The sequence below is a fragment of the Subtercola boreus genome (assembly GCF_003399625.1).
Classification (GTDB): Bacteria; Actinomycetota; Actinomycetes; order Actinomycetales; family Microbacteriaceae; genus Subtercola; species Subtercola boreus_C.
This window is the reverse complement of the sequence record NZ_NBXA01000017.1, coordinates 1-44,891: the sequence shown is the minus strand read 5'-3', so window position 1 is coordinate 44,891 and position 44,891 is coordinate 1. Positions and strand designations below refer to the sequence as shown.

Annotated in this window: 44 protein-coding genes and 3 pseudogenes; 22 read left to right on the top strand and 25 right to left on the bottom strand. The window is 67.6% G+C overall.

Annotation, left to right across the window (positions count from 1 at the left end; all coding sequences use genetic code 11):
* Positions 1-286, bottom strand: a pseudogene (locus B7R21_RS07895) (hypothetical protein); the annotation flags it as partial.
* Positions 287-470: 184 nt separating this feature from the next.
* On the opposite strand from B7R21_RS07895, the pseudogene B7R21_RS20645 reads away from it, so the two are divergent.
* Positions 471-676 (top strand): annotated as a pseudogene (locus tag B7R21_RS20645) (transposase); the annotation flags it as partial.
* Positions 677-770: 94 nt separating this feature from the next.
* Positions 771-956: pseudogene (locus B7R21_RS20640) on the top strand (IS21 family transposase); the annotation flags it as partial.
* Between the two features lie 7 nt (positions 957-963).
* On the opposite strand, the gene B7R21_RS07890 reads toward B7R21_RS20640, so the two are convergent.
* The 3 genes from B7R21_RS07890 to B7R21_RS07880 form a co-directional block, all read right to left on the bottom strand.
* Positions 964-1,608, bottom strand: coding sequence for a Pr6Pr family membrane protein (locus tag B7R21_RS07890; protein ID WP_253259699.1), 645 nt, complete (start codon positions 1,606-1,608; stop codon positions 964-966).
* 126 nt (positions 1,609-1,734) lie between these two features.
* Positions 1,735-2,712, bottom strand: a complete 978-nt coding sequence (locus B7R21_RS07885; RefSeq protein ID WP_116282703.1) for a zinc-binding dehydrogenase — start codon at positions 2,710-2,712, stop codon at positions 1,735-1,737.
* Positions 2,713-2,813: 101 nt separating this feature from the next.
* The gene (locus B7R21_RS07880; protein ID WP_116282702.1) at positions 2,814-3,203 is read right to left on the bottom strand and encodes a DUF1304 domain-containing protein; all 390 of its coding nucleotides are present in this window, start codon (positions 3,201-3,203) and stop codon (positions 2,814-2,816) included.
* 94 nt (positions 3,204-3,297) lie between these two features.
* Here B7R21_RS07880 and B7R21_RS07875 point away from each other — a divergent pair, with 94 nt between their 5' ends.
* On the top strand, positions 3,298-3,957 hold the full coding sequence (locus B7R21_RS07875) for a TetR/AcrR family transcriptional regulator (RefSeq protein WP_116282701.1): 660 nt from the start codon (positions 3,298-3,300) through the stop codon (positions 3,955-3,957).
* On the opposite strand, the gene B7R21_RS07870 is transcribed toward B7R21_RS07875, so the two are convergent.
* Complete coding sequence (locus B7R21_RS07870; RefSeq protein WP_116282700.1) at positions 3,913-5,226, bottom strand: DUF2254 domain-containing protein; 1,314 nt, start codon at positions 5,224-5,226, stop codon at positions 3,913-3,915. The genes B7R21_RS07875 and B7R21_RS07870 overlap by 45 nt on opposite strands.
* Positions 5,227-5,455: 229 nt before the next feature.
* On the opposite strand from B7R21_RS07870, the gene lepB reads away from it, so the two are divergent.
* Positions 5,456-6,163, top strand: a complete 708-nt coding sequence (lepB, locus tag B7R21_RS07865; RefSeq protein ID WP_116282699.1) for a signal peptidase I — start codon at positions 5,456-5,458, stop codon at positions 6,161-6,163.
* Between the two features lie 123 nt (positions 6,164-6,286).
* On the opposite strand, the gene B7R21_RS07860 is transcribed toward lepB, so the two are convergent.
* The 3 genes from B7R21_RS07860 to B7R21_RS07850 form a co-directional block, all read right to left on the bottom strand.
* On the bottom strand, positions 6,287-7,162 hold the full coding sequence (locus B7R21_RS07860; protein ID WP_116282698.1) for a LamG domain-containing protein: 876 nt from the start codon (positions 7,160-7,162) through the stop codon (positions 6,287-6,289).
* Positions 7,159-8,052 carry a signal peptidase I gene (locus B7R21_RS07855; protein ID WP_172592095.1) on the bottom strand — a complete coding sequence of 298 codons (894 nt, stop codon included), beginning with the start codon at positions 8,050-8,052 and terminating at the stop codon, positions 7,159-7,161. Before B7R21_RS07855 ends, B7R21_RS07860 begins: the two co-directional genes overlap by 4 nt.
* 104 nt (positions 8,053-8,156) lie before the next feature.
* Positions 8,157-8,810 carry a hypothetical protein gene (locus B7R21_RS07850; RefSeq protein WP_116282696.1) on the bottom strand — a complete coding sequence of 218 codons (654 nt, stop codon included), beginning with the start codon at positions 8,808-8,810 and terminating at the stop codon, positions 8,157-8,159.
* Positions 8,811-9,024: 214 nt separating this feature from the next.
* Between B7R21_RS07850 and B7R21_RS07845 the strand changes: the two genes are divergently transcribed.
* The 4 genes from B7R21_RS07845 (at position 9,025) to B7R21_RS07830 (ending at position 12,267) form a co-directional block, all read left to right on the top strand.
* The gene (locus B7R21_RS07845; protein ID WP_116282695.1) at positions 9,025-9,570 is read left to right on the top strand and encodes a MarR family winged helix-turn-helix transcriptional regulator; all 546 of its coding nucleotides are present in this window, start codon (positions 9,025-9,027) and stop codon (positions 9,568-9,570) included.
* A 26-nt stretch (positions 9,571-9,596) separates the two neighbouring features.
* Positions 9,597-10,001 (top strand): DUF1801 domain-containing protein, encoded by a 405-nt coding sequence (locus B7R21_RS07840; protein ID WP_116282694.1) that lies wholly within the window; start codon positions 9,597-9,599, stop codon positions 9,999-10,001.
* A gap of 509 nt (positions 10,002-10,510) precedes the next feature.
* Entirely contained in the window at positions 10,511-11,440 is a 930-nt protein-coding gene (locus B7R21_RS07835; protein WP_116282693.1) for a helix-turn-helix domain-containing protein, read from the top strand.
* Between the two features lie 50 nt (positions 11,441-11,490).
* Positions 11,491-12,267 (top strand): hypothetical protein, encoded by a 777-nt coding sequence (locus B7R21_RS07830; protein WP_116282692.1) that lies wholly within the window; start codon positions 11,491-11,493, stop codon positions 12,265-12,267.
* A 144-nt stretch (positions 12,268-12,411) separates the two neighbouring features.
* On the opposite strand, the gene B7R21_RS07820 is transcribed toward B7R21_RS07830, so the two are convergent.
* The 3 genes from B7R21_RS07820 to B7R21_RS07810 are packed head-to-tail and all read right to left on the bottom strand — an operon-like array spanning position 12,412 to position 13,411.
* Entirely contained in the window at positions 12,412-12,648 is a 237-nt protein-coding gene (locus B7R21_RS07820) for a DUF1059 domain-containing protein (protein WP_116282690.1), read from the bottom strand.
* A complete protein-coding gene (locus B7R21_RS07815) occupies positions 12,645-13,055 on the bottom strand; it encodes a hypothetical protein (RefSeq protein WP_116282689.1) in 411 nt (136 codons plus the stop codon). The genes B7R21_RS07820 and B7R21_RS07815 overlap by 4 nt, the downstream gene beginning before the upstream one ends.
* A gap of 44 nt (positions 13,056-13,099) precedes the next feature.
* Positions 13,100-13,411, bottom strand: coding sequence for a hypothetical protein (locus B7R21_RS07810; protein WP_116282688.1), 312 nt, complete (start codon positions 13,409-13,411; stop codon positions 13,100-13,102).
* Positions 13,412-13,561: 150 nt separating this feature from the next.
* Between B7R21_RS07810 and B7R21_RS20635 the strand changes: the two genes are divergently transcribed.
* Positions 13,562-14,476 carry a BLUF domain-containing protein gene (locus tag B7R21_RS20635; protein ID WP_253259698.1) on the top strand — a complete coding sequence of 305 codons (915 nt, stop codon included), beginning with the start codon at positions 13,562-13,564 and terminating at the stop codon, positions 14,474-14,476.
* On the opposite strand, the gene B7R21_RS07795 is transcribed toward B7R21_RS20635, so the two are convergent.
* Positions 14,477-14,785, bottom strand: coding sequence for a hypothetical protein (locus B7R21_RS07795; RefSeq protein ID WP_116282687.1), 309 nt, complete (start codon positions 14,783-14,785; stop codon positions 14,477-14,479). It lies immediately after the preceding gene.
* Between the two features lie 160 nt (positions 14,786-14,945).
* Positions 14,946-16,019 carry an LLM class flavin-dependent oxidoreductase gene (locus B7R21_RS07790; RefSeq protein ID WP_116282686.1) on the bottom strand — a complete coding sequence of 358 codons (1,074 nt, stop codon included), beginning with the start codon at positions 16,017-16,019 and terminating at the stop codon, positions 14,946-14,948.
* A 166-nt stretch (positions 16,020-16,185) separates the two neighbouring features.
* Between B7R21_RS07790 and B7R21_RS07785 the strand changes: the two genes are divergently transcribed.
* Positions 16,186-17,652, top strand: coding sequence for an LCP family protein (locus B7R21_RS07785; protein ID WP_253259697.1), 1,467 nt, complete (start codon positions 16,186-16,188; stop codon positions 17,650-17,652).
* 60 nt (positions 17,653-17,712) lie between these two features.
* Here the strand turns inward: B7R21_RS07785 and B7R21_RS07780 are convergent, their stop codons facing one another.
* The gene (locus B7R21_RS07780) at positions 17,713-18,390 is read right to left on the bottom strand and encodes a hypothetical protein (protein ID WP_116282684.1); all 678 of its coding nucleotides are present in this window, start codon (positions 18,388-18,390) and stop codon (positions 17,713-17,715) included.
* Positions 18,391-18,506: 116 nt separating this feature from the next.
* Here B7R21_RS07780 and B7R21_RS07775 point away from each other — a divergent pair, with 116 nt between their 5' ends.
* Both B7R21_RS07775 and B7R21_RS07770 read left to right on the top strand, forming a co-directional pair.
* Entirely contained in the window at positions 18,507-18,905 is a 399-nt protein-coding gene (locus tag B7R21_RS07775) for a metalloregulator ArsR/SmtB family transcription factor (RefSeq protein WP_116282683.1), read from the top strand.
* Positions 18,902-19,759 (top strand): DUF2071 domain-containing protein, encoded by an 858-nt coding sequence (locus B7R21_RS07770; protein WP_116282682.1) that lies wholly within the window; start codon positions 18,902-18,904, stop codon positions 19,757-19,759. The genes B7R21_RS07775 and B7R21_RS07770 overlap by 4 nt, the downstream gene beginning before the upstream one ends.
* Before the next feature lie 70 nt (positions 19,760-19,829).
* On the opposite strand, the gene B7R21_RS07765 is transcribed toward B7R21_RS07770, so the two are convergent.
* A complete protein-coding gene (locus B7R21_RS07765) occupies positions 19,830-21,071 on the bottom strand; it encodes a D-alanyl-D-alanine carboxypeptidase family protein (protein ID WP_172592094.1) in 1,242 nt (413 codons plus the stop codon).
* 201 nt (positions 21,072-21,272) lie between these two features.
* Between B7R21_RS07765 and B7R21_RS07760 the strand changes: the two genes are divergently transcribed.
* Positions 21,273-21,929, top strand: a complete 657-nt coding sequence (locus B7R21_RS07760; RefSeq protein ID WP_116282680.1) for a hypothetical protein — start codon at positions 21,273-21,275, stop codon at positions 21,927-21,929.
* 41 nt (positions 21,930-21,970) lie between these two features.
* Here the strand turns inward: B7R21_RS07760 and B7R21_RS07755 are convergent, their stop codons facing one another.
* Positions 21,971-23,383, bottom strand: a complete 1,413-nt coding sequence (locus B7R21_RS07755; protein ID WP_116282679.1) for a glucose-6-phosphate dehydrogenase — start codon at positions 23,381-23,383, stop codon at positions 21,971-21,973.
* 123 nt (positions 23,384-23,506) lie between these two features.
* On the opposite strand from B7R21_RS07755, the gene B7R21_RS07750 reads away from it, so the two are divergent.
* Positions 23,507-24,466 (top strand): hypothetical protein, encoded by a 960-nt coding sequence (locus tag B7R21_RS07750; protein ID WP_116282678.1) that lies wholly within the window; start codon positions 23,507-23,509, stop codon positions 24,464-24,466.
* 63 nt (positions 24,467-24,529) lie between these two features.
* Complete coding sequence (locus B7R21_RS07745; RefSeq protein WP_116282677.1) at positions 24,530-25,993, top strand: MDR family MFS transporter; 1,464 nt, start codon at positions 24,530-24,532, stop codon at positions 25,991-25,993.
* 8 nt (positions 25,994-26,001) lie between these two features.
* Here the strand turns inward: B7R21_RS07745 and B7R21_RS07740 are convergent, their stop codons facing one another.
* Positions 26,002-26,373, bottom strand: a complete 372-nt coding sequence (locus tag B7R21_RS07740) for a hypothetical protein (protein WP_216364172.1) — start codon at positions 26,371-26,373, stop codon at positions 26,002-26,004.
* A 112-nt stretch (positions 26,374-26,485) separates the two neighbouring features.
* Between B7R21_RS07740 and B7R21_RS07735 the strand changes: the two genes are divergently transcribed.
* The 3 genes from B7R21_RS07735 to B7R21_RS07725 all read left to right on the top strand — a co-directional run bounded on the left by B7R21_RS07735 (position 26,486) and on the right by B7R21_RS07725 (position 29,901).
* Complete coding sequence (locus B7R21_RS07735; protein ID WP_116282676.1) at positions 26,486-27,853, top strand: helix-turn-helix domain-containing protein; 1,368 nt, start codon at positions 26,486-26,488, stop codon at positions 27,851-27,853.
* 103 nt (positions 27,854-27,956) lie between these two features.
* Positions 27,957-29,480 carry an acetaldehyde dehydrogenase ExaC gene (gene exaC / locus B7R21_RS07730; protein ID WP_116282675.1) on the top strand — a complete coding sequence of 508 codons (1,524 nt, stop codon included), beginning with the start codon at positions 27,957-27,959 and terminating at the stop codon, positions 29,478-29,480.
* Between the two features lie 10 nt (positions 29,481-29,490).
* Positions 29,491-29,901 carry a DUF779 domain-containing protein gene (locus B7R21_RS07725; protein ID WP_116282674.1) on the top strand — a complete coding sequence of 137 codons (411 nt, stop codon included), beginning with the start codon at positions 29,491-29,493 and terminating at the stop codon, positions 29,899-29,901.
* 35 nt (positions 29,902-29,936) lie between these two features.
* On the opposite strand, the gene B7R21_RS07720 is transcribed toward B7R21_RS07725, so the two are convergent.
* A complete protein-coding gene (locus B7R21_RS07720; RefSeq protein WP_116282673.1) occupies positions 29,937-30,332 on the bottom strand; it encodes a type II toxin-antitoxin system VapC family toxin in 396 nt (131 codons plus the stop codon).
* Positions 30,329-30,559, bottom strand: a complete 231-nt coding sequence (locus B7R21_RS07715; RefSeq protein ID WP_116282672.1) for a type II toxin-antitoxin system Phd/YefM family antitoxin — start codon at positions 30,557-30,559, stop codon at positions 30,329-30,331. Before B7R21_RS07715 ends, B7R21_RS07720 begins: the two co-directional genes overlap by 4 nt.
* A 92-nt stretch (positions 30,560-30,651) precedes the next feature.
* Between B7R21_RS07715 and B7R21_RS07710 the strand changes: the two genes are divergently transcribed.
* The gene (locus tag B7R21_RS07710; protein WP_116282671.1) at positions 30,652-31,899 is read left to right on the top strand and encodes a hypothetical protein; all 1,248 of its coding nucleotides are present in this window, start codon (positions 30,652-30,654) and stop codon (positions 31,897-31,899) included.
* Here B7R21_RS07710 and B7R21_RS07705 read toward each other — a convergent pair.
* The 5 genes from B7R21_RS07705 to B7R21_RS07685 all read right to left on the bottom strand — a co-directional run bounded on the left by B7R21_RS07705 (position 31,889) and on the right by B7R21_RS07685 (position 35,568).
* Complete coding sequence (locus B7R21_RS07705; RefSeq protein WP_116282670.1) at positions 31,889-32,512, bottom strand: hypothetical protein; 624 nt, start codon at positions 32,510-32,512, stop codon at positions 31,889-31,891. The genes B7R21_RS07710 and B7R21_RS07705 overlap by 11 nt on opposite strands.
* Positions 32,509-33,144, bottom strand: coding sequence for a hypothetical protein (locus B7R21_RS07700; protein ID WP_116282669.1), 636 nt, complete (start codon positions 33,142-33,144; stop codon positions 32,509-32,511). Before B7R21_RS07700 ends, B7R21_RS07705 begins: the two co-directional genes overlap by 4 nt.
* Positions 33,141-33,809 (bottom strand): hypothetical protein, encoded by a 669-nt coding sequence (locus tag B7R21_RS07695; protein ID WP_116282668.1) that lies wholly within the window; start codon positions 33,807-33,809, stop codon positions 33,141-33,143. The genes B7R21_RS07700 and B7R21_RS07695 overlap by 4 nt, the downstream gene beginning before the upstream one ends.
* Positions 33,810-33,951: 142 nt before the next feature.
* Positions 33,952-35,100: a CE1758 family FMN-dependent luciferase-like monooxygenase gene (locus B7R21_RS07690; protein WP_116282667.1), complete on the bottom strand. Its 1,149-nt coding sequence runs from the start codon at positions 35,098-35,100 to the stop codon at positions 33,952-33,954.
* 126 nt (positions 35,101-35,226) lie between these two features.
* Complete coding sequence (locus B7R21_RS07685; RefSeq protein WP_437184179.1) at positions 35,227-35,568, bottom strand: hypothetical protein; 342 nt, start codon at positions 35,566-35,568, stop codon at positions 35,227-35,229.
* A gap of 359 nt (positions 35,569-35,927) precedes the next feature.
* On the opposite strand from B7R21_RS07685, the gene B7R21_RS07680 reads away from it, so the two are divergent.
* Complete coding sequence (locus tag B7R21_RS07680; RefSeq protein ID WP_116282665.1) at positions 35,928-36,764, top strand: alpha/beta fold hydrolase; 837 nt, start codon at positions 35,928-35,930, stop codon at positions 36,762-36,764.
* 278 nt (positions 36,765-37,042) lie between these two features.
* Here the strand turns inward: B7R21_RS07680 and B7R21_RS07675 are convergent, their stop codons facing one another.
* A complete protein-coding gene (locus B7R21_RS07675) occupies positions 37,043-37,663 on the bottom strand; it encodes a hypothetical protein (RefSeq protein WP_147305847.1) in 621 nt (206 codons plus the stop codon).
* 438 nt (positions 37,664-38,101) lie between these two features.
* Here B7R21_RS07675 and B7R21_RS07670 point away from each other — a divergent pair, with 438 nt between their 5' ends.
* Together B7R21_RS07670 and B7R21_RS20880 are read left to right on the top strand one after the other, a co-directional pair.
* On the top strand, positions 38,102-38,893 hold the full coding sequence (locus tag B7R21_RS07670; RefSeq protein ID WP_147305846.1) for a hypothetical protein: 792 nt from the start codon (positions 38,102-38,104) through the stop codon (positions 38,891-38,893).
* Between the two features lie 5 nt (positions 38,894-38,898).
* Positions 38,899-44,805 carry an RHS repeat-associated core domain-containing protein gene (locus B7R21_RS20880; RefSeq protein ID WP_147305845.1) on the top strand — a complete coding sequence of 1,969 codons (5,907 nt, stop codon included), beginning with the start codon at positions 38,899-38,901 and terminating at the stop codon, positions 44,803-44,805.
* Positions 44,806-44,891 lie beyond the last annotated feature (86 nt).

The following is a 44,891-nucleotide window of genomic DNA, read 5'->3' as shown; positions in this document are numbered from 1 at the left end:
TGATCGGGAAGTCGAGCACGCCGGCAGTGGAGAGGGTCGCGGTGCCGAGCACGCCGGGGGTGAGGCCGAGGCTCTTCAGTGCTGCGAGGAAGCCAGCGTCGACCGTGACGGCCGTGTCCTTGCCCGACAGGGAGGGGATCGTCGCGATCGGTGTTCCGTTGGTCGAAGCCGACGCCGAAGCAGAGGGCGAAGAAGACGTCGTGGACGACGTGGAGCAGGCGGCGAGCGAGAAAGCGAGAGCACCTGAGGCGGCAATGGCCAAGACGGCGGTAGACAACTTACGCATGATAGAAGATTCCTTTGACTGCGACGAAATATCCGAAACGAACTGCTTCAGTACCAAGCATTCGGCACCCTCCCCCAAAACGACGGGTCCACAGCCACATCCTCATTGCAGAACCTTCCGACCTCAACTTGAGCCACGCCCGCTCCCCCACGCTACAGCCCACGTCGGCGCCGAGGACGAGGCCGTGGCGACGGTGAAAAGGCACGATGGGTGGTCGAAGGGCGGCTCGTGGAGCAGCTGATTGGGAAGGCCCGCGAGCAGGGTGTCGCGTTGACCGGCGAGGGCGACCTGCTGGGGTAGTTGACGAAGCTGGTACTCGAGTCGGCTCTTGAGAGCGAGCTGACCGATCACCTCGGGTACGACAGACACGAACGAGCCGGTGAGGTCACACTGTGCTGGTTCGGGGGCGTTGGGGACGGTCTAACTCGGACCCACCTTCACGGTTGGAGCATCTGTTGTTTGTTGCTCTGGGCGGAGGTTCAGAATGGGGTCTCGGGTGGAAGTGTTCGCGCGTATCCGGCGTGACGCACGAGTGGAAGGGCTCTCGATCAGGAAGCTCACACGCAGGCTTGGTGTGGGCCGGCCGACGGTCCGGATGGCGTCGTCGCAGGCCGAACCGCCGCCGCCGAAGATCCGGGCCCGGTCCGCGCCGAGGTTGGACGCGTTCAAGCCCCTTCTCAGTGGACAGCCGCGGGGAGGCGCCGATCCAGGATGGTGAGGACTGCGGCGATCACGACGGCAATGACGAGCACCCCGGCGGAATTCCGGAGCGCCTCCGGAAAACCGATGGTCGTGACATCCAGAAAGGGGTACGGGTACCACCCCGACACGGCGCCGTGGATGAAGGTGTACACGAGCCACAGGATCGGCCAGACGAACGCGAACCCGAAAATGCGCCACGAGATCCGCGGGCGGGGTCCGAAGATGAACCACGCCAACAGCGTCGCCCACGGAGAGATGTAGTGCAGGCCGATCGTCGCTGTCTCCGCCCATCCCGTGAGGTGCTGGAGCGGTGCGAGCACGATGTCGTACACCAGGCCTGTGATGATGATGCCCAGTAATGCGTCAAGACGCAGCACACGCCAGAACGCACCATCACGCCCGACGCTGACGAACAGCGCCGTCGACGTGATGAGAACAAGAATGTTGCTCTGGATCGTGAAGTAGCTGAAGAACCTCACCAGTCGGGTTCCGACCGGGATCTCCCCCAGCGTCGACCCGGAATTGGCATCCTGCCCACCGGTGAACAACAGAGTCAACTGAATGGCCAGCGCTGCAGCAACCACCAGCGCGATCACCCCGAAGACAACCCGAGCAGACATCCGCGCCATGGCACTCGATCCCCGACCAGTCAGAGCAGCCGTCACCGTCATCCCCCTCTCACACCGACACACCACCCCTCCGGGTGTGAACCGATCCTACAGACACCGACGCCATGGGGCTCTGACTCAGGGGCGCAGCAGGATCTTGCCGACGCGGCCCGGAGTGAAGTTCGCGGCCGCGGCCTGGCGGGCCTCGTCGAAGGAGTAGGTGGCCTCGACGGGGAGGGTGATCGTGGCGTCCTGGATCCTCCGCACCAGCTCCGAGAGGAGCTCACCGCGCTTGGCGGCCGGCATGCTCGTGCTGACCACGCTTCCCCAGAAACCTTTGACCGTGGCCTGCTTGAAAATCACGTCGCCCGAACGGATCTCCATCACGGGCGACTGCATCGCGCCGAACACCACGAGGGTGCCGTTCTCGCTGAGCAGCGACAGCACCTCGCCGCTCGCCGGGCCTCCGACCGAGTCGACACCGGCGAGGATCCGGGCGTCGCCCACGATCGCCTTCACGCGGTCGCGCCAGTCGGCCGAATCCGTCGCGACGACGTTGCCGATGCCCTGGGACATCAGTTCGTCGACGCCCTCTGCACGGCGCACGAGACCGACCACGTTGATGCCGCGGGCGGCTCCGAGCTGCGCGACGAGGCGGCCGACGGCGCCGTTGGCCGCATTCTGCACGAGCCAGTCACCCTCAGCGAGGTCGAGAGACTCGAGCAGGCTGATGGCACTGAAGGGCATGGAGACGAGCTGCGCGGCGACCTCGTCGGAGATGTCCTCCGAGACGGGCAGGAGCGCCTGGGCCTTGGCGATGAAGTACTCGGCCCAGACGCCGAAGGTGCCGCCCGTCGCGACGCGCTGGCCGATCTCGACGCTGGTGACGCCTTCACCGAGAGCATCGACGATGCCGACGGCCTCGGTACCGGTGCGAGCCGGGAGCTCGGGCTTGAAGCCGTAGGTGCCGCGGATCGTCCAGAGGTCGTGGTTGTGGATCGGAGACAGGAGCGTGCGGATGCGCACCTCTCCGGGGCCGGGCGACGGCACCGGGACCTCTTCGACCGTGAGAATCTCGGAGGGCTCTCCGAAGGTGGGGTGCATGACAGCGCGCATGGCGATCTCGACTTTCTGTGGAGTGTTCGTGGAACGGATGGGACGGTGAAGCAGGTGAGACGGTGAAGCAGGTGGGACGGTGAAGCAGGTGGGTCGGCGGCTCAGACCGCGAGCGCGAGTACCGTCGCGACGACGGCTATCAGCGGGAAGAGGCCCTGGGTGATCGCCGCCCGGCGCTTGCCGGGGTTGGAGAAGAACAGGACAAGGGCGGCCGCGAGCATCGAGCCGGTGCCGACCAGGATCAGCGCCTCACCGATCCCCGATGATGAGGCCAGGGCGAACACGATTCCGATCACCGTCGTCACCGAGAGGAACAGGTTGTAGAACCCCTGGTTCAGAGCGAGCGGCGCCGTGGCCTCGACCTCGGCGTCTGTGGCCGGTCCGAAGGTCGCGCGGGCTCGTGGTCCGCGCCACGCGAGTGACTCCATCCAGAAGATGTAGACGTGCAGGGCTGCGGCGAGGGCCGCGCCCACGATGGACACGATGAGCATGACAACCTCCGTATTATGAACTGACTGTTTCACTATAGTCCGGAACGATGCCATAATGAAACAGTCAGTTCAGAAAACGCGGCAGGAGTCGAGCATGGGTCGTAACCGCACGTTCACCGAGGCAGAAGTCGTCCGAGCAGCCCGGCAGGTGTTCTGGGATCGCGGCTACCAGGACACGGCCCTGCCCGACCTCGAGGGGGCCACCGGCCTCAACCGGTCGAGTATCTACCACTCGTTCGGCAGCAAACGCGGCCTGTTCGACCGAGCCGTCGAGAGTTACCTCGACGAGGTCATCCGTCCGCGCCTCGCTCCCCTTCGCGTCGAAGCCGTCGAATTCGCAGCTCTCGAGACCTATCTCCTCGGGCTCCATGCCGCCATGACCGAGGGACGCACTGCCCTCGCCGCCAACGGGTGTCTCCTGCTCAACACGACCGGCTCTCTTCTCGGCCGCGAGTCGACTCTGCAGACTGTCGTCGCGGCCTACTGCGACGACCTCCGCGCGGCCGTCACGGCCGGGGTCGCCGCCCGTCGCGCCGATCTCGACGGCGCAGAGCAGACGACCCTTGCGACCACATGCGCCGGTCTCGTCTTCGCCGCCATGGCCATCGTGCGGGTCGATTCCGCGGCCGCCGGCGACCTCATCGATGCAGCGCTGGGCCAGATTCGCCGAGCACCATCGACGGACCCGCTGCAGGCGCACCCCCCAGCATCAGAAGATCCGCTGATCGTCACCGGAGACGAATCTCCGCAGTGAGTCCAGCACTGCCGTGTCGGGTTTCGCCGACTGATAGGCGCCGGAGAGTTTCTCCACCTCATCGGTGATGCGTCGGCGGCGGTCGGGTGTCACCGCGACGGCCCGCAACCGGGTGGCCAGACGCAGGGCCGCCTCCACGACGATCGGATGCTCGAGACCGTAGGTTCTGACTCCGGCGAACACATCCGAGATGAGTTCCTCGGCCTGAGGCCAACGCCGGATCACCCGGATCCCGCCATCTGTGTCGGCGATCTCAGAATCGGGGGCGGGGCGCGTGAAGAGGGGAACGAGACTCTCGCCGGAGAGATCCAGCGCACTGACCGCGGTGTACGGGTCGTTGCTGCCAGAGGCCAGACCTCGGACGGCGATCTCCACAAGCTGCTGCAGGGCGAATCGGATGTCCTGGTAGGGCGTCCGCGCCGATCCGAGACTGAACGCCGCCCGGAACGAATCATCGACGGCCTTGACAGGATCGGGCACCAGCGGAGCGGCGATGACCCGCAGCAGCGGCTCACCGGCGATCACATGAGTGCCCGGCATCGCGACGACCTCGACGATGACCCGGTGTTCAGAGGCCAGATGTGTCAACCGGTCGAAGTCGACTCGCTGCACGTATCCGCCCGACGCAGATTCCACGGTCGAGATCGGGCTGTGGTCGGCACTCGAGCGCACGGTCGCGCCCGCCGAAGGAGCATCTGCCGGGTAGACCAGGTCGATGGTTGCCGTGAGGTCTTTCTGCACGCGGCGCTGGAGCGTGGTGATCTGCACCGAGTCGGCGATGTGGTGGATGAAGAACACCAAGACGGCAACGTCGAGGATCGCCAACAGCACCGCAACGTGGATGGCGATCAACGGCACGAATGAGTCGTTGTCGTCGATCTGCGTATGCACCGATCGGAGCACGACAAGGGCGTACAGGAACGTCGACGTGAACACGGCGAGCACGAACTGGTTGGCCCGATCCGCCATGAAGTTCCGCACCAGCCGCGGCCCGTACGTCGACGACGTGGTGGCGAGCACCGAAATGGTGATGGAGAACGTCGTGCCTGCCACCGTCAGCATCGAGGTGCCGATGATCGAGAGGATCGAGCGACCACCGCTGGCACTCAGGGCGTTGAGGAAGAACAGCCCCGTCACGCCATTCCCGATCAACGACCGGTCCAGCAACACCAGGCTCTCACCCAGCGCGATTGCGACGACGCCGAACACCGCGGGGAGGAACCAGAATGACTCCCTCGCCGTGAGGATGAACGAGTATCTCGATCTCATGTCGAAGCCCCCGGTTCAGCGCTAGGAGGCTTCACGCCACCCTGGATCTGAGAGGCGTCACCGTGCAACCCGCCGGGTTGTGTCATGGTCTCGGTGCCTTTCGTCGGGGGGGCGCGGTTCACGCCGCAAACGGTTCATCTACCGTACGCGGAAACCTGTGCCGCTAGAATCCAGCGGGGGGATGGGGGAACCGTTGACGGTATCTGACGAGGGCACGTCCGCGCCTGCGATGTCGCGGCGCCTGCCGGTTCGTCGGCGGAGGCGTGGCGGCTGGTACTTCTTCCGCGACCTTCTCGTCATCTTCCTCATCGCTCTTCTCGCCTCAGTGCTGATCAAGACGTTCCTCGTCCGGTCGTTCTACATCCCCTCCGGATCCATGGAGAACACTCTCCTCATCAAGGACCGGATTCTCGTCAACGAGCTCGAACCTTCGCTCATCCCGATCCAGCGCGGTGACGTCATCGTGTTCACCGATCCGGGCGGCTGGTTGCCGGCGAGGCCCTCTCCGGCACAGCCCCCCGTCGTCGCCGCCGTGGCCTGGCTCCTCGACCTCACCGGACTCGCGGCGTCAGACTCGAACAACCACCTCGTCAAACGAGTCATCGGTCTTCCAGGCGACCACGTCACCTGCTGCAACCCCCTGGGACAGACGTCCGTCAACGATGTCCCGCTCAACGAGCCGTACACCCATGACCCCGTCGACCAGACACCGGCCATCCCCTTCGACGTGACCGTACCGCCCGGCACCATCTGGGTTGAAGGAGACAACCGCAACAACTCCAAAGACTCGCGCCTGAACCAGGACACGCCCAGCAGAGGCTTCGTTCCCCTCGGCAACGTCGACGGCCGGGCGATCATCGTCACCTTCCCCATCGATCAGTGGACGCTGCTGAGCAACTACCCCGAAACCTTCAAGGCCGTACCGGACCCGAAGTAGGGTCCGCATCCAGGCCGGGTCACTCGTCTGAGCCTCGGTCTCTCGCAATCCGCGAGGGTGGGCGACTCCTGGCGATGGCCGGGCGACGGTTGAGCGTGTTGTCGACGTGGCTCGAGCGGAGAGCTATTTTCCCGCGTTGTAGTGGTTGGTGATCTGGGTCTGGCTAAGCACGACGGAGTAGACGGCCGCGTACCGCATCGACCCGGTGAAGTAGTAGTTCGTCGGCGCAGCCGGCCAGCCCACGAGACTGTCGTAGCCGATCCGCCAGGTGCCGCTGAAGTTCTGCGCGGTCGTGAAAGCCGTGTTGGAGGTGACGAGAACTCCGTCGACATACAGGCGCATTCCCGTACCGGCTGACATGGTGGCCACGACGTGGTGCCATTTCGCATCGGCGTATGAAGCGGGGCTGGTGATGACCTGGTTTGCGCCGTTGTACGTCGCAAAGTTCAGTTGGCCGGAGGTGTTCAGATAGATGACCCGGTCCTTGTTGTTGGATTGCGCCGTCTGGGCGTCCCCCAGACCCATCAGGAAACCACCTGCGGTTCCGGTCTTGAACCAGAGTTCTTCGCTGAACGTGGTCGGGTTGTTGGCGGCGGTCGCCGTGGAGATGAAGCTGCTCGACCCGTTCAGCGTGTACGCGCCGCCGGTGTCCCTGGGACAGGCGATGGGTGTGGTGGTGCTGGACGTCATCGTGCCCCGGTAGGTGCCGTTGGAGGCGCTCCCGTCGCTGTCCGACGCGGTAGCCGATCCGCTGGCCTCGTTGAGGTAGTACTGGAAGACGGAAGACCCTCTGTCGGATGTCGCCGCCGCGGTGCAGGTGAAGAACGCTGCCGTGGCCGCGGTGTCGGTGTTGTTGGTGATTCTGGCTGTGTACGCCGAGCTCGTTCCCGGGGTGAATGCCGTCACACCGAACACGCCCGCCAACAACAGGGCCAGAGCGACACCCATCGTCAGTCCTCGTTTCGTCAGGCGGCCCCCCAGCGCGGCGTTGCCGGTCATGCGGCGCCGTTCTCGGCGTCCGACGGCAGGCCGACGATGAGCGTCCAGAGTAGGGGTACTGCGCACACCGCGATCAGGATGATCCAGCCGATCAGGGACAGATTCAGGGCGGAGGCGAGGTGGTACTGGCTGGTGTCGAGCAGGCTCGGCACGGTCAGGGTTCCGACCTGTCCGGCGACGAGATCGGTGTGGTTCCCGCCGACGGCCTGCACCCTGATCGGGAGGATCCCGGTGGACACGACGGTCGCGTCGGCGCCGGTGGTGTCGGCGGTGGTGCTGAGCACGACGAGGCCGATCAGGGGCCGGAGGATGTACGCGGCGACCGAGACGACCAGGGAGACACCGGCGATGCGGAGTGCGGAGCGGGTGGTCGGAGACCGGAACAGCGACGTGACCAGCCAGACCAGCAGAGTGCCGATCGTGACGATCGGCACAGCCTTGACGAACCAGCCCGCCATCGGGAGAACGACGGCCGCGTGGCCGATGATGTCGGTCGTGGCCAGCTGCCACGGGTCCGTCGCGCCGTTGATGTCGCCACGGGTACTGATCGCACCGTCGGCGCTGATCTGGATGACCCGGTGGGTGTAGATCTCGGTCGGGGAGCTCGGGGGGCGGAAGGTGATGATGTCACCGACGGCGACCTGCCCGTTCGTCGGGGTGGTCAGGATGAGCGTGCCGACGGGCGCGGTTTCGCCCATCGACGGTGTCTGCACGACGAACCAGCGGCCACCGGTGAGGAAGAAGACAAGGGCGGCGAGAAGTACCACGGCCAGGAGGGTGGCTGCAGCGACCAGGAGAACTCGCACCGGTCGTGGCAGCGGGGGTTGTTTCGGGAACCACTGGCGGGGCCCGGAGTGGGAACCCCGGCGGTTCGTTCGGATGGATGTCACGGGTTCACTCCCTTCGCCTGATGGTTGTTCTGAGTGGTGGAACGGGAATCGCGGGCCGCCCCGTTCTGAGGCAGCCCGCGATCGCGTGGAGGACTCCGGGAGTGTTAGCTGCTGAAGGACCAGGTGAGCGGCACGGAAGCCTGCAGACCCTGGTACGTGTTACCCGCGGCAGAGTCGAGGGTGACAGCGAACGAGAATGGAACCGCAATGCCAGCTGCCGGGGCGGTGGGCATCGTGAACTTCGCTGAGGTGCCGCCGGCAAGTGAGGCGAGGGTTCCGCTGAACACCGTCGTAGCGCCGGAGGTGATCACGATGTTCATCTTCGAGCAGAGATCCGTCGCCGTACCGTTGAGGGAACCCGAGTTCGTCTGCGTGCAGGTTGCACCGGAGGTCAGGGTGAACGTCGTCGCCGCGACCGAGCCGATGTTCCTGATCGTGATCGGGGTCGTGACGGTGTTGCCCGGCGTCATGGTCGAGCTGCCGCCGAATTTGTTGATCGTGGCGCAGGTCGCGGCGTTCGTCGACACGCTGCCGCCGTCGGTGCTGAGGCAGGTGACCGTGGCGCCGGAGTTCTGCTCCTGCATCACGAGAGCGCCGGTCGCTGCCGTGTTCTGCGAGTTCGTGATGCTCGCGACGAAGCCCGACATCGTGCCCGTGAGGCTGAGGGAGAGAAGCACAGCACCGAGCACTCCGGCGCCGAGGGCGACGGGTGCGAAACGGCGGCGTTTGTTCTTCGAAGCAGAAGCGTGACTGGACATGTGTGATCCCCAAGGGTGAAAGAAGGTTGTGTGTTGCGCCTGAGAACACCCGGCGGGTATCTACTTTATCGGCAAGCACCTTTATTATGAAGAAGATCTATTCCAAATGTAAACCCCTCTTTCTGGGGGACACGCAGGACCAATCCGAAAACCTATGCTCGTACGAACTCCCCTGTTCCTAGCAGCGGAAATTCAACTGAAAGTTGCCGCACCCATGGCCCTCCTGAGCCCCGAAACCGACTCTGCCGAACCGTCACCCCTTGTCGCTCTTACCCGCAACCCGCGAAAGATCGCGAAGAAGACCCTCCCGGTGAGCGGGGTCGACGAGTATGCGTCGGCGCTTCACCTGCTCGATGTCGAGCACCGGAAGCTCCGCACCGGGTTCGCCGACCACCTGGGCCTCACCCACAACGAATACGACGCCTTCATGTTCATCGCCGAACAGCGCTCCACCACACCGAAGGAACTTGCCGCGACCCTCCGGTTCACCACCGGAGCGACCACAGCGATGATCGACCGGCTCGAGAACGTCGACCTCGTACACCGCATCCCGAACCCCGACGACCGGCGGAGCATTCTCATCGAACCAACCCCTCACGGGCAGAGCCAGGCCGGTTGGGTCATCAGCACCTACACCCGACTGGCGGCAGAAGGGGTCAGCACCCATGCCACCCTGACACCGGAACAACTCACCGAAACAGTGACCCACATCACCAGCATCATCACCGACAGGATCCGGAAGATCGCCGAAGACGCCTGACCCACGACCTCGACGAGGCCGACACGATGACGGGCAGGGCCAGCCCCGCCAAGGCAGCAGTGGGAGACAAACCGGTCTTCACCTACATCGCCGGTCTCCCGCAGCCGCAGCGTGAAATCGCCGAGGCCATCGACAAGCTGGCCGCCAGGACACTTCCGCGCTTGGAGAGATCCGTCAAATGGGGTATGGCCTACTACGGCGTCGGCGAGGGATGGTGCTTCAGTTCCGGAGGATTCGCCGGCCACGTCAAGCTCATGTTCATCAACGGAGTCACCCTGCTCGATCCGGTTCCACCGGTGACTCCGGTGGGGATGGGCAAAGCGACACGGGGCGTCGAGATCGCCACACGGGCAGAACTCGACGAAGATCTGATCGCCACCTGGATGCGGCAGATCGCCTCCGTGCAGGGAATCGGTGGCACGAGACGGTAGATCCAAGCGCCGATTCGGTTCAGACTCCGCTGGTCGGGGAGCCAGGGGCGGTACGTCCCCGAGCGCAGCCACCCGAGCCCATTCGGGCGAGAGGGCTCGGGTAACCGGAGTCGGGCTGGCGTGGGTGCTAGGAACACCGGATGGCCAGCAGCAGTTTTCGGCCTGCAGATCGAGCATATTCGCTGGATGCGCCCATGGTCCATCACCCAGAAATGGGGCGACCCGTACGGGGGGTGCTGGCCTCATGAAGCTCTGTGAGGTACAACTGGAGGGTCGGCTCAGAGCAGGTTTCGGGTTGTTCGAGCTGACAGGTGGGGGGGGTTTGCGGCTGACGCCTGCTAGGAACAGGCGACGGTCGTCCCCTGCCGGCGGCACGGCACTCGTGTTCCATCCGATGCCGTGCCGCGCTCATCCTGCACGGCTCCGCACTTCGGATGCAGGTTCTGTACCATAGGACAACTGGGTGCAGGTTGAGGGGTCACCACACCCCGGTGTAGTGGGAGTTGCAGATGAGTGTCGTCATCCGGGCGGAGTCATGGTCGAAGGGCGGGCCGGAGGCGGTCCGCGAAACACCGTGGAACGTCGACCGTGTCGGGCCCGGGACATTCCGGTACCAGGGCCGGAGATGGACGTTCGACGACGTGATCGTGTCAGACACCCTTCAGTCCCCCTGCGTGATCACTCCCCGAAGCCCGGCCCGCACCGATGACCAGCACTACACAACCGTCTTCTTCATCGCCGAAGGCCTCTTCATCCTCAACGACACCTCCATCCCGGAGATCTTCAAGGCCGGCTCAGCAGGCTGGGTACCCGGCTGGTCGCAGGTCCCCGGCGAAATCCCGGTGCCGACCCGGTTCATCGGAATCGGGCTGCACGACCGGGTCCTCGAGCGACACGGTACGACACTCCCGACCCGCACCGGGCGGATCGATTCCCGGAACCTGCTCCTGACACCGACCCTCGCCTTCCTCCACACCTTCACCAGCGACCCTGCGTCCGCGTCCCTCCCCGCAGGGCACCCCACCGGAACCCTGATCGCGGATCTCATCACCGCGCTGCTGCCCCGCACCACGCCTGAACCGGTCCGTCGCTCCGTTCCCGACCTCTATGAGACGGCCCTCATCATCATTCGGCGGCAGTACTCTGATCCGGAGTTGGATCCGCGCACACTCGCCGGCCTCATGAACGTGTCGCTTCGGCAGCTGCAACGGAGCTTCGCCAAGCACGACCAGACGGTCAGCGCGGCAATCACACACGAGCGACTGACCGCCGCGATCACCGCACTGCACACCGGGACCCCGCCCGAGTCCCTCGCCGGGCTTGCATACCTTGTCGGAATGAGCCTGAAAGAGCTCCGCCACGCCGCCAAGACCGCTTACGGCCTCACCCCGCGCCAACTGCGCGCCACCCCCTCCCAGCTTCTCAACGGCATCGACTGAGCACTTCTTGCCGATGTGAACCTGGCCCGGGTAGTGGGAGGATCGTGAGTATGCCCGGGGGAAATGACGACGAGTTCTCTGCACTGCGGAACAGAGCCTACGGGCCCGCCGCGGACATTCACGACGATCCGGAGGCACTGGGCCGACTCCGCCACTTGGAGGGCGAGGCGAAGCGGCACGAGATACCGGAGCGGCCGCAAACCGACCCGGGCCCCACGGTGGAGCGGAACGCTCCGTCCGCCCCGGCCGGGGACGAGCCGCCCCAGAGCCCGGCTGAGCGGATCCCGTCGTGGCCGGAGAGGGCGTACCGAGCCGTTCGGCACGCGAGACGGTCGAGCGTGCTCGTCGGAATCGGTGTCTTCGTCGTCATCGTGAGTGTGTTGACGGCAGTGACTCTGGTTCAGAGGGTGCAGGTCGATCCGCTCCAGGCGGGCGCCACCCAAGTCGCGCGACTGCAGCTCGACGAGGGCTATCAGACCCCCGCCTTCTTCTCTGCGGGTGCGGGTGAGGTGATCGGGTTCGAAGAGTTCCACGGACTCCGGACGGTGATCACCACAGCCGGGTTCTTCGCCATCGGCGGCAGCTCGAACGATTCGTGCCTCAGCATCTTCAGCGAGGCCGACATGCGGGAGGCATCCTCCGGTTCCTTCTCGGGGCAGGCGTTGGGTGGGTGCGCTGCCGGACGGTTCCCTGCGATGGTGCAGTTCAGGCCCGACTCCGACGGTTACCCCGCCGACCTCCGCGCAGCGTTCCCGGGCCCGGCCGCCCTGCAGTTCGTCTACGACCAGGCCACCAACGAGATCGTCGTGTTCGCCGAGACCGACTGAGACGCACGGCGTCTGGCACGCACGCATCTCACAGCGGGTACTGCCCGGGTTCCCGGCGCATGGTGATCCAGCGGGTGTCGGTGAAGGCGTCGATGTTCACCTGCGCCCCGCCGTGGCGGGAACCGGCGCCTGAGGAACCGCCGCTCAGTTCACGGGGAGTTCGGCGTAGGCGCGCTTGACGCCGTTGTACCAGTCGAGCGACTTCTTGGGATGCATCCACCGCCCCTTCATCGCCTCGCGTGCCGCGGCGTGGGACCCGTCGCCCGCTTTGACGGCTTCCCTGAGGTGCTTGTCCTGCGCTTTGATGATGTCGTCTGCGGTTTCGGCCCGGTGTTCGAGCTCGCACGGGCCGCCGAGGCTGCTGCAGGTCATTGTCTTCATGTTCTTCTTCTCCTGCCGTCGCTCTCGACGTTGAAGTCGAAGACCACGGCGGGCGTACCCCGCTGGAACCAGGCGAACCCGGGTCGGCCCCCGATGAAGACGGGCAGGGCCGCGTGAGCACTGCCGTTGAAGAATGCCGCGATGGCCTCTCGCCCCTCGATCCGCTGGTCGGTGATGCGCCCGCCGGGCTCCGCTCCGGCGGTCTTGGCTCGCGCCCGGGATGCGAGCTTCCGTGCGGCGGCCGGTCCGCGTTCGAGGATGTCACCGATGGTGTCGAAGTCGAACCCGAACGACTCGTGGAGCACGAGGGCCACCCGTTCGTTGGGACTCAGACGGTCCACCACCACAGCGGCCAGGCGAGCACGCTGCTGGTCGAACTGCTCCTGGCCTGCCTCTGCCGTCGCCACGGCCTCACCGTGCGCTCGCGCCGGGCGCGCTGCCGGGGTGTGGGCTAAGACGTGCGGCGGAGGAAGCGCGCCGAGACCGACGCGCCGCGCCGCGCCGACGCCCGCCTCGAACCCGGGTTGGCGAAGGAGTCCAGCATCGTGGCGTGGTTGACGACAGCCTGGCGGGCGGCGGGGAGGTCGCTGAAAGAGTCGATGACTCGGCTGCCACGATCCGTGCTGACGAAGTGACCGTCGACGAATTCGACCATGCCGATGAACTCGCCCGAGCCCTGCGCCACCCACAGATCGGTGTCGGGACGGATCCAGAGAACGTGGAGATCGAGGGAACGGGCAGCAGGAAGGATGTCGATGGTCATGTCTGTCTCATTCACTAGAGGAACTCTTAGTTAGAGTCTCTAGCAATTCTTTTGATCGCACGAATCGGCCCGGGGGACTTGCTTTTGACGGCATTCGTTCGAACAAAATTTGCTAGTACGTCTAGCTTCTTGATCGTCTAGGCTGGCGTGATGTCCAGTGAAGCGGCGGAGGCCGCACAGCATCACCCGTTCGACGATTACGCCCAGCGCCAGCGCAGCATCGAGGTGCTCGACGCCGTGCGCGCCTACAGCGCCGCGGAGGCAGCGCTGCAGCGCCGCACGCAGGCGGCTCTCGGGATGGGCGAGACCGACCTTCTCGCGCTCCGCTACCTCCTCCGCATGCACCGTGCCGGCCACAGCGTCGGCGCTAAGGAACTGGCCGCGTACCTCGGGATCTCGAGCGCATCGACGACGGTGCTCCTCGACAGGCTCGAGAGGAGCGGTCATCTCGTCCGGCAACCGAACCCCTTCGACCGGCGCGCCCTCATCATCGTTCCCACGGCGGCCTCCGGGAAAGCGATGACCCGGAGCTTCGACGAGACGCACGAACGAATGATCCGGGTTGCCCGGGATCTCGATCCGGCCGACGCCGCGACAGTTGTCGCGTTCCTCACCTCGCTCAGGGAATCGGTCGATGCCTCCCAGCTGCAGTCGATCGTGTACTCCAGCGTCGCCGTCGCCGCGCTCGATTCCGACCACCTCGCCGAGCTGTTGACGAAGAGCCGGGCCAACAACGCGCGCCTCGGCCTGACGGGCATGCTCGTGCACAGGGAGGGTCACTTCCTGCAGGTTCTCGAGGGACCCTCCGACACGATCGAGGACCGCATGGCGGTCATCCGCGCCGACCCCCGGCACACGCGCCTGACCGTTCTGATCGAGGAGGACATCTCCGTTCGCCAGTTCCCGGACTGGACGATGGGGTTCCGGCCCATCGACGACGAGGCCGTCGACGACATCCCGGGGTATCGCCGCACCTTCGAGGATCTCGCCCGCGACGAGCCGGGAGGCGGATCACTCCCCGCACTCCGCGAGCTCCTCGCCTGGTACCGGGCGAGCGTCGCCTGACTAGCTGTTCTGCCCGAGGTCGATCAGTGCGCCGTTCCAGCTGTACTTCGTGATCGCGTCGACGAACGTGGCTCCGCTGTCACCGCGGCCGACCTGCTCACCGCTCCGCTCGTCGAACAGGGCGACGGAGTGACCGGGATCCGGCTTGCCGCTGGTGACCTCGAACTCGACTCGAACATCGTGGCCGCCGAGCTTGCCGAGAACGGTGCTCCTGTCGTCGCCATCCTTCGTGCTCGTCGTGACGAGGGGTCCGCCGCCGTGCGCGGCCAGGGCCTCGTTGATGTGGCTGACAAGTGTGCTCGTGTTCACGGTGTTCCTTCTCTCTGTTGCATCAGCGCCTCCCTGCGGGAGCGCTCTGTGGGACGCCATCCACCGTACCGATCGGGCCCCGCCCCGTGCGACGGGTTGATTTCCGGCGCCTCCCTGTGCAGGTGCGCGGCTGCACGGTCGGTCCGCGCAGCCGGCGCCGCTAGTGCGTGAGCGCCGCGCGGGACTCGGCGAGCAGCTCCTCGACCCGGGGCACCACCCGGGTGCCGTAGAGCTCGATGTTCCGCATCATGTTCTCGTGCGGCAGGGTGCCCGCGCTGTACTTCAGGTCGAACCGGTTCGCCCCGAGCACGTCGATCGTCGCGGCGATCTTCTTCGCCACCGTCTCAGGCGACCCCACATAGATCGCACCGTTCGGGGTGGCCTCGCCCTCGAACTGCTGGCGGGTGAGGGGCGGCCAGCCCCGGCTCGCGCCGATCCGCGCGTGCATCAACTGGTAATGCGGGAAGAACTCGTTCTTGGCCTGCTCGTCGGTCTCGGCGATGTAGCCGGGCGAATGAACGCCGATGGCCTGCATCGGCAGTTCGAGCTGCGTGATGGCGCGTTTGTACAAGTCGACGTAGGGCGCGAAGCGAGCGGATGCTCCCCCGATGATCGCCAGCATCATGGGCAGCCCGTAGCGAGCGGTGCGCACGACAGATTCCGGGCTGCCACCGACGCCGACCCAGGTACGCAGCGAGCCGCTCTCGGTGACCGGGTAGACGGACTGGTTCGTGAGCGGTGCACGGGTCGTGCCGCTCCAGGTGACCGGCTTCTCCTGAAGCAGCTCGGTGAACAGCTCGAGCTTCTCTTCGAAGAGCTTCTCGTAGTCGCTGAGGTCGTAGCCGAACAGGGGGAAGGATTCGGTGAACGAGCCGCGCCCGAGAATGACCTCGGCACGACCATCCGACACCGCATCGAGCGTCGAGAACCGCTGGAACACACGCACCGGGTCGTCGGAGCTCAGCACGGTGACGGCCGAGCCGAGGTGGATGTTCGTGGTGCGTCCCGCGATGGCGGCGAGCACCACGTCGGGGGCGGAGACCGCGAAGTCCTCGCGGTGGTGTTCGCCCACGCCGAAGAAGCTGAGGCCCACCTGGTCGGCCAGCACGCCCTCGTCGACGACATTGCGGATCACCTGCGCCTGCGTGACGGATTCACCGTTCGGGGCGTTCGTGACATCCCCGAAGGTGTCGAGTCCGAACTCGATGCGGTCTGTTCCCACTGCTTCGGTCATGACGAAACCCTGCCATCCTTTTGTCTCTGCACCGCACGTCTATGCGTTTGCATGCAGTACAACCATCTCAGAGGCAGGGTATTCCCGGCATCCTCCCCCCGCGAATTCCGCGGAACTGCCGGGTCGCTCAGGCTTTCGACAGCACACGGTGCCTATGCTCGCTCCGATGACTTCTGCCACCACACCCCGCCGCATCCTGACGCCCGAACAGCGCCGGCGCCGGCGACGCCGACAGGTCGCCACCCGGTGGCTCGTCATCGCCGTCGTGCTCGCGGTGGTCGCGACCGGCGGGTACGTGGTGTACAACTACCAGCGTTTCGTCGGCGGAATCAACCACATCGACGCCATTCCGGGCGGCACGAACACCACAGGCAGAGACCAGAACATCCTGCTGGTCGGCGACGACCACCGACCCGACAACGCGACGCCCGAGCAACTCGCCCAGCTCGGCACCGAGCAGGATGGCGGTGGAACCAGCACCGACACCATGATCGTGGTGCACCTGCCGGCCGACGGCAGCTCGGCCACGATGATCTCCCTCCCCCGAGACTCCTGGGTCGACATCCCCGGCTACGGCAAAGACAAGCTGAACTCGGCCTTCATCCACGGAGTCGAGGATGGCGGGAACGACGCCGCCGGGGCGCAGCTGCTGATCACGACCATCCAGAACCTCACCGGGCTGACGATCGACCACTTCGTGCGCGTCTCGCTGCTCGGCTTCTACAACGTGGTCGATGCGCTCGGGCCGGTGCAGGTGTGCCTGAACGAAGCGGTGAACGACCCGTTCTCAGCGATCGACCTGCCCGCCGGCGTCTCGGCGCTGAACGCCTCGCAGGCGCTGTCGTTCGTGCGCCAGCGCCACGGCCTGCCGAATGGCGACCTCGATCGCCAGGTGCGGCAGCAGTACTTCCTCTCGGTCGAGGCGCGCCAGATCCTGTCAGCCGGCACCCTGCTCAACCCGGTCAAGCTCGGCAGTGTGCTCGATGCCATCAGTTCGTCGGTCGAGACCGATCCGGGGCTCAACATCATCGACCTCGCCACGCAGATGCGCGGTCTGAGTGCCGACAAGATCCGCTCGGCGACGATCCCGATCACCGGCACGCCGACCATCGAGGTCGACGGGAACGACGTGTCGATTGTCGCTGTCGACACGGCTGCGATGCCCGGCTTCATCGCGGGTATCCTCGGCACAGCGGCTCCGGATGCTCCCGCCAGCGCCTCGGCCTACGACACCGCCACGGCCTCGGCGCCCGGCGACGTCACCGTGACCGTGCTGAACGGGAGCGACGCCGACGGGGTCGCTGCCGCAGCCTCGGATGCGCTGGCCGGCTTCGGGTTCGGCACCGGAACCCCGGCATCTGCCGACACCCGGGCCACGACGGTCATCCAGTACGCGGCCGGCAAGGAGGGTGACGCGAAGGCGGTCGCCGCCTACCTTCCCGGCGCGTCGGTCGAGGAGTCTTCGGACGTGTCGGATGTCACTGTCATTCTCGGCTCGGACGGCATCGCCGTGACAGATCCGGCCGCGGCGGCCTCCGACGCACCCGCAGCACCCGCCGCACCGGGTGACACCCCCGCGCCGACTCCCTCCACGCCCGGCACCAGCTACGCGCAGGGCGCCTGCATCAACTGACCGGGCTGCATCGCCCCACCTTCGCGCCGCGAGCGCGGGCCAGACGGTGGCCACGCCGGGTCAGACGGTGGCGACATAGGAGCGACCGCCGACGGCGAGGTCGACGCAGAGCCCGAGCAGCAGGTCACGTCGTTCCTCTGGCACCGGGCCTGCCAGCACGAGCCGCGTGCCGTGGATTCGGATCGGCAGACTGCCGCCGCTCGGCGTGCCGTTGCCGACCAGGACACCCAGCCCCTCGGTCGCCAGAGCAAGGCCGAATCCCAGCAGTTCGGCGGGGCCGACGTTCCATCCCGATTTCGCAAGGATCACGTCGACGCGCGCAACCGGATCGCCCCCGTCGCCCCGCACGAGCATCCGGTCGACGTCGGGAGTGCTCGCCCGGTCGGGATCGGGTTCGACGGTGAGAACCACCGCTCCGTTCGCACCTGTCACCGTGGTGGTGGCGCCACAGGTGACCGTAGCGATCCGTGATCCGCCCCGTTCGATCGTGGACGGGGAGTTGTACCCGCTTTCCGTGACCACGCGCTCACCCTCTCTCGTCTGCATCAGGTGCCGGCCAGGCCCGTGGTTGCGGAGTCCCAGTGCGATGGCGAACTTTCCACCGAACCCGCCTGCTCCGCCCTGCCGCACCGTCGCCACCGGAGGCCCCGGCGCATCCACGAACGTCATCGTCAGGGCATTGGTGTACCGCCGGCCCACCCGGCCGACGATCACAGTGGGTTCTGAGGTGGTCTCCATGAGTCGAGCTTACCTCGAATTCGATGTATCGTCATCTTTGCACTGACACGCTGCCTGAAGAGGCTCGAGTGTCTTGTAGCTAGCGTGCTAATTAGCACCTGTGCTAGATTGCGAGCATGCAAGAGACCGTGAGCGACATCTTCTCCGCCCTGGCACACCCGACACGGCGCCAGATCCTGCAGGACCTGCGCGACGGGGAGCTCGCTGCCGGCGACATAGCGGCCCGGTTCCAGGCCTCGGGGCCGACGATCTCCCGGCATCTGTCCGTGCTGAAGGCGGCCGGGCTGGTGACTGAACGGCGCGATTCGAACCGCATCCTCTACTCGCTGGTCGGCGAACGGCTGGCGCTCTCTGTCGGCGATTTCCTGTCGAGCGTCTGTCCGGAGCAGCTCGTGCTGCGGAGCATCCGCAAGCCGTCGAAGAAGTCGAAGCCGGCGGGCGGGAAGGGCGCGAAGGCGGCGCCCGCCGTCGTCAAGGGTGCGAAGGTTCCGACCGCGAAGGCTGCCACGGCATGAGGCTCCGGATGCCCGACCTCTCGGCCACGATCGAGCGCCGCCTCCTCATCAACTACCGCGTCGACCCCCGGGTCGCCCAGGCACTGCTGCCCGCGGAACTCCGCCCGCAACTCGTCGACGGGAGCGCCGTCGCGGGTATCTGCCTGATCCGCCTCGGCGACCTTCGGCCGGCAGTCGTGCGGCCCCGCATCGGTTGGCGCGCCGAGAACGCCGCGCACCGCATCGCCGTCGAGTGGGACACCCCTGGCGGCCGGGCGACCGGCGTGTACATTCCCGAGCGCCACAGCGCCTCGTGGCTGGCGGTGGCGGCGGGTGAACGAGTGTTTCCGGGCATCCATCGCCACGCCCGGTTCGTGAGCGAGGAGTCCGGCGACCGGATGCACGTGGGGATGCGCTCGAGAGAGGTGACCGTCGACGTCGAGGTGGCCGTGCCGGCGCCGGTGCCGACGACAGGGGATGAGCGGGCGGCGGTGGATCCGAGCGCGGGAGGGCCCGCATCCGGAGCCTGGCGGAGCTCCCTGTTCCCGAGTCTCGACGACGCGTCGGAATTCTTCCGCGCCGGGAGCACGGGCTGGTCGCCGGCCCGCGACGGCGGACTGCAGGGGCTCACCCTCTCCACCTCAGCGTGGCGGATCGAGGGCGTGACACCGCTGACCGCACGGTCGAGCTTCTTCGACGCGCTGCCCGCCGGATCGGCGACACTCGACAGCGTGCTCCTGATGCGCGGCGTGCCGGTCACCTGGAGCGCTCCCGAACGGAACCTCACGCCGGGTCTGGCAGCCAGTCCGTCACCCGTTCCCGGCTCTCTGCACCTCGACACACTTCAGGCCAGCAGCCTCACCGGGCCGGAATAGTCGCTGGGCTGGGCTGGGCTGGGCTGGGCCCGCGCCTGTGGTGATTCGCGCACACCAGCGCCGAGTGCGGCTAGCCGATCAGAGCGTCGACAGCCAGTGGCGCCGTGAGTGTCGCCCCACCCACCGCGAACGAGACCGTGCCCACGGAGGCGCCGGCGACGCTGGCATCCTCGCCGGGACCCGCTGCGACGAGGTCGGAGGGCAGGTCATCCAGAGCCACCGTCGTCGTCACCGCCTCATCGCCGAACACGATCGCTGAAAGAGGGGCCACAGCCACCGCGTCGACGACCCGGCCGTCGGGCAGAGTGTAGGTGCCGAACAGCTGCCCGGCCACCGCGAGCGGCACCTCGGCGAGACCCGCCCGGGCGCTGGCCAGCAGCGCGCGGGTCGATGCGAAGCGGGCATCCAGTGACGGCGTCGCCAGCACCACCGCGACCAGCGTCAGCCGCTCTGAGCCCACTGTCACGACCGCGGAGGTGAGCAGGGTGAACCCCGCATAGCTGGTCAAACCGGTCTTGAGCCCGTCGACCCCGTTCTCGCCCAGCAGCATGTTCTGGTTCGAGATCGTGCCGAGACCGGGCTGGTCGTAGGTCGCCATTCCGGCGATAGCGAGCAGCGCCGGGTTCGCGTGCGCCAGGGCCGCCACGTGCAGGAGGTCGGCCGTCGAACTCGCGCTGCCCGGATCCAGCCCGCTCGCATCGGCGAGCGTCGTCTGGGTGAGCCCGTTCGCGGCCAGCCAGGCACGTGCCGCGGCGAGGTAGGCGTCTTCGGAACCGAACGCCCAGCGTGCCACCGACTCCGCACAGTTGTTCGCGCTCGTCAGCAGGGTGATGGCGAGCGCATCGTGCAGGGTCACCTGTTGGCCGTCGTACACGGGTTCGACGAACTGGTCCTGCTTCTCGACCTCTTCGGTGATGTCGAGGTCGGCCTGGCCGAGAGTGATCGTCGGGCCGTGGTCTGCGGTGCCGTCTGCGCCGACGCCGGCGAGTGGATGCTCGCTCAGCACCACGAGCGCAGTGATCACCTTCGTGATGCTCGCGATCGGCCGCGTGCCCGTGTCACCGCCCTGCCCGAGGAGACGCACCGACCCGTCCGGCGCTGCGATGCCCACCGCCCCCGCGCCCGACTCGGGGAACTGCAGGGCGGCCGCCACCCCCACCGGGATTTCGGCTGCCGCCGCCACGCCGACCACCGCAGTCGAGGCGGCGCTCGTCTTCGTCGCCGCGGGCACGCCTGCCGAGCATCCGGCCACCAGCACCACCACCACGGCCGCCACCCCCAGAAAATTCACGAGCTTGGAGGTCGTCTTCACCCAACGACTCTCTGCGAGCAACGTTGCAGGCCCGAGGACCGGTTCCGGCGCACCTCCCCGTGAACATGAGATATGGTCATCTTCAGGTCGGGTCGGAAAAAGTAATGGCCCCGGCGCGCCAACGCTTTCACGTTCCGTCCGGGGCATACAGGAAGACCTTAGCAAACCTCACCATCGACCTCAAACCGAAGCGAGAATTCCGTGGCTATCCCGTTCGATCTCGGCCCTGTGGTGGGGGGCGAACGGTTCGGCACGTACCTGACGGTCTGTGATGACAGCGCCGAAATGGCCCTCAGGCTGTACGCGTGGAACATCGAAGTCTCGGCGAGCTTCTGGGGCGGATTCCACGTGCTGGAGATCGCTGTGCGCAACGCCCTGAATGAGTCACTCTGCGCACATTTCGAATGCCGAGAGTGGTGGACGAAGGCTGTGCTCTCCGATGAGGACTCCCGAACGGTGTCTCGGGCGGTTTCTTCTGTCCGCCGCAGATACGGGGACGCTTCGACGACGGGCCACGTCGTAGCGGAACTGAGCCTCGGCTTCTGGACAGGACTCGTCTCGAATCGCTACCACGCCTCGCTCTGGCAGCCGGCCCTTGCCGGAAACTTCGCCAGGTATGCGGGCAGACGATCGGACGTGCACCTCTCACTCGAGAGACTGCGAAGACTTCGAAACCGCGTCGCGCACCATGAACCGATCTTCGCCCGCGACCTGCTGTTCGACCACCGTCGCCTTGTCGAGATTCTCGACGCGCTCTCTCCCGAGGCCGCGCGATTCGTGTCCGCCCACTCACGAGCACCGTCGATCATCAGCGGCCGCGCAGCCACTCTCCGCGGAGAACGGGAAACGAGCTTCTGAGCGTGCCCACGGAGAGGACGAGAGGAAAGGGGGGCGGCGGGCTATTCCGCCACGTCGCGCGACCAGGCGCGCGGGCCCTGGGAGCCGGCCGGGTACTCCTCGAGGGGCACGTCGCCGCGCTTCCACGAGTTCAGCACCGGCGCGACGATCCGCCAGCACGTCTCAGCAACATCGCCCCGGATCGAGAGCGTCGGGTCGTTGCCGAGCACGCCGCGCATCACCTCGCCGTAGGCCGTCAGCGGCGACGGGTCGAGGGTCGCGGTCAGATCGTGCCGGGCGAGACTGAACGGATCCCCGTCACCGTTCAACGTCAGCTCGAAGGTGAGGGTCGGCGGGCGCAGGCCGACGACGATCCGCTCCCGCGACTCCGAACCCGTCAGCCCGGCCGGCACGAAACCGACGGGCTTCAGCGTCAGCACCACCTGCTTGACGGGCGAGCCGATCGCCTTGCCCGACCTCAGCACGAAGGGCACGCCCGCCCAGCGCCGCGTGTTCACTTCGACGACCATCTCGGCGAGCGTCTCCGTCTCCCGCGACGGGTCCACGCCCTCCTCCGATGCATACGCGGGCATCGTCCGCCGTCCCACGGTGCCGGCGCCATACCGCGCACGGCGGCTCACGGCATCCGTTCCCGGCAGCATCGGAGCACCCGACCACACCGAGGTCGCACGCAGCACCGCAGCCGTCGCCGCACGGAAGTCGACCGGGTCGATACGCGTCGGCGCCTCCATGGCCACGATCGAGAGCACCTGCAGCAGGTGCGACTGCAGCATGTCGATCAGCGCCCCCGAGTTGTCGTAGTACCCGGCGCGCCCCTCGAGCCCGAGGTCTTCGTCGTAGACGATCTCGACCTTCTCGACGTTCTGGTTGTTCCAGATCGGTTCCACGAGCCGGTTCACGAAGCGGAGGCCCAGGATGTTGAGCACCGTCGACATGCCGAGGAAGTGGTCGACCCGGTGGATCTGCTCCTCGGGCACGAGCTTCAGCAGGTGCCGGTTCAGCGTCGCGGCGCTTCGCGAGTCGGATCCGAACGGCTTCTCGAGGGCGAACACGGTCCCCTCGGGCAGATCGACGGAGGCCATGGTCTGGATGACCTCCGACACGATCGCGGGAGGCAGCGCGAAGTAGACGACCAGGGAACCCTCGACGCTTTCGAGGATCTTCGTGAGGTCATCCTTCGACGTCGGATCGCCGACCACGTAGTCGGCGTCCTTCACGAGCGCGTTTGCCGTGGCACCCTTCGCCTCGACCCCGTCGAACGCCGTCTTCACGGTCTTCTGCCATTCGTCGCGGCTCCGCTCCGAACGGCCGGAACCGATGATGCGAAGACCCGAGATCAGCTCGCGGTCAGCATCCACTCCCCCGCCCACGAGACTGCCGAGACCCGGCAGCAGGAGTCGCTCGGTCAGGTCACCGCTGGCACCGAGAATGAGAAGGGTCTTCGACGTCGTCATAGATCGAGCGTACTTCCCCGGCAGCGCGCCCCGCCGGGGCCTGACGAACCCCGCGGCGGTCGGTTACCCTGTACCCGGGACGCACGGCTGCGCCCGCTGATGCCGGGGGGCACGAGGATGACCATGACACCGAGGTCGAAGCGTCTCAGCACTCTTGCGCTCATCGCGGCCCTCGCCGTCGTGATCACGGTAGGAACGGTCGCCGACCTGAATCACGGCCGCGCCGCCCACGACGCCGCGTTCGCATCACGGATCGCCGCGGTGGTGGTGTTCGACGAGGCTCAGGATGCCCACACCGCCGCCTCGGCGACCCTCGGGGCCAGCACGGCCGACGCGTCGCTCGTCGCGACCCAGCTGCAGGCCGTGACCGACGCGCTCACGCCCTACTCCGACGAGGCAGTGCTCACGGCAGCGAGAAGCGCTGCGGCAACGGCCGTCCCCGCGGTGGCGCCTCTCACCTCCGACACGCTGACCACCCTCACGGCCGTCAGCACAGACTCCACCACCACTGCGGGAATCCGCGCCGACACCGCCGCCCTCGACAGCGTGCGCGCGGACCTCCAGCAGCAGACGCAGCAGGCTCTGGATGCCGCGACGGCGCTCGATGCCCAGTCCGCCGCCGCACGAACGGCACTCGCAGACCTCGCGGACTCCGTCGTCGCGCACGGCCGGGCGCTGCTCGATGCCTCTCCGCTGGCGAGCGACGAGACCCGTGCTGCCGCGAGCGCCAGCACCGATGCACTGGCGGCGTCGGCCGAGGCGACCCGGGCACGGGCATCCACCGACCTCGGGGCGGCCCTCACCGCGTTCGTCGGTGTGGCTGACGCCGTGACCGCCAGCCAGGCCGCGGGCCAGCAGGCAGCCGACGCGGCCACCGCCGCAGCCGAGACGGCCGCGGCTCGCCAACGCTCGTCCGGATCGTCCGGCAGCTCAGGCTCGTCCGGCAGCTCCGGCTCCGGCTCCGGCGGCACCTTCGTGACCTTCCCGCCGCCGACCCTCACCTGGGTGGAACCGCCACCGCTCCCCCTCAATCCCGTCGTCTGCAACGACCCCGTCACGGGCGTGCCGATCGCCTGCTCCTGACCCGCGCACACCGTTGTTTCACGACAAGGAAATATCCAGCGCCCCTCGGCGCTTGAGCTACCCATGAGCACCACCAGCGAACCGGTCACGAACCGGCACAGAGACGGCGTCGGCTTCCGCTCCGAAAGGGGCCCGCTCCTCATCGCGCTGATGCTCTCGACCGGCCTGGTCGCGATCGACGCCACCATCCTCGCCACGAGCGTGCCGTCGATCGTCGGCGACCTCGGCTCGTTCTCCCAGTTCCCCTGGCTCTTCTCGATCTATCTGCTCGCCCAGGCCGTCTCGGTTCCGGTCTACGCGAAGCTCAGCGACACATTCGGGCGAAAGCCGATCATCCTGCTCGGCATCGGCCTGTTCCTCGCCGGTTCGATCCTCTGCGGGCTGGCCTGGAGCATGCCCGCCCTCATCGCGTTCCGCGTCGTGCAGGGTCTCGGGGCCGGGGCCGTGCAACCGATGGCCGTCACCATCGCCGGCGACATCTACTCCGTCGAGGAGCGCGCGAAGGTGCAGGGCTACCTCGCGAGCGTCTGGGCCATCGCGTCCGTGGCGGGTCCCCTGCTCGGCGGTCTCTTCTCCGAGTTCGTCTCGTGGCGGTGGATCTTCTTCGTGAACGTCCCGCTCTGCGTCATCGCGGGATGGATGATCTTCCGCCGCTTCCACGAACAGATCGAGAAGACGAAGCACCGCATCGACTACGCGGGGTCGGCCGTGCTGACCGTCGCTCTCAGCGCCCTCATCCTCGCCGCTCTCGAAGGCGGACAGGCCTGGGCGTGGGACTCGATCCAGAGCATCGGCGCCTTTGCCCTCGGCGGCGTGCTGCTCGTGGTGTTCGTGCTGGTCGAGCGGCGCGCGGCCGAACCGGTGCTGCCGCTCTGGGTGTTCTCCCGACGCCTGCTGCTGACGACCACCCTCATTTCGCTCGGGGTGGGAGCGATCCTCCTCGGAGTCACCTCCTTCGTTCCGACCTACCTTGAGGGAACCATCCACATCACCCCCGTCGTCTCGGGTCTCGCGGTCGCCGCCATCACCCTGGGCTGGCCGCTCGCCGCCTCGCAGTCGGGTCGCCTCTATCTCCGGATCGGGTTCAAGCGCACCATCCTCATCGGCATGGTGCTGGCCGTCGCTGGCGCGCTCAGCCTCGCGCTCTCCGCTCCCCGCCCGGACCTTCTGGTCGTCGCCGCCAGCTGCTTCGTGATCGGCCTCGGCCTCGGCCTCGTCGCGACGCCCAGCCTCATCGCCGCCCAATCGAGCGTTCCGTGGGAGGAGCGCGGCGTCGTCACCGGCACCAACTTCTTCGCCCGGTCGATCGGCAGCGCGCTCGGGGTGGCCGTTTTCGGAGCAATTGCGAACGGCATCTATGCCGGTCATCCCGGGGGCGGGGGAACGAGCGATCCCGCGACAGTCGCCGTAGCCTCAGGCGCGGCCTTCATCGCCGTTCTGGTGTGCGCCGTCGCCACTGTTGCTGCGGCCGCCTCGATGCCGGATGCCCGGCTGCGCTCCGACGGACGAGTGGCTGTCGCCGGTTAGACCCCTTCTCAGTGGTCGGGGTTGTCGGCATCCCTGTGCTCGGTCGACCCGCGGGGGTGGCGGCGCCGGTGATCCTCCTCGAACTCGGGCAGGAACGTCAGCACGAAGAGCATGATGAGCAGCGCGAAGATGATCAGCGCCGCGAGCAGGTCGCTCAACTGGAACGGGTAGGTCCGGCCGTCGATCGACAGCACGAGCATCGTTTCGATCGATGCGAACAGAATGAAGAACACCCCCATCAGGGTGCGCGTGCGGCGCTGGTTGCGGCCGCGCCGGTGGATCTTGGTGCGCCGGAGTTCCACCATCAGGGCGAGCAGGATGATCGGGAGGATCTGTGACAGGGCGGTGGCGGTGGCGCTGTCGAAAAGCCTGATGACCATGCCAGAACCCTAGCGGTACGGCGCTCTGCCGTTCTCCCAGCCGGAGCGGGCCCGATGGGCGTATTCTGGGAATCCCTCATCCCCCGGGCAGATCAGCGACGATCGGAGCACAGTGGCCGGCAGCGGTTACCTCGACAGCGGTCATCTCGACAGCGGTCGACCCGGCACTGGTCGACTCGACAGTGCTCGACTCGGCACCCGCGCGTCCACCGAGCACGCACACGACGTCATCGTCGGCGCCGGGGTCTCGCACGTCGCCGGTGTGCGACGCCTCGTCGAGGAGTCCTGGCAACGGTCCCTGCAGTCGAACCTCGACCCCGACCGCCTCGCGCCCGCGTTCGACCTCGACGACGAGGCGCTCCGGCAGTACCGCAGCGAGCACCCCCTCGCCCTCGTTCTGCCGGTCATCCACCGCCTGCTGATCGCCCACACCTTCGAGCGCGGCCTGATCGTCGCGATCGGCGACCAGGCCGGCCGCCTGCTCTGGATCGACGGCGACCGCGACCTCCGCCGCCGCGCGGAGGGCATGGCGTTCGTCGAGGGCGCGAACTGGTCGGAGCGGGTCGTCGGCACGAGCGCACCCGGCACTGCGCTCGCCCTCGACCGCAGCATCCAGATCGGCGGGGCGGAGCATTTCAACCGCATCGTGCACCCGTGGAGCTGCACCGCGGTGCCGGTGCACGACCCGTCGACGGGCGATGTGCTCGGCGTCATCGACATCACGGGAGGCGACGACGCCGTCTCCCCGGTGACGCTGCCCCTGCTCGAGGCGGCGGTCGCGGCGGCCGAAGCCGAGCTCCGCATCCACCAGCTGACTCCCGCCCGCTCGCATCGCACGCTGCGGCCGGCCGTCTCCACTCCCCCGCGGCCGCAGGCGACGGATGCTCCGCTCGTCAGTGTGCTCGGCCGGGAAGTCGCGCGGTTGGCGTTCGCCGGTCGCGCGATCGAGCTGAGCGCACGGCACTCCGAGATCCTCACGTTGCTCGCCTGGAACCGGCACGGGCTCTCGGCCGAACAGCTCGCCCAGAAGCTCTATGTCGCCGACAACTCGGTCGCCACGGTGCGGGCGGAACTGGTGCGCCTCCGTGCGGTGCTTGTCGACCTCGACCCCTCCCTTGCGCCCCTCTCGCGGCCCTATCGCCTGCCGGTACCGTTCGAGCTCGACGCGCACCGCGTGCTGGCCTTCCTCGAACGAGGGGCGCACCGCGTGGCTCTCGGCGCGTACGCCGGCGAGGTGCTGGCGGGGTCGAAGGCGCCCGGCGTCGTCGAGATCCGTCGCGAGGTAAGCGCGAACGTGCGAGAGTCGCTGCTGACGGATGCCTCGGCCGACGTTCTGCTGGGGTACGCCCGCTCCGACGAGTGCGCGTACGACCGCGAGGTGTGGTTGGCCTGCCTGCAGCGGCTGCCGGCGCACTCGCCGAAACGGGCATCCGTGGTGTCGCGCATCGAACACATCGACGCCGAACTCGCCGGGGCCTGAAGCGCAACCTTTCGCAACCTTTCTGCAACCTCCCCCTGCGTAACGTGCATCAGAGAGGCCGAACCCGCGCCCCCACAGACAACGACGTCGAAGGATCACCGAAATGACGATCTACGCAGCTCCCGGAACCCCGGACGCGAAAGTCACCTTCAAACCCCGCTATGAGCACTGGATCTGCGGCGAGTGGACCAAACCCGTCAAGGGCCAGTACTTCGAGGACATCTCACCCGTGAACGGCAAACCGTTCGCGGAGGTCGCCCGCGGCACCGCCGAAGACATCGAGAAGGCTCTGGATGCCGCGCACAGCGCCGCGCCCGCCTGGGGCAAGACCTCCCCCTCCGACCGCGCCGCCGTGTTGAACAAAATCGCCGACGTGATCGACGCGAACCTCGAGCTTCTCGCCGTCGCCGAGACGTGGGACAACGGCAAACCGATCCGCGAACCGCTGAACGCCGATCTGCCGCTCGCAGCCGACCACTTCCGGTACTTCGCCGCCGCCATCCGCGCCCAGGACGGCGACCACGCCGAGCTCGACAACGACACCGTCGCGTACCAGTTCCACGAGCCGCTCGGGGTCGTCGGCCAGATCATCCCGTGGAACTTCCCCATCCTGATGGCCGTCTGGAAGCTTGCCCCCGCGATCGCCGCCGGCAACACGGTGGTGCTGAAGCCGGCGGAGCAGACCCCGGTCTCGATCCTCGTGCTGATGGAGCTCATCGGCGACATCCTGCCGCCCGGAGTCATCAACGTTGTCAACGGTTTCGGCGTCGAAGCCGGCAAGCCGCTCGCGTCGAGCCCGCGCATCCGCAAGATCGCCTTCACCGGCGAGACCAGCACGGGTCGACTCATCTCGCAGTACGCGTCGGCGAACCTCATCCCCGTCACGCTGGAGCTCGGCGGCAAGTCGCCGAACATCTTCTTCAAGGATGTCGCCGACCAGGACGACGCGTTCTACGACAAGGCGCAGGAGGGCTTCACGCTCTTCGCCTTCAACCAGGGCGAGGTCTGCACGTGCCCGAGCCGGGCGCTCATCCAGAAGCCGATCTACGACTCGTTCCTCGACACAGTGACGGCCCGCACCGCCAAGGCCGTGCAGGGCAACCCGCTCGACACCGACACGCAGGTCGGCGCGCAGGCGTCGAACGACCAGCTCGAGAAGATCCTCAGCTACCTCGACATCGGCAAGCAGGAGGGTGCGAAGCTCCGCCTCGGCGGCGAGCGCGCCGACCTCGGCGGCGACCTGTCGGAGGGCTACTACGTGCAGCCGACCATCTTCGAGGGCAACAACAAGATGCGCATCTTCCAGGAGGAGATCTTCGGCCCGGTCGTCGCAGTGACCTCGTTCGATGACTACGACGACGCGATCTCCATCGCGAACGACACGCTCTACGGATTGGGCGCTGGCGTCTGGTCGCGGAACGGCACCACCGCCTACCGTGCGGGCCGCGACATCCAGGCCGGCCGGGTGTGGATCAACAACTACCACGCCTACCCTGCCGGCGCTGCGTTCGGTGGCTACAAGAGTTCGGGCATCGGCCGGGAGAACAACAAGCTCGCGCTCGACCACTACCAGCAGACCAAGAACCTGCTGGTGTCGTACAGCGACAACGCCCTCGGCTTCTTCTAAGCCGGCGCGGATGCCTGTCGATGCCGCGGTGACCGTGCCGCACGAGACCCAGTCGCGCGTCGCGCTGGCCGATGTCAGCGTCACGCTGCTGCGGAAACTGTGGGAGCAGTACGGCCCGCTGATGTTCCACCAGTCGGGCGGATGCTGCGACGGCAGTTCACCGATGTGCTACCCGGCCGGGGACTTCATCACCTCCGACGCCGACGTGATCCTCGGAGTGCTCGACATCGCCCCGGCCGGGGCTCCCCCGCAGACGATCGACTTCTGGATGTCGGCCGAACAGTTCGCCTACTGGAGCCACACCCACCTCACGATCGACGTCGTGAAGGGTCGCGGCAGCGGTTTCTCGGTGGAGGCGCCGGAGGGCGTGCGGTTCCTGATCCGCTCGAAGCTCATGGACTCGGCCCTGCCGTTCCAGTAGCTGTCCGCCGAACCGGCGGCCTGCTCGCTCCGGACTCAACCCCACGCGATCCTCAGGCCACCGAGTTCGGCGAAGGCGCGATCAGCGGTCACGAGCACCGCGTTCTCGACGATCGCCTGCGCGGCGAGCATCCGGTCGAACGGGTCGCGGTGCGTCCAGTCGAGTTGGGCGGTCACCAGAGCATGCTCAGCCGTGATCGGCAACTCGGATGCCCTCAATGTGTCGAGATGGTGCGGCAAAGCAGCCAGGAAAGGCCCTGCCTCGGGAAAGTGGCCCTTGCGGAACTCAATCCCGAGCTCCCACGGCGTGACCGCCGACACCAGAAGCGCGTTCTTGGGGTCTGAGAGCAGTTCTCGTGCTGCGACAGGGATCCGGTCTGGTTCTCGGATCGCCCAATACGCCGCATGGGTGTCGAGCAAGAGGCGCATCATTCGCCCCACTCGGCGAGTTCTTCTTCGCTCATCGGCTCCCAGAACGACTCGGGCAGGGGTGGTCCCGGGGCAAACCCGAGCTCCCGTCGGGGCGCAGGCTCGACCGCCCGCAGCGTCGCGATCGGCTTGCCGCCGCGCGCCAGGATGAATTCCTCACCGAGCTCCACTCGGCTCAGAATCTCCGACAGTCGCGTCTTGGCATCCTGCACATTCACCATCTCGGTCATGTTCGTCAAGGTGAACTGTGGACACCGGCGCCGATCACACAGTTGGGGAGGAGTAGACAGAAGCGCGAAGAGTGCGGCGCTACGCTGGGGGCGTGTTCTCGATCCTGTCCCGCACACTGCGCCTCGTGGCGGCCCGCTGGCCGCAACTGCTGGCGTGGTACCTCGCGGGCTGGCTCGCGCGCTACCTGCTGATCGAAGTGGCCGCGTTCTTCGGAGCGACCAGCGCACTCGTCGGGCTGCTGCTCATGCCCCTCGCGATCCTGGCTCGACTCGGCAGCTACATCGCGATGTTCCTCACCCTGCGATCCGCGCTGCCGGGCTTTGTGAGCATCGAGGTCAAGGGTGAGGATGCCGTCGACCGCACGACCACGACCGGGGTACCGAGCCCCCGCCAGCGCCTCTACGACATCCTGCTCGTGTCGATCCTGCCGTTCTTCGCCTTCTACGCGGCCTGGCAACTGCTGGCCGACGACACCCGGCAGTACGCCCAGGCGGCGCTCAAGAACATCAACTTCTTCGAGGGCACGCACACCAACTCCGTACTGAGCATCGAGGTGAGCCCCTACTCGATCGGCGCCATCCTCGTCGCCTTCGCCGGCCGCTTCCTCATCAAGCGCTACTCGTCACGCCTCCCCCGCTGGACCAACCTCGTCGCCGTCTACCTCGAGGCGGTCTGGGTCTATCTCACCCTCTTTCTCATCACCTCCTACCAGAAGGAGTTCCAGACCTGGCTCTCCGATCGCCAGGCGATGCGCTCGCTCGACGAACTGCGGCAGGGCCTGATCGGCTTCTTCACACCGATCGGCTGGATCTATGATGGCGCGCAGCAACTCGTCAATGAGGTGGGCGGTCTCGTGCTGCTGCCGATCGCCTGGCTCACTCTCGCCGGCATCGTCTACGGTCGTGCCCTGGCATCGCCCCGACTCGGCCTCCGAGTGCCGGACAACCGCCTCTACACCGGAGCCCGCGCACGCTTTGCCCGCCTCCCACCCGCGCTCAGCACACGCCTCAAAGATCTCGGCAGCGACTGGGCGGGCCGCTGGCGCCCGTTCGCGGATGCCCTGCTGCTCATCTGGCGCGCGGGGGTGGTCCCCATGGGAATCTTCATCCTCGCGTACACCGTGCTTCGAGCATCGAACACCTGGCTCGACTTCGCGGCGGTGCGCGTCATCGGCCCCCACGACCTCAGTTCGTGGTGGATGAACTTCGACCAGATCCTGAGCTTCGTCGTCGACGTGATCGTCGAGCCGCTCCGGCTCTGCCTCGTCGCCGCGGCCTACAACTTCTGCCTGGTGCGCCTCGAGAAGCGCCGCGAGGTCGCCGCCCGCGTCACAGCGTGAGCGACAGGTACTTCGGAAGCTCGTCGCCCACCTCGAGGTGGAGCGCCAGCGCCTCGGTCGTGTCGCTCGGCACGACGAACTGCGCCTCGAACTTGTAAGGAGCGGTGCGGTCGGTCGTGCATCCGCTCTCCACTCCCTCGGGCTCGTCGTAGTCGATCGGCTCGAACTCGGCCGACCCCCAACTGCGGGCGAGCTCGCCGCGATCGCGCTCCTCGAGGCGCACCTCGCAGAACGGTGACTCCCCCTTCTCGTCGAGATCACGCGGAGTGACGCTCACGGTCACCACGACGAGGTCGCTGCCCCCGGGCAGGTCGGCCTCCCGTCCCTCGGGACTGGTCGACGAGATGCGCTCGGTTCCCTCGATCGCCCAGCCGGTGCCCGCGAAGTCGGTCGACTGCCCGGGATCCACGACCACGGGCTGGCTGGGGCGGGTCGAGTAGTAGTTCACCCACTCGTTCGAGAAGGTGATGCCGAGGGTCAGCGGCACGAGCACGATGATCGCGGCCAGCGCGAAGGCATTGCGCCTCAGCCAGCCACGCCGTTTCGGCCGGCGGGAGTCGATCGTCGAATCGGTCGGGCCGTCTGCATCGGTCGACGGATCGGTTCGGCTCATTCGTCACCCCACACGGGCTTCTCGGTCTCGATCGACGACTCCACAGGGATCGCGCTGAGGTCGACAGGCACCACGATCATCGAATCGGCGCGCGGATCGCTGTTCACCGCCAGGTGTATCTCGGCCGACTCTCCATCGATACCGGTCAGCGCGTCACGCGGAACCTCGAACATCAGCGGCCCCGTCTTGGCCAGCCCGACGCTCAGCACTTCGTCGGAGATGCTTCCCGCCTCGGGACGCTCCGAGGCGCTGTAGTGCGTGCCGCCGATCTCGAGCTGGGCCGTGCCGAGGCTCACGCCGAAGTCGGTGATCACCGCCTCGACGCTGGCATCGACCACCACCCAGACGCCCGACGTCGACCCCGACCATCCGTTGCTCGCCGTCACCTTCTCGGCGACGCGCACCGACGTGACGGTGGCTTGGATGTTGCGCCCCGCCACCGTCTGCCCGAGCTCCCCCGTCACGGTGATGGGGGCCTGCCACTGGCCCTCGGTCGGTGCCGTGTGCAGGGCGACGGCCGAGGCGAACAGGATGCCCGCAAGCGCGGCGCCGTTGGCGATGTGTCGCCAGACCGGCGTCCGCGGCGGTGCCGGGGTGGTGTCGGCGACGGATGCCTCGGTGCTGTCGCTCATGAGCCCGACTCCCCCGCGGCATCCGCGCCGGCGCCCACGTCCGTCAGCGGCACCGTCGTGAACGCGGCGACGAACGGATCGTTCCACCGCTCGCCGTAGGTCACGAAGCCGCCGCTGACATACACCTTGTCGTAGAGGTTGATGCGAACGCTGTCGATTCCCGCAGCGGTGCCGGGGTCGACCTGCCACATAAAGGCCAGCCGGACCGGCACGTTGGGCTGGAGGCGCGGCGAGCGCGTTCCGTCGTCGACGATGACGACGTTGTCGGGCGGCGTGTCGGCGGCGATGCCCGCGATGCCGACCGGACGGATGTTGTCAGCCGCACCGATCTTGTCGTAGGTCGTGACAGGTTCGTCCCAGACGTTCGTGATGGTGACGTCGACCACAAAGAACCGTTTGCCCTCGTCGGGTCGGATTCCCTGCTCGGGGAACCCGTCGATCAGCACTGCCTTCGCCACGGCGATGTCGAGCTGGGCCCCATCGTACGCACTGCCGGCCGCGACCTCGGGCTGGGCATCCGCTGCCACCGTGTTGAGCCCACCGAACGCGGCAGAACCCGCGAGGAACACGGCGACCACCGCGGTCACCAGCCATTTCGTCGGAACCTTGTTCGACATGGCCGTCACGCGCGAACGCCAGTTGCCGCCGCCCCCGGTCTCCGTCACCCTCCCAGCGTACCCACTCCGCCCGCCCGCACGCCCCGCCGACTTTCCCCGTTGTGCAACACTTCGCCGAATTCCTTGCGCGAAGGGGAAAGTCGATGGGGCGCGGGGTGGGGCTCTCTACGCCGAGGGGGGGTCGCGCGCGTCAGACCGCTGCCCGTGTTGACGCTCCCGCAGCGGCCGCGCCGGCGACCACGGATTCCGCGGCCGCGGCTTCGGCCGCATCGCGCACGGCGACCAGCGAGGCGTGGGTGGGCCCGTCGGAGATGCCCGCGGGACGGTTCACCTCGAGCTCCCGCCGGAGCACCGGCACCACCTCGCCACCCAGGAAGTCGAGCTGCTCGAGCACGGTCTTCAACGGCAGGCCCGCGTGATCCATCAGGAACAGCTGGCGCTGGTAATCGCCGAAGTGGCCGCGCATACCGGCGTAGCGGTCGATGACCTGCTGCGGGCTGCCGACGGTGAGCGGCGTCTGCTCGGTGAACTCTTCGAGCGACGCACCGTGGCCGTACACGGGTGCATTGTCGAAATAAGGGCGGAACCGGGTGAGGGCGTCCTGCGATCTCTTTGCCATGAACGCCTGTCCGCCGAGGCCGACGATGGCCTGCTCCGCGGTTCCGTGGCCGTAGTGCTCGAACCGCGAGCGGTAGTACCCGATGAGCTTCATGTAGTGCTCTTTGGGCCAGAAGATGTTGTTCGCAAAGAATCCGTCGCCGTAGTAGGCCGCCTGTTCGGCGATCTCAGGCGAACGGATGCTGCCGTGCCACACGAACGGCGGCACCCCGTCGAGCGGGCGGGGCGTCGACTGGAAACCCTGCAAGGGAGAGCGGAACGTGCCCTCCCAGTTCACATAGTCCTCGCGCCAGAGCCGGTGCAGAAGGGCGTAGTTCTCGATGGCGAGCGGGATGCCCTGCCGGATGTCCTGGCCGAACCACGGATACACGGGGCCGGTGTTGCCGCGGCCCATCATGAGGTCGACGCGGCCGTCGGCGAGGTGCTGGAGCATCGCGTAGTCTTCGGCGATCTTCACCGGGTCGTTCGTGGTGATGAGGGTGGTGCTCGTGCTCAGGATCAGCTTGTCGGTCCTGGCTGCGATGTAGGCGAGCGTGGTCGTCGGGCTCGACGAGAAGAAGGGAGGGTTGTGGTGCTCGCCGATCGCGAACACATCGAGGCCCACCTCTTCGGCCTTCTGGGCGATGGTGACGATGTCCTTGATGCGCGTCTGCTCGCTGGGGGTCGTGTTCGTCGTCGGGTCGGTCGTGACATCGCTGACGCTGAAGATTCCGAACTGCATGATGCTCTCTTTCTATGCGTCTGCATTGACACCCTGAAGAACGGACGCCGACTCCGTTCTATTCCCGCACGGCATCCAGCGTATTGCGTCTCGCTCGGGCCCGGGCGATCCGCCGGGGCTCCCACCTCACCAGCCCGACAGGAATGGGAGCTGACCTCCTGAGCTGGTCCACACCTCGACTTCGCTCATCGTCGCCGAAACGGGTCCCTCGGCAGGATCCGGATGCGCGGGCGGATCGACCACGAGCACAGTCAGGGTGATCGTGCGGGTCGTGCCCGGCGCGAACGCCAGAGGCTGGTAGGTGAACGCGTTGGCGGCGTCGAGGGGCGGAAGGGTCGCGTCCCGATGGCCGCGATCCGTCGCCACCGTGACCACCTGCACACTGGCATTCATCTCGTAGTCCGCGCCCTTTGCGTATCCGTTCAGAACGCAGATGAGCCGAACATCCGTGTCATCGGGCAGGGTCAGGGTGACCGTCGACCCGACGCCCTGATCGTCACTCTCCTTGGCTACCCATCCCGATGAGGACGCCAGCGATCACCCCCGTGATCACGCCGACGATCACGGCTTCCAGAGCCACGGTCTTCAGCGACTTTCGAGATTCGGCCATTGGGTCACGCTCCCGCGGGATTGTCATCGTCGAGAACCCCTGCAGCGAGTCTCATCCGTTCGGCTCCGCCCCGCAACGACCCAGAAGGAGGGGTCAGAACGGCCCGCCACCCGACGCCACACCCGGGCGACCGGATCACTCGCTCCCGGATGCCCGGCAGCGCTACGGTGGAGGCGCCGGGAGACCCCCGGCGCCCACTCGAGCACGGAGGTCGATCATGCCGTTTGTGACCACAGACGATGGCGCAGAAATCTACTACAAGGACTGGGGCAGCACTGACGCGCAGCCCATCATGTTCCACCATGGCTGGCCCCTGTCGTCTGACGACTGGGATGCCCAGATGCTCTACTTCCTGCCGAAGGGCTACCGCGTCGTCGCCAGCGACCGGCGCGGCCACGGCCGGTCATCCCAGATCGGCACCGGCCACGACATGGACCACTATGCCAGCGACGTCTCGGCGGTCGTCGAGCACCTCGACCTGAAGAACGCCATCCACATCGGACACTCGACCGGTGGTGGCCAGGTCGCCCGCTACGTCGCCCAGTACGGCGAGCCGCAGGGGCGCGTCGCGAAGGCGATCCTCGTCTCCTCCGTGCCGCCCCTGATGGTGCAGACCGAGGCCAACCCGGACGGCACTCCGATGTCGGTGTTCGACGACTTCCGCAGCGCCCTCGCCGGCAACCGCGCCGAATTCTTCCAGGCCGTCGCATCCGGCCCCTTCTACGGCTTCAACCGCGAGGGAGTCACGCCCTCGGAGCCGGTCATCGCCAACTGGTGGCGCCAGGGGATGACGGGCAGCGCGCTCGCGCACTACGAAGGCATCAAGGCGTTCTCGGAGACCGACCAGACCGACGACCTGAAGGCGATCACCGTTCCCGTTCTCGTCACGCAGGGCGACGACGACCAGGTGGTGCCCTACAAGGATGCCGCGCTCAAGCAGCACGAAACGCTGAGCGACTCGACGCTGAAGATCTACGAGGGCTACCCGCACGGCATGCTCACCACGCATGCCGACGTGCTGAACGCCGACATGCTGGCGTTCATCCAGCAGTAGCGCGCCAGACGGGCGACGTGCGCGGCCTGACCTTTCTGCGGGTGGGTGGCACGGCGCCCGTCTCCCGCTGGCGCGAAGGCGAACGCGCGAACGCGCGATCGCACCGCCCGATCCGTTCGGCCGCGGGCGTCATCCACGTCAGCTTCTGGCGCCGAGATACCAGCCCTTGCCCTTCGCGCCCCGCGGCACCTTGTACGTCGGTCGCCCACCCCACGAAGTGCCGGGCTCAACCTCGGGCAGACTCTCGCAGATGCCCGCGACGTCAGCGGGCCGCGCTTTCATCGCGCCGCCCCTTCGTTCAGCGCGCGATCGTAGAGCCCCCGATCGAACCGGGTCTCCTCGGAGACCACGAGGCAACCCGGGCTGATTCGCTCGGCAAAGTACCCCGTGACGGGCAGCTGCACGATCTGCTTCAGCCCGCCCTCCCAGGCCGCGATGAGGGCGGGCAACGACCGGCGCTCCGGGCTTTCCTCGAGCGGGGCGCGTTGGCGTTCCAGCGACCGATAGATCAACGCCCGCCGCCACCGCGAAAATGCTTCGCTGTCGAACCCCGCGTTCCAGAACGTCGAGGGCGGCACCGAGAACACTGAGCTCAGCTCCCCGTCGGGCGTCGCATCGAGCAGAGCCCGGGTCGCAGCATCCGGAGGCCGCACCTGGCGGTCGAACTCGTCGAACCGCTGCCATGACACGGCCCACTCCTCTCGCCACGTGACCTCGGCCGCTTCGCGGTCGAAGCCCGCGGGCGGGGCCGACTCCCCCAGATCGACGACTCCGGCGAGCGCAGGCACCCCGCCGAGCCCAAGTCCCCACGCCTCCCGCACGAAAAGCAACCTGAGAAGCCTGTCATCATGTTCCTCGATCGACAGCACCATGTCGTGGGGCCAGGGATTCCCCGGCATTGGCTCATTCCCCTGCATCTTTACCTCGTCTCAACCGCTGGCATCTCGCGTTTCTGCCACCACGACGCCGTCCCTCTTTCGAACATACGCCGGGGGCGGCCTCCCTAGGACTTTGGCCTGCGCTTCTGTCTACTGGCGAGGCGCTCGTCCACCGCTCGCTCGCCACCTACCAGCCGAAGATTTGTCGCGTTCCGCTCTCTCGGCCGGAGCTGATTCCCGTCACGGCCAGCACCAGTGCGACGGCAAGAAGAATCCACCCGCTGAACCCGATCACCGCCGCGGCCAGGGTGCGTTCGTCTGCGTTGAGCCTCGTTCTCCGCCGAGCCACCATCCACCTCCTGTTATGAGATTACCTCATTAATGATCTAGTGTGTCGATGACGACAGTGGGGGCGCTGTCGGGGGCGCATCGTGCGCCCTGCGATTGGGGCCATGAAGCATGCCGAGAGTCAGACCGGGTTGTGCCCGCCGAACGGTGATCCTCGCCGCCACAGTGACGATCGCGGCGATCGCTCTGCTCGGGATGCCCGGCGTGAGCAGCGCGTCGGCGTCGGCCGCGCCAGCGATGTACCGCTCCGCGCCGGCCGCATCGGAGGCGACTCCGTGCCCCGCCAACCCGAACGTCGGCCACTGCGACGCCGACGCCGATCGCATCGCCGATCAGCTCGAACGGCAGCTCTGCGGCACGGCCACCTGCGCGACCAGCTCCGAGGACACCGACGGTGACGGCATCCCCGACTGGGTCGAGTACACCGCCTGCCGCACGACGACCTGTGCAGACCCCGGCCTCGACACTGATGGCAACGGCATCCCCGACTACATCTCCGAGATCATCTGCGGAACGGCAACTTGCACCGACGGTCTCGAAACGCTGAACCCGCACGGAGTGCAGCAGTGGATCTCGGTGCTCATCTGCGGCGACATCACCTGCGCGACAGGAACCGAAGACCTGAATGGTGACGGGGTTCCGGATGCCGCGCAGCTCCTGAAGCGCTACCTCGACCTGAAGGCGGCGCGCGAAGCAGCGGAGGCCGCGAGGCTCCGCGCCCTGGCGCACACGGGGCTGACGGTGGTGCTCCCGATCGGCGCCGGTCTGCTCGTCGCGGCGGGCGGGATGGCGGCGCTGCTCGCGTGGCGGCGGCAGCGCCGCCTGGCCGACCCGGGCGAACTGGACCTTGATGGCGGCCACGCAGACGAACTCGCCCGACCGTTCGCCGAAGCCGGGGAGTGACCACGATGACACCGACACCACATCTCTCCGCAAACCGCCGGCGCAGCATCCGAAGCCGCAGGCGCACATCAGGCCTCGGCGTGCTCACCGTGCTTGCGCTCGTGCTGACGGGCGCACTCACGCCGGCCGAGGCATCCGCTGCCGAACGCGCCCGGACTCTCGCCGCGGCGACACTCGCGGAGGTATTCGCGGCGGCGGCGGGCACCAACACAGATTCCGGCCAGCCCGACCCCGCGCCGGCCGACGAGGAGATCGCATCGGCGACACTCTCCGCGGGCGACGGCACCACCGTCACGGCCGGCGCGGTCGACACCGCCGTCACCTTCGGTGGAAAGAAGTCCGACGCCGAGCTGTCGGTCACCGTCTCGCGGATGCCCGGCAGCACGGCCGCGAGCGCCGCCTCCGAGACGGCGGGGGTGGTGGCATCCGCTCCGGTGCGCGTCACCGCACACGACGACGCAGGCACCGAGGTCACGACGATCGAGGCGGAGGTCACCTCCGAGACGCCGAAGGCGGCCACGACGACGCGATCACGCGGCCACCATGACGAGCAACCCGGCACCGACGCCGCCGACACCGACGCCGCCGGCCCGCAGGGCGTCACGCGCGTGAGCCCCGGCGTCACCATCGCCATGGGCGTCGACTCCGCCGTCCTCCTCACCCTCGACCCCGCCTCCCTGCAGATCTTCACCCGAGAGAACGCTGGCGACCCGTGGCTCCCGCTCGCCTCGCACTACGACGCCGCCACCCAGACCGTCATCGGCGAATCCGGCCACCTCTCCCAGTTCGTCGTCATCGGCAAGCCGTACGTCGCGCCGGTCGGCCCGGTCATCGTGCTCGACCCCGACGACGGAGTCGCGCACACCAGCAGCCCGGCGAAGGTCGACTCCGAGCTGCCCTACAACATCGCGCTGGCGAACGGTGTGAAGACGCTGCTGCAGAACGCCTGCCTCGCAACGGTGAAGCTGACGCGCGAAGACCCCGGCACTCCCGTCGTCGACGCCCAGACGCGCGCAGACTACGCCGCCGCCCAGAACCCCGCCCTCACCGCGACCCTCGCCTTCGACGCGCCCGTCGGGCACGCGTGGGGTGTCACCCCTGCGTCCGGTGGCTCCAAAGTCTTCTCGAACGGCATCGCCGACTCCGACACGGTCGGCGACTACCTCAACAACACTCTGCCGACGTACACGACCCGCTCGTCCGCGAGCTGGGCACCCATCCCCGCGCAGAACATCCCGCAGAAGGAATTCGAGCCGAACCCCGGCACGTACATCCACCTCGAGGCCCTGAATCTCGACAACAACTACGACTGGCCCATCATCGACCAGCACATGGACGAGATCGCCGCCGGCGTCGCCGATGCGTTCCGCCAGTATCTGGTCTCGAAGGGATACAACTGCCTCTCCCCCGCGGCCGCTGGCTTCCCCAGCCCGCCGACCGCCGCCGAGAAGGCTGCCTGGGCGGATCTCGGCAAGCAGAACTACCAGCTGTACGGTTCAGAGCCCGTTTCCTTCTCAACCGGAAACCTGATCGAAGAAGAACCGCTCTTCACCCTCCCCGGCAACGGCGGTTCGAGCCTCGACCTCGGCCTTACCTACAACGCTCAGGATGGCCGGCTCACCCGAAGCGGAGCCGGCTGGTCCCTCGGAGTCGGCGCCCACGCGCAGGTCTTCAGCGACGCCTCCGTCATGATCGTCCGCGGCGACGGGGCCTCGTACACGTTCACTCCGAACAAGGCCGGCGGCTACGACAGCGACCCCTCCAAGCACCAGACCCTCACGAATGCCGCCGGCACGCTCACGCTCACCGGCGCCGACGGTCAGACCTGGACCTTCGACGCCACCGACCCCGAGGGCATCGGCGAACTCTCCTCCTACCGCGACCTCACGGGCAACGGCTACGACGTGGCCTACGGCACCCCGAGCCCGACGGCCCAGTTCCTGCCCATCTCGGCGATCACCGACACTGGTGGGCAGGTCATCCGCGCCACGAGCGACGCCGAGGGCCGCATCACCTCGTTCACCGCTCCGGATGCTCGGCAATGGTTGTTCGCCTACGACGCCGCCGGCAACCTGACCGGCATCACCTACCCCGGCAGCGGGGGGCCCGGCACATCGCCACGCACCTTCACGTACGACGCCGCCCACCGCCTCCTCACCGCGACCGACCCGCTCGGCGTCACCTACCTGCGCAACACCTACGACGCCGAGGGCCGCGTCACGAAGCAGCTCGACGCGCAGAACAACACCCGCACCTTCGCCTACAACGTCACTCCGGGTGGTGGCACGACCACCTACACCGACAACGAGGGCCGCGCGAGCGTCTTCGCCTACGACGCCGCGCACCGCGTCACCTCCGTCACCGACGCCGAGGGCGGCACGAAAAGGTACGCCTACGACGCCGCAAACAACGTCACCGCCTACACCGACGAGGCCGGCAACCGGTGCGCGTACACCTACGACGCGGGCGGCAACGTCACGAAGATCGTGGCGCCGGATGCTGCGACCACCCAGTACACGTACACCCTGTCTGGTCGCGTGGCGAGTGTCACCGACCAGGGCGGCCCGGGCGGATCGGCGCGAACCACGACCTACGACGTCGATGCGCGCGGCGATGTCACGGGCATCCATCTCCCCGACGGATCCGCCGTCTCGAACACCTACGACGCGGGCGGTAACCTCCTCTCCTCCACAGCCCCCGGCGGCCGGAAGACGCAGTACGCCTACGACGGGCAGGGTCACCTGACGAGGGTGACGGATCCGAACATCCACCAGACCACCTACGTCTACAACGGGGCCGGCCAGGTCACGAGCTCGACCGACCCCGTCGGGGCAACCAGCTCGTACCGGTACGACGCGGCGGGCAACCTCGCCGCCGTGACCGACCCTGTCGGCGGCGTCACCGCCTACGCGTACGACGGCAACGGCCACGTGCTCACAGAGACCGATCCCGCCGGCGGAGTCACCTCATACAGCTGGGACGCGCTGTTCCGCCTGGCGACCGTCACCGCTCCCGGCGGCGGAACGACGACGTACGCGTACAACCGCGAAGACGCCCTGACCGGCACCACGAACCCCGTCGGCGCGAAGACCGCCTTCGCCCTCGACCGCCTGGATCGCGCGACCTCCGTCACCGACCCGAACGGCGGCGTCTGGAAGCGCGCCTACGACCCGCTCGGCCAGGTCACGCAGGCGACAGACGCAGCCGGCGCCTTCTCCCGGCAGACCTTCGACACGGCGGGCCGCGTCACCGCCAGCACCGACCCGCTCGGCAATACGTCCCGCACCACTTACGACCCCCTCGGCCGCGTCATCGCGCGCACCGACCCCGCGGGCAACACGACCTCTTACGCCTACGACCTGCTCGGCCGCACCACCGCGATCACGAACCCCGCCGGCGACCGCACCACCTACCGCTACGACGCTGCCGGCAACGTCGCATCCACTACCGACCCCGCCGGGTGCACGACCAGGTTCAGCTACGACGCGGCCGGCAACATCCGCACCGCAACCGACCCCACCGGCGCAACCGTCACGTACACCTACGACGCCGCCGACCGCCTCACCTCGGCGACCGACGCCCTCGGGCGCACCTCGACCGCCCGCTACGACCCCCGCGGCCTCGTCACCGCCGCCACGAACCCCCTCGGCGCCGTCACCTCGTACAGTTACGACGCGGATGCCCGGCCCACCGCCGTCACGGATGCCAACGGCCACACCCAGACCCGCGCCTACACTCCCGCCGGCGCTGTCGCTTCCGCCGCGGACGCCCTCGGCAACACCACCCGCTACGGCTACGACCCGGCCGGCCGCCAGACCACCCTGACCAACCCGCTCGGCGCCGTCACCCGCTACGCCTACGACCCCGCGGGCCAGCTGACGAGCGTCGTCGAGAACGCGACATCCGACCCGGCCTCGACCGCCACGGCCAACGTGACCTCCCGCTACCGCTACGACAGCATCGGCAACCTCGCTTCGTCGACCGACCCGAATGGCCACGCCACCTCCTTCACCTACGACCCGAACAGCCGCCCCCTCACCGAGACGAATGCTGCCGGCAACACCTCGCGCTACGGCTATGACAACCTGGGCGAGCTCACGTCGTCGACGGATGCTGCCGGCCGCGTCACGCGCAACAGCTACGACTCCCTCGGAGAGTTGCAGAACACGACCTACGCCGACGGATCGGGCACCGCCTTCGCCTACGACAAGGCCGGCCAGCCCATCGCGATGACCGATTCCATCGGCGTCACCGGCTGGACGTACGACCCCGCCGGCCGCGTGCTGTCGCAGACCGACGCGTCCGGTGCGCGGGTCGGGTACACCTACGACGCATCGGGAGGGCTCACCGACCTGACCCTCCCGACCGGCGACCGGATCGGCTACACCTACGACAAGGCCGGCCGCCCCGTCGCGCAGAGTTCGCCGTGGGGTTCGCTCTCGTACGGCTGGGATGCGGCGGGAAACCTCGCCTCGGAGTACCGCAGCACCGGCCTCACCACGGCCTACGCCTACGACGCCGCGAACCGGGTGACGAGCATCCGGAACCAGCTGCCCGCACCCGGGCCGCCGTCGCCGCCCGCTCCCGGCCCCGCGCCCGCACCCGCACCTGCGTCGCCCGGCAGCGGCGGTCCCGCCGACCTCGACCCCTCGGACTACCTCAGCCACCACACCACCCCCACACCCCCGAACCCGGTCGCCGACGGCGGCACCCTCTCGTTCGCCTACGCCTACGACGCGAACAGCGACGTCACCTCCGCCACCCGCACCATCGCCGCCGGACTCTCGACCACAGCCACCCCGGCCCAGCAGCAGTCCACAACGAAGCAGTACAGCTACGACCCCCTCGGCCGCCTCACCGGCTCCACCTCCACCGACGGCGCCTCGGCCCGGTACGGCTACGACCCCGCCGGGAACCGCACCTCCGCGGCATCCACTCCCCCTGCCCTCCCCGCCGCCGGCCCGGGTTCCGGCACCGCCGCGCCCACCTCCGCCACCTCCCAGACCGCCACCTTCAACGCCCTGAACCAGCTCACCGCCACCACCGGCACCTCCCCCTCGACCTACGCCTACGACGCGAACGGCCAGCGCACCGCCTCCACCACCTCCGGCGTCACCACCGCCTACACCTGGTCAGACGCCGGCAGGATGACCGGCACCACCCGAGACGGACGCCAAACCTCCTACGCCTACGACGGCCTCGGCCGCCAGCAGTCCGCCACCGACACCACCCCCCTCGGATCGCAGACCACCACCTCCGTCTGGTCGGGCACCTCCCTCGTGCAGCAGACGAACCCCGCCTCCGGCACCACCTCGCAGGTTCTGGATGCCCGTGGCAGCGTCGCCCTGCAGGCCTCCACCCTTCAGACCGCCGACACCGGCACCCGATGGAACCTCCTCGACCGCCTCGGCTCAGTCGCGGCCCAGGCCGTAGGCGGATCCGTCACCCAACTCGCTGCCTACGACGACTTCGGCGGAGCATCCTTCGAGACCTCAGGTTGGAACGCCGTCGCAGGTTTCGGCGGCCAACCCGCCGACCCCACCTCGGGCCTGTCGTCGTACTTCTCGCGTCAGTACGACCCCTCAACCGGTAGCTGGCTCTCCCCCGACGCCGCCCGCGGCCTCCTTACCGACCCGCAGTCCCTGCACCGCTACGCCTTCGTCACCAACAACCCCACCACGATGGCCGACCGGCTCGGCTTCCGCCCCTACAACCCCACCGGCATCGGTGTGCAGAACATGGGCGGCGGCAACTACTCCTCGACGGGTTACCCCTCCTACGCCCCCGCTCGCGCTGCGGTCGCCCCCTACGTCGCCCCGCCCGCCAGCTCCCGCCCCGGCTACGGCACCGGCGCCTGGGGGTCTATACGATGGGTCTGTAACGTTTTCGGTGTTTCCGGCATTTTTGGTTAGTAGGTTTCTGCTGCCGGCCAGCGGTCGGCGAAGGTGATCGCGAACGCGTTCAGCGCGGGTTTCCACCGCACTGTCCAGCGTGTCCT

Excerpts from the sequence above, each read along its gene's own strand:
- B7R21_RS07755 (WP_116282679.1), bottom strand. The coding sequence starts at position 23,383 with ATGACGACGTCGAAGACCCTTCTCATTCTCGGTGCCAGCGGTGACCTG.
- exaC (WP_116282675.1), top strand. The coding sequence starts at position 27,957 with ATGACGATCTACGCAGCTCCCGGAACCCCGGACGCGAAAGTCACCTTC.
- B7R21_RS07770 (WP_116282682.1), top strand. The coding sequence starts at position 18,902 with ATGAGGCTCCGGATGCCCGACCTCTCGGCCACGATCGAGCGCCGCCTC.
- B7R21_RS07670 (WP_147305846.1), top strand. The coding sequence starts at position 38,102 with ATGCCGAGAGTCAGACCGGGTTGTGCCCGCCGAACGGTGATCCTCGCC.
- B7R21_RS07780 (WP_116282684.1), bottom strand. The coding sequence starts at position 18,390 with ATGGAGACCACCTCAGAACCCACTGTGATCGTCGGCCGGGTGGGCCGG.
- B7R21_RS07870 (WP_116282700.1), bottom strand. The coding sequence starts at position 5,226 with ATGAGATCGAGATACTCGTTCATCCTCACGGCGAGGGAGTCATTCTGG.
- B7R21_RS07680 (WP_116282665.1), top strand. The coding sequence starts at position 35,928 with ATGCCGTTTGTGACCACAGACGATGGCGCAGAAATCTACTACAAGGAC.
- B7R21_RS07820 (WP_116282690.1), bottom strand. The coding sequence starts at position 12,648 with ATGAAGACAATGACCTGCAGCAGCCTCGGCGGCCCGTGCGAGCTCGAA.
- B7R21_RS07810 (WP_116282688.1), bottom strand. The coding sequence starts at position 13,411 with ATGACCATCGACATCCTTCCTGCTGCCCGTTCCCTCGATCTCCACGTT.
- B7R21_RS07700 (WP_116282669.1), bottom strand. The coding sequence starts at position 33,144 with ATGAGCGACAGCACCGAGGCATCCGTCGCCGACACCACCCCGGCACCG.
- B7R21_RS07715 (WP_116282672.1), bottom strand. The coding sequence starts at position 30,559 with ATGACCGAGATGGTGAATGTGCAGGATGCCAAGACGCGACTGTCGGAG.
- lepB (WP_116282699.1), top strand. The coding sequence starts at position 5,456 with ATGTCGCGGCGCCTGCCGGTTCGTCGGCGGAGGCGTGGCGGCTGGTAC.
- B7R21_RS07740 (WP_216364172.1), bottom strand. The coding sequence starts at position 26,373 with ATGGTCATCAGGCTTTTCGACAGCGCCACCGCCACCGCCCTGTCACAG.
- B7R21_RS07830 (WP_116282692.1), top strand. The coding sequence starts at position 11,491 with ATGCCCGGGGGAAATGACGACGAGTTCTCTGCACTGCGGAACAGAGCC.
- B7R21_RS07675 (WP_147305847.1), bottom strand. The coding sequence starts at position 37,663 with ATGCCGGGGAATCCCTGGCCCCACGACATGGTGCTGTCGATCGAGGAA.
- B7R21_RS07690 (WP_116282667.1), bottom strand. The coding sequence starts at position 35,100 with ATGCAGTTCGGAATCTTCAGCGTCAGCGATGTCACGACCGACCCGACG.
- B7R21_RS07745 (WP_116282677.1), top strand. The coding sequence starts at position 24,530 with ATGAGCACCACCAGCGAACCGGTCACGAACCGGCACAGAGACGGCGTC.
- B7R21_RS07840 (WP_116282694.1), top strand. The coding sequence starts at position 9,597 with ATGACGGGCAGGGCCAGCCCCGCCAAGGCAGCAGTGGGAGACAAACCG.
- B7R21_RS07880 (WP_116282702.1), bottom strand. The coding sequence starts at position 3,203 with ATGCTCATCGTGTCCATCGTGGGCGCGGCCCTCGCCGCAGCCCTGCAC.
- B7R21_RS07835 (WP_116282693.1), top strand. The coding sequence starts at position 10,511 with ATGAGTGTCGTCATCCGGGCGGAGTCATGGTCGAAGGGCGGGCCGGAG.
- B7R21_RS07860 (WP_116282698.1), bottom strand. The coding sequence starts at position 7,162 with ATGACCGGCAACGCCGCGCTGGGGGGCCGCCTGACGAAACGAGGACTG.
- B7R21_RS07890 (WP_253259699.1), bottom strand. The coding sequence starts at position 1,608 with ATGTCTGCTCGGGTTGTCTTCGGGGTGATCGCGCTGGTGGTTGCTGCA.
- B7R21_RS07785 (WP_253259697.1), top strand. The coding sequence starts at position 16,186 with ATGACTTCTGCCACCACACCCCGCCGCATCCTGACGCCCGAACAGCGC.
- B7R21_RS07720 (WP_116282673.1), bottom strand. The coding sequence starts at position 30,332 with ATGATGCGCCTCTTGCTCGACACCCATGCGGCGTATTGGGCGATCCGA.
- B7R21_RS07845 (WP_116282695.1), top strand. The coding sequence starts at position 9,025 with ATGGCCCTCCTGAGCCCCGAAACCGACTCTGCCGAACCGTCACCCCTT.
- B7R21_RS07725 (WP_116282674.1), top strand. The coding sequence starts at position 29,491 with ATGCCTGTCGATGCCGCGGTGACCGTGCCGCACGAGACCCAGTCGCGC.
- B7R21_RS07850 (WP_116282696.1), bottom strand. The coding sequence starts at position 8,810 with ATGTCCAGTCACGCTTCTGCTTCGAAGAACAAACGCCGCCGTTTCGCA.
- B7R21_RS07750 (WP_116282678.1), top strand. The coding sequence starts at position 23,507 with ATGACACCGAGGTCGAAGCGTCTCAGCACTCTTGCGCTCATCGCGGCC.
- B7R21_RS20635 (WP_253259698.1), top strand. The coding sequence starts at position 13,562 with ATGTCCAGTGAAGCGGCGGAGGCCGCACAGCATCACCCGTTCGACGAT.
- B7R21_RS07705 (WP_116282670.1), bottom strand. The coding sequence starts at position 32,512 with ATGAGCCGAACCGATCCGTCGACCGATGCAGACGGCCCGACCGATTCG.
- B7R21_RS07875 (WP_116282701.1), top strand. The coding sequence starts at position 3,298 with ATGGGTCGTAACCGCACGTTCACCGAGGCAGAAGTCGTCCGAGCAGCC.
- B7R21_RS07775 (WP_116282683.1), top strand. The coding sequence starts at position 18,507 with ATGCAAGAGACCGTGAGCGACATCTTCTCCGCCCTGGCACACCCGACA.
- B7R21_RS07790 (WP_116282686.1), bottom strand. The coding sequence starts at position 16,019 with ATGACCGAAGCAGTGGGAACAGACCGCATCGAGTTCGGACTCGACACC.
- B7R21_RS07885 (WP_116282703.1), bottom strand. The coding sequence starts at position 2,712 with ATGCGCGCTGTCATGCACCCCACCTTCGGAGAGCCCTCCGAGATTCTC.
- B7R21_RS20880 (WP_147305845.1), top strand. The coding sequence starts at position 38,899 with ATGACACCGACACCACATCTCTCCGCAAACCGCCGGCGCAGCATCCGA.